The sequence below is a fragment of the Brevibacillus thermoruber 423 genome, from assembly GCF_000454065.1.
Taxonomy (GTDB): domain Bacteria; phylum Bacillota; class Bacilli; order Brevibacillales; family Brevibacillaceae; genus Brevibacillus; species Brevibacillus thermoruber.
In genome coordinates this window covers 348,751-406,421 of the sequence record NZ_KE695653.1, presented here as the reverse complement: position 1 = coordinate 406,421, position 57,671 = coordinate 348,751, and the positions used below count along the sequence as shown (strand labels likewise).

Annotated in this window: 53 protein-coding genes and 4 pseudogenes (2 of these 57 only partly in view); 44 read left to right on the top strand and 13 right to left on the bottom strand. The window is 53.8% G+C overall.

Annotation, left to right across the window (positions count from 1 at the left end):
• The 3 genes from mnmG to M516_RS23975 all read left to right on the top strand — a co-directional run.
• Window positions 1–1,836: the 3' portion of a tRNA uridine-5-carboxymethylaminomethyl(34) synthesis enzyme MnmG gene (gene mnmG, locus M516_RS0119265; protein ID WP_029100567.1), read on the top strand. Its footprint begins 60 nt before the window's first position; the window shows 1,836 of its 1,896 coding nt (coding positions 61–1,896); the start codon falls outside the window, past its left edge; its stop codon occupies window positions 1,834–1,836.
• 12 nt (window positions 1,837–1,848) lie between these two features.
• Entirely contained in the window at window positions 1,849–2,565 is a 717-nt protein-coding gene (rsmG, locus tag M516_RS0119260) for a 16S rRNA (guanine(527)-N(7))-methyltransferase RsmG (RefSeq protein WP_029100566.1), read from the top strand.
• 386 nt (window positions 2,566–2,951) lie between these two features.
• Entirely contained in the window at window positions 2,952–3,497 is a 546-nt protein-coding gene (locus M516_RS23975) for an MgtC/SapB family protein (RefSeq protein WP_035290225.1), read from the top strand.
• Between the two features lie 693 nt (window positions 3,498–4,190).
• Here M516_RS23975 and M516_RS25290 read toward each other — a convergent pair.
• Window positions 4,191–4,628 (bottom strand): hypothetical protein, encoded by a 438-nt coding sequence (locus M516_RS25290; RefSeq protein WP_193746997.1) that lies wholly within the window; start codon window positions 4,626–4,628, stop codon window positions 4,191–4,193.
• A 919-nt stretch (window positions 4,629–5,547) separates the two neighbouring features.
• Here M516_RS25290 and noc point away from each other — a divergent pair.
• From noc to M516_RS0119205, 6 genes are all read left to right on the top strand, one after another.
• Window positions 5,548–6,399 carry a nucleoid occlusion protein gene (gene noc, locus M516_RS0119230; RefSeq protein ID WP_029100563.1) on the top strand — a complete coding sequence of 284 codons (852 nt, stop codon included), beginning with the start codon at window positions 5,548–5,550 and terminating at the stop codon, window positions 6,397–6,399.
• A gap of 276 nt (window positions 6,400–6,675) precedes the next feature.
• The gene (locus M516_RS0119225; protein WP_029100562.1) at window positions 6,676–7,434 is read left to right on the top strand and encodes a ParA family protein; all 759 of its coding nucleotides are present in this window, start codon (window positions 6,676–6,678) and stop codon (window positions 7,432–7,434) included.
• Window positions 7,431–8,273 carry a ParB/RepB/Spo0J family partition protein gene (locus tag M516_RS0119220; RefSeq protein ID WP_029100561.1) on the top strand — a complete coding sequence of 281 codons (843 nt, stop codon included), beginning with the start codon at window positions 7,431–7,433 and terminating at the stop codon, window positions 8,271–8,273. Before M516_RS0119225 ends, M516_RS0119220 begins: the two co-directional genes overlap by 4 nt.
• 18 nt (window positions 8,274–8,291) lie before the next feature.
• Window positions 8,292–9,452: an aminotransferase class V-fold PLP-dependent enzyme gene (locus tag M516_RS0119215; RefSeq protein WP_029100560.1), complete on the top strand. Its 1,161-nt coding sequence runs from the start codon at window positions 8,292–8,294 to the stop codon at window positions 9,450–9,452.
• A gap of 355 nt (window positions 9,453–9,807) precedes the next feature.
• Window positions 9,808–10,524 (top strand): DUF554 domain-containing protein, encoded by a 717-nt coding sequence (locus tag M516_RS0119210; RefSeq protein WP_029100559.1) that lies wholly within the window; start codon window positions 9,808–9,810, stop codon window positions 10,522–10,524.
• A gap of 179 nt (window positions 10,525–10,703) precedes the next feature.
• Window positions 10,704–11,603, top strand: a complete 900-nt coding sequence (locus M516_RS0119205) for a diacylglycerol/lipid kinase family protein (protein WP_029100558.1) — start codon at window positions 10,704–10,706, stop codon at window positions 11,601–11,603.
• 190 nt (window positions 11,604–11,793) lie between these two features.
• On the opposite strand, the gene yyaC is transcribed toward M516_RS0119205, so the two are convergent.
• Complete coding sequence (gene yyaC / locus M516_RS0119200; RefSeq protein ID WP_029100557.1) at window positions 11,794–12,405, bottom strand: spore protease YyaC; 612 nt, start codon at window positions 12,403–12,405, stop codon at window positions 11,794–11,796.
• A 343-nt stretch (window positions 12,406–12,748) separates the two neighbouring features.
• Here yyaC and M516_RS0119195 point away from each other — a divergent pair, with 343 nt between their 5' ends.
• From M516_RS0119195 to M516_RS0119185, 3 genes are read left to right on the top strand one after another with little or no spacing between them, the layout of a single operon-like run.
• Window positions 12,749–13,030, top strand: a complete 282-nt coding sequence (locus tag M516_RS0119195) for a putative Se/S carrier protein (RefSeq protein ID WP_029100556.1) — start codon at window positions 12,749–12,751, stop codon at window positions 13,028–13,030.
• Complete coding sequence (locus tag M516_RS0119190) at window positions 13,027–13,917, top strand: mechanosensitive ion channel family protein (protein WP_029100555.1); 891 nt, start codon at window positions 13,027–13,029, stop codon at window positions 13,915–13,917. Before M516_RS0119195 ends, M516_RS0119190 begins: the two co-directional genes overlap by 4 nt.
• Window positions 13,918–13,947: 30 nt before the next feature.
• Window positions 13,948–14,157, top strand: a complete 210-nt coding sequence (locus tag M516_RS0119185) for a DUF951 domain-containing protein (protein ID WP_029100554.1) — start codon at window positions 13,948–13,950, stop codon at window positions 14,155–14,157.
• 355 nt (window positions 14,158–14,512) lie between these two features.
• Here the strand turns inward: M516_RS0119185 and yjcZ are convergent, their stop codons facing one another.
• Entirely contained in the window at window positions 14,513–14,563 is a 51-nt protein-coding gene (gene yjcZ / locus M516_RS26050; RefSeq protein WP_231558665.1) for a sporulation protein YjcZ, read from the bottom strand.
• A gap of 378 nt (window positions 14,564–14,941) precedes the next feature.
• Here yjcZ and pepF point away from each other — a divergent pair, with 378 nt between their 5' ends.
• From pepF to M516_RS0119125, 11 genes are all read left to right on the top strand, one after another.
• Window positions 14,942–16,852: an oligoendopeptidase F gene (gene pepF / locus M516_RS0119175; RefSeq protein WP_029100553.1), complete on the top strand. Its 1,911-nt coding sequence runs from the start codon at window positions 14,942–14,944 to the stop codon at window positions 16,850–16,852.
• Between the two features lie 207 nt (window positions 16,853–17,059).
• Complete coding sequence (gene ychF, locus M516_RS0119170; protein WP_029100552.1) at window positions 17,060–18,160, top strand: redox-regulated ATPase YchF; 1,101 nt, start codon at window positions 17,060–17,062, stop codon at window positions 18,158–18,160.
• Between the two features lie 141 nt (window positions 18,161–18,301).
• Window positions 18,302–18,589 (top strand): 30S ribosomal protein S6, encoded by a 288-nt coding sequence (rpsF, locus tag M516_RS0119165; protein WP_029100551.1) that lies wholly within the window; start codon window positions 18,302–18,304, stop codon window positions 18,587–18,589.
• Window positions 18,590–18,618: 29 nt separating this feature from the next.
• Complete coding sequence (locus M516_RS0119160) at window positions 18,619–19,077, top strand: single-stranded DNA-binding protein (RefSeq protein ID WP_029100550.1); 459 nt, start codon at window positions 18,619–18,621, stop codon at window positions 19,075–19,077.
• Window positions 19,078–19,134: 57 nt separating this feature from the next.
• Window positions 19,135–19,365 (top strand): 30S ribosomal protein S18, encoded by a 231-nt coding sequence (gene rpsR, locus M516_RS0119155; protein ID WP_035290218.1) that lies wholly within the window; start codon window positions 19,135–19,137, stop codon window positions 19,363–19,365.
• 88 nt (window positions 19,366–19,453) lie between these two features.
• Window positions 19,454–20,362 carry a DUF2232 domain-containing protein gene (locus M516_RS0119150; RefSeq protein ID WP_029100548.1) on the top strand — a complete coding sequence of 303 codons (909 nt, stop codon included), beginning with the start codon at window positions 19,454–19,456 and terminating at the stop codon, window positions 20,360–20,362.
• A gap of 4 nt (window positions 20,363–20,366) precedes the next feature.
• Window positions 20,367–22,304 carry a DHH family phosphoesterase gene (locus M516_RS0119145; protein ID WP_029100547.1) on the top strand — a complete coding sequence of 646 codons (1,938 nt, stop codon included), beginning with the start codon at window positions 20,367–20,369 and terminating at the stop codon, window positions 22,302–22,304.
• A gap of 64 nt (window positions 22,305–22,368) precedes the next feature.
• Complete coding sequence (gene rplI / locus M516_RS0119140; RefSeq protein WP_029100546.1) at window positions 22,369–22,812, top strand: 50S ribosomal protein L9; 444 nt, start codon at window positions 22,369–22,371, stop codon at window positions 22,810–22,812.
• A 23-nt stretch (window positions 22,813–22,835) separates the two neighbouring features.
• The gene (gene dnaB / locus M516_RS0119135; protein WP_029100545.1) at window positions 22,836–24,185 is read left to right on the top strand and encodes a replicative DNA helicase; all 1,350 of its coding nucleotides are present in this window, start codon (window positions 22,836–22,838) and stop codon (window positions 24,183–24,185) included.
• 256 nt (window positions 24,186–24,441) lie between these two features.
• Window positions 24,442–25,728, top strand: a complete 1,287-nt coding sequence (locus M516_RS0119130; RefSeq protein ID WP_029100544.1) for an adenylosuccinate synthase — start codon at window positions 24,442–24,444, stop codon at window positions 25,726–25,728.
• Between the two features lie 317 nt (window positions 25,729–26,045).
• Window positions 26,046–26,249 carry a hypothetical protein gene (locus tag M516_RS0119125; RefSeq protein ID WP_029100543.1) on the top strand — a complete coding sequence of 68 codons (204 nt, stop codon included), beginning with the start codon at window positions 26,046–26,048 and terminating at the stop codon, window positions 26,247–26,249.
• A gap of 73 nt (window positions 26,250–26,322) precedes the next feature.
• Here M516_RS0119125 and M516_RS0119120 read toward each other — a convergent pair whose 3' ends face one another.
• Window positions 26,323–26,694: a hypothetical protein gene (locus tag M516_RS0119120; RefSeq protein ID WP_029100542.1), complete on the bottom strand. Its 372-nt coding sequence runs from the start codon at window positions 26,692–26,694 to the stop codon at window positions 26,323–26,325.
• Between the two features lie 267 nt (window positions 26,695–26,961).
• Between M516_RS0119120 and M516_RS0119115 the strand changes: the two genes are divergently transcribed.
• The 6 genes from M516_RS0119115 (at window position 26,962) to M516_RS0119090 (ending at window position 34,323) form a co-directional block, all read left to right on the top strand.
• A complete protein-coding gene (locus M516_RS0119115; protein ID WP_029100541.1) occupies window positions 26,962–28,458 on the top strand; it encodes a peptidoglycan DD-metalloendopeptidase family protein in 1,497 nt (498 codons plus the stop codon).
• Between the two features lie 161 nt (window positions 28,459–28,619).
• Window positions 28,620–29,327, top strand: a complete 708-nt coding sequence (yycF, locus tag M516_RS0119110; protein WP_029100540.1) for a response regulator YycF — start codon at window positions 28,620–28,622, stop codon at window positions 29,325–29,327.
• A complete protein-coding gene (walK, locus tag M516_RS0119105) occupies window positions 29,324–31,153 on the top strand; it encodes a cell wall metabolism sensor histidine kinase WalK (RefSeq protein ID WP_029100539.1) in 1,830 nt (609 codons plus the stop codon). Before yycF ends, walK begins: the two co-directional genes overlap by 4 nt.
• The gene (locus M516_RS0119100) at window positions 31,150–32,532 is read left to right on the top strand and encodes a YycH family regulatory protein (RefSeq protein WP_029100538.1); all 1,383 of its coding nucleotides are present in this window, start codon (window positions 31,150–31,152) and stop codon (window positions 32,530–32,532) included. Before walK ends, M516_RS0119100 begins: the two co-directional genes overlap by 4 nt.
• Window positions 32,519–33,295: a two-component system regulatory protein YycI gene (locus M516_RS0119095; RefSeq protein WP_029100537.1), complete on the top strand. Its 777-nt coding sequence runs from the start codon at window positions 32,519–32,521 to the stop codon at window positions 33,293–33,295. The genes M516_RS0119100 and M516_RS0119095 overlap by 14 nt, the downstream gene beginning before the upstream one ends.
• Window positions 33,296–33,534: 239 nt before the next feature.
• Complete coding sequence (locus M516_RS0119090; RefSeq protein ID WP_029100536.1) at window positions 33,535–34,323, top strand: MBL fold metallo-hydrolase; 789 nt, start codon at window positions 33,535–33,537, stop codon at window positions 34,321–34,323.
• A 10-nt stretch (window positions 34,324–34,333) separates the two neighbouring features.
• On the opposite strand, the gene M516_RS23965 is transcribed toward M516_RS0119090, so the two are convergent.
• The gene (locus tag M516_RS23965; RefSeq protein ID WP_051188304.1) at window positions 34,334–34,573 is read right to left on the bottom strand and encodes a hypothetical protein; all 240 of its coding nucleotides are present in this window, start codon (window positions 34,571–34,573) and stop codon (window positions 34,334–34,336) included.
• 232 nt (window positions 34,574–34,805) lie between these two features.
• Between M516_RS23965 and M516_RS0119080 the strand changes: the two genes are divergently transcribed.
• The 4 genes from M516_RS0119080 (at window position 34,806) to rlmH (ending at window position 38,648) form a co-directional block, all read left to right on the top strand.
• Entirely contained in the window at window positions 34,806–36,026 is a 1,221-nt protein-coding gene (locus M516_RS0119080; RefSeq protein ID WP_029100535.1) for a S1C family serine protease, read from the top strand.
• A 250-nt stretch (window positions 36,027–36,276) separates the two neighbouring features.
• A complete protein-coding gene (gene cls / locus M516_RS0119075) occupies window positions 36,277–37,722 on the top strand; it encodes a cardiolipin synthase (RefSeq protein WP_029100534.1) in 1,446 nt (481 codons plus the stop codon).
• 173 nt (window positions 37,723–37,895) lie between these two features.
• On the top strand, window positions 37,896–38,165 hold the full coding sequence (locus tag M516_RS0119070) for a CxxH/CxxC protein (RefSeq protein ID WP_051188303.1): 270 nt from the start codon (window positions 37,896–37,898) through the stop codon (window positions 38,163–38,165).
• Window positions 38,166–38,168: 3 nt separating this feature from the next.
• Complete coding sequence (rlmH, locus tag M516_RS0119065) at window positions 38,169–38,648, top strand: 23S rRNA (pseudouridine(1915)-N(3))-methyltransferase RlmH (protein ID WP_029100532.1); 480 nt, start codon at window positions 38,169–38,171, stop codon at window positions 38,646–38,648.
• 236 nt (window positions 38,649–38,884) lie between these two features.
• On the opposite strand, the gene M516_RS23960 is transcribed toward rlmH, so the two are convergent.
• Window positions 38,885–40,984, bottom strand: a complete 2,100-nt coding sequence (locus tag M516_RS23960; RefSeq protein ID WP_035290215.1) for an AAA family ATPase — start codon at window positions 40,982–40,984, stop codon at window positions 38,885–38,887.
• 558 nt (window positions 40,985–41,542) lie between these two features.
• Here M516_RS23960 and M516_RS26195 point away from each other — a divergent pair.
• Window positions 41,543–41,734 (top strand): annotated as a pseudogene (locus tag M516_RS26195) (sigma-70 family RNA polymerase sigma factor); the annotation flags it as partial.
• A gap of 111 nt (window positions 41,735–41,845) precedes the next feature.
• On the opposite strand, the gene M516_RS26040 reads toward M516_RS26195, so the two are convergent.
• Window positions 41,846–42,181: a nuclear transport factor 2 family protein gene (locus M516_RS26040; protein WP_238551013.1), complete on the bottom strand. Its 336-nt coding sequence runs from the start codon at window positions 42,179–42,181 to the stop codon at window positions 41,846–41,848.
• A gap of 93 nt (window positions 42,182–42,274) precedes the next feature.
• A pseudogene (locus M516_RS26035) lies at window positions 42,275–42,325 on the bottom strand (hypothetical protein); the annotation flags it as partial.
• A gap of 243 nt (window positions 42,326–42,568) precedes the next feature.
• On the opposite strand from M516_RS26035, the gene M516_RS0119035 reads away from it, so the two are divergent.
• The 7 genes and pseudogenes from M516_RS0119035 (at window position 42,569) to M516_RS0119005 (ending at window position 50,609) form a co-directional block, all read left to right on the top strand.
• Window positions 42,569–42,994, top strand: coding sequence for an SRPBCC family protein (locus tag M516_RS0119035; RefSeq protein ID WP_029100527.1), 426 nt, complete (start codon window positions 42,569–42,571; stop codon window positions 42,992–42,994).
• A 217-nt stretch (window positions 42,995–43,211) separates the two neighbouring features.
• Window positions 43,212–44,223, top strand: a pseudogene (locus M516_RS23950) (transposase).
• 335 nt (window positions 44,224–44,558) lie between these two features.
• Window positions 44,559–44,993, top strand: a complete 435-nt coding sequence (locus M516_RS25285) for a methyltransferase domain-containing protein (protein ID WP_152523439.1) — start codon at window positions 44,559–44,561, stop codon at window positions 44,991–44,993.
• A 120-nt stretch (window positions 44,994–45,113) separates the two neighbouring features.
• Complete coding sequence (locus M516_RS0119020; RefSeq protein WP_029100526.1) at window positions 45,114–46,616, top strand: malate:quinone oxidoreductase; 1,503 nt, start codon at window positions 45,114–45,116, stop codon at window positions 46,614–46,616.
• A gap of 379 nt (window positions 46,617–46,995) precedes the next feature.
• The gene (locus M516_RS0119015) at window positions 46,996–49,068 is read left to right on the top strand and encodes a BglG family transcription antiterminator (RefSeq protein WP_029100525.1); all 2,073 of its coding nucleotides are present in this window, start codon (window positions 46,996–46,998) and stop codon (window positions 49,066–49,068) included.
• Complete coding sequence (locus M516_RS0119010) at window positions 49,065–49,340, top strand: PTS sugar transporter subunit IIB (RefSeq protein WP_029100524.1); 276 nt, start codon at window positions 49,065–49,067, stop codon at window positions 49,338–49,340. The genes M516_RS0119015 and M516_RS0119010 overlap by 4 nt, the downstream gene beginning before the upstream one ends.
• 6 nt (window positions 49,341–49,346) lie before the next feature.
• On the top strand, window positions 49,347–50,609 hold the full coding sequence (locus M516_RS0119005; RefSeq protein ID WP_029100523.1) for a PTS ascorbate transporter subunit IIC: 1,263 nt from the start codon (window positions 49,347–49,349) through the stop codon (window positions 50,607–50,609).
• 102 nt (window positions 50,610–50,711) lie between these two features.
• On the opposite strand, the gene M516_RS0119000 is transcribed toward M516_RS0119005, so the two are convergent.
• The 5 genes from M516_RS0119000 to M516_RS0118980 form a co-directional block, all read right to left on the bottom strand.
• Window positions 50,712–51,524, bottom strand: a complete 813-nt coding sequence (locus M516_RS0119000) for a MetQ/NlpA family ABC transporter substrate-binding protein (protein ID WP_029100522.1) — start codon at window positions 51,522–51,524, stop codon at window positions 50,712–50,714.
• Between the two features lie 66 nt (window positions 51,525–51,590).
• The gene (locus M516_RS0118995; RefSeq protein ID WP_029100521.1) at window positions 51,591–52,352 is read right to left on the bottom strand and encodes a class II aldolase/adducin family protein; all 762 of its coding nucleotides are present in this window, start codon (window positions 52,350–52,352) and stop codon (window positions 51,591–51,593) included.
• A 42-nt stretch (window positions 52,353–52,394) separates the two neighbouring features.
• Window positions 52,395–53,669: a nickel pincer cofactor-dependent isomerase, group 22 gene (locus M516_RS0118990; RefSeq protein ID WP_029100520.1), complete on the bottom strand. Its 1,275-nt coding sequence runs from the start codon at window positions 53,667–53,669 to the stop codon at window positions 52,395–52,397.
• An 89-nt stretch (window positions 53,670–53,758) separates the two neighbouring features.
• Entirely contained in the window at window positions 53,759–54,934 is a 1,176-nt protein-coding gene (locus M516_RS0118985; protein ID WP_029100519.1) for a UxaA family hydrolase, read from the bottom strand.
• The gene (locus M516_RS0118980) at window positions 54,921–55,232 is read right to left on the bottom strand and encodes a UxaA family hydrolase (protein WP_029100518.1); all 312 of its coding nucleotides are present in this window, start codon (window positions 55,230–55,232) and stop codon (window positions 54,921–54,923) included. Before M516_RS0118980 ends, M516_RS0118985 begins: the two co-directional genes overlap by 14 nt.
• A 349-nt stretch (window positions 55,233–55,581) precedes the next feature.
• Here M516_RS0118980 and M516_RS23940 point away from each other — a divergent pair.
• The 3 genes and pseudogenes from M516_RS23940 to M516_RS25280 form a co-directional block, all read left to right on the top strand.
• Window positions 55,582–56,682 (top strand): annotated as a pseudogene (locus M516_RS23940) (IS256 family transposase).
• 227 nt (window positions 56,683–56,909) lie between these two features.
• Entirely contained in the window at window positions 56,910–57,149 is a 240-nt protein-coding gene (locus M516_RS26365) for a PCYCGC motif-containing (lipo)protein (protein ID WP_081656615.1), read from the top strand.
• 65 nt (window positions 57,150–57,214) lie between these two features.
• On the top strand, window positions 57,215–57,671 hold the 5' portion of the coding sequence (locus tag M516_RS25280) for a hypothetical protein (RefSeq protein WP_152523438.1). It continues 38 nt past the right edge of the window; only the first 457 of its 495 coding nucleotides appear in the window; it begins with the start codon at window positions 57,215–57,217; its stop codon lies off the right edge, out of view.

Below are 57,671 nucleotides of genomic sequence, written 5' to 3'. Positions count from 1 at the left end.
GGCTGCGAGGCGGCGTTGGCGGCGGCGCGCATGGGGTGCAGCACACTGCTTTTGACCATTAACCTGGATGCGGTCGCCTTCATGCCGTGCAACCCGTCTGTCGGCGGGCCGGCCAAGGGGCATGTTGTCCGCGAAATCGACGCCCTGGGCGGAGAGATGGGCAAAAATACAGACAAAACGCACATTCAGATGCGGATGCTGAACACGGGAAAAGGACCGGCTGTCCACGCCCTGCGCGCGCAGGCGGACAAGTTTGCCTATCAGCATCAAATGAAACACACGATCGAGCAGACCCCCAACCTGATCCTGCGTCAGGCGATGGTGGAGGAGCTGATCGTCAACAACGGCGTCTGCGAAGGGGTGATTACGCAGACGGGAGCCCGCTATTCGGCGAAAGCGGTTGTGCTGACCACCGGGACGTATCTGCGCGGGAAAATCATTCTGGGCGATCTCCAGTACGAAAGCGGCCCGAACAACATGCGGCCGTCCATCCGTCTCGCCTATAATTTGAAGGAATTGGGCTTTGAGATGGTTCGCTTCAAGACCGGGACGCCGCCGCGCGTGCACAAGAGCAGCGTCGATTTCTCCAAGATGGAGATTCAGCCGGGCGACGACGTGCCGCGCGCGTTTTCGTACGAGACCACGGAGTTTATCATGGATCAACTGCCGTGCTGGCTGACCTATACCAATGAAGAAACGCACCGGACGATCAACAGCAACCTGCACCGCGCGCCGATGTACTCCGGCATCATCGAGGGAACGGGGCCGCGCTATTGTCCGTCCATCGAGGACAAGGTGGTGCGTTTCAGCGACAAGCCGCGCCATCAGGTGTTCTTGGAGCCGGAGGGGCGTCACACTGAAGAGATGTACGTGCAGGGGATGTCCACCAGCTTGCCGGAGGACGTGCAGTTGGCCATGCTGCGTTCCATGGCCGGCCTGGAAAACGTGAAAATGATGCGGCCGGGCTACGCCATCGAGTACGACGCGATTGTGCCGACACAGCTTTGGCCGTCGTTGGAAACCAAACTGGTGGAAGGGCTGTTCACCGCCGGTCAGATCAACGGTACGTCCGGCTATGAAGAGGCAGCCGGCCAAGGCTTGATGGCCGGGATTAACGCCGCGCGAAAAGTACAGGGCAAGCCGCCGGTCATTTTGGGCCGGGAGCAGGCGTACATCGGGGTGTTGATCGACGACCTGGTGACCAAAGGAACCAACGAACCGTACCGGCTGCTCACTTCCCGGGCGGAATACCGGCTGCTGCTGCGTCACGACAACGCCGACCTGCGCCTGACCGACATCGGCTACGAGATCGGCCTGATCAGCGAAGAGCGCTATCGCAAGTTCTGCCGCAAGCGGGAACTGATCGAGAAGGAAAAGGAACGGGTGATGAACACCCGCGTCCGTCCGGACATGCCGCACGTGCAGGAAGTGCTGCGCGCGGCCGGTTCGCCGGAATTGACGGAAGTGATCGACCTGGCCCAACTGCTCCGCCGTCCGGAGATTACCTACCAGCACATCATCCAAATGGTGCCGGCTCCGGAACCGGTGCCGGAAGAGGTGGCCGAGCAGGTGGAGATTCAAATCAAGTACGACGGCTACATCCGCAAGTCGCTGCAGCAGGTGGAACGGATGAAGAAGATGGAGGAGCGCCGCATTCCGGACGACATCGACTACCATCAGATCGCCGGCATGTCCAAAGAAGCGCGGGAAAAAATGAGCAAAATCCGCCCGCTGAACATCGGGCAGGCATCCCGCATCTCCGGCGTAAACCCGGCAGACATCTCCGTATTGATGGTGTATCTGGAGCAGTACAATCGCGTGAGAACGGCCGAGTAAGGAGACGAGGGCATGAACAAAGAGCAATTTGCCGAGGCGCTGGCAGCCAAAGGCATCGTGCTGTCCGCCCGCCAGTTGGAGCAGTTTGACGGGTATTACCGCCTGCTGGTGGAGTGGAATGAAAAAATGAACCTGACTGCGATTACGGAAGAAGGACAGGTGTACGTGAAGCATTTTTACGACTCGATTACACCTGCCTTCTACTTTTCCTTTGATCAGGTGGAGTCGGTGGCAGACATCGGCGGGGGGGCGGGATTTCCCAGCATCCCGTTGAAAATCTGCTTCCCTCATCTCAATATGACCATCATTGACTCGCTGAACAAACGGATGACCTTTTTGAATCACGTCGCCGCCGAACTCGGTCTGGACGGCGTGTATCCGGTCCACGGCCGGGCGGAGGAGCGCGGACAGGAAGCGGCGTATCGGGAGTCGTTCGATCTCGTGGTGGCCCGAGCGGTCGCCCGTCTGAACGTGTTGGCCGAGTATTGTCTGCCGTTCGCCCGCGTCGGCGGCCACTTCATCGCGTTGAAGGGAGCCGACATCTCGCCGGAACTGAACGAGGCGAAAAAGGCGATCAAGACCCTGGGCGGCAAGACGAAAAAAGTGGAGACGTTTCAACTGGTGGAGGAAGCGGGGGAGCGCAACATCGTCATCATCGAAAAAGTGGACGCCACCCCGAAAGGTTATCCGCGCAAGCCGGGCACCCCTGCCAAAAAACCGCTGCTGTAGAAGCAGACTGCAGCGGGGCGGCTGCGGGATCCCGACGTTTTTGGAGACCAGGAGGGCTATGGCACAACGCTGTGGCCCTTTTTTGGCAGGGAGGAACGTTTGAGCGTTCCCCCATCGACAAACGCGTGGCGAAGAATCTGCCGAAACTGTTTGGTGGCCGGCTGTTCCGACTGTTTCCGATGGAAAAACTTCCTGTGACTGCGTCGGAACAACCGGAATCGCCTCCGCTTCCACTGGAGAAGAACATGTTTTGCCGAGTGAGCTGCCAGAGAAGCTTTCCGCAGCGGACAGCCGCTCATTGATAATTGCGGCTTTGTCCGCATACCTTCAAAGAAGGCGGTCTTTTCCGCAAGAGACGATAGCATGAACGGGAGGATGAGAGGGAAATGAATACGATTCATGCGACATTTTTCCCACCGGAACTGCCTACGATTTTGCTTCGACTGTTTTTGGCGTTTGTGACCGGCGCCATTATGGGATTGGAGCGGGAGCGTTTCATCAGAGGGGCCAATCGGCAGCGGGGAGCCGGTTTCCGCACGTACAGTCTCGTCTGCTTCGGTTCTTGCCTGTTTGGACTGGCTTCCATCTACGGCTTTTCGAGCAGTGGCGTAAACAACGATCCCGGCCGCGTGGCTGCCCAGGTGGTTACCGGGATGGGCTTTTTGGGCGCGGGGGCGATCATCAAGTTTAACGGTACGGTAAAAGGGTTGACTACGGCGGCAGGCATGTGGGTGGCCTCGGCCATCGGTTTGATGTTCAGCGCCGGCATGTATATCACGGCGATCGTTGCGGCGTTTTTCGCCTATCTTACGCTTGATTTTCACCGTTTGTTCCCCCATCTGTTCAACTTCCGAAACCAGCAGGAGCCGGGAGACGACGATTATGATTTTGGACAGCAGGAGCGAGACGGAAACAGGCATGACAATTATTGATGTTTCACGTGAAACAGCGGGGGCGAAAGAAAGACGCGTTGAAGGGGAGAGATTGCCGAATTGGGCCGCTCGGCTGACAGATCAGTGAGAGATGAATCGATGGCTGCCACAAGAGCGTCTGATCAAGCGGCTCACGGCATGTCGACCAGCACGTACTGACAGACGCTCTCAGGAGGTATCGGTTGTTTAACGTGGTTGCTGCTGCTCGGCTTGTTTCGCGAAAAGGCGGCGGACAGCGGCGATGGTCATGAGAAGAGGGAATGGATGCCACGCAAAGCAGTCGACTCTACGCCCAACGTCCTAACGAGAAGGCGAAAAAAGGAATCCCATCCAGCAGCGAAAAAGGGGATGGGAAAATCAGCAGAGGAGAAATCGGCGAGACGCCCTTTATATGAGCGCCGCCCCATTCGCATACTGGAATATACACAGCTCATCATCGACGTGGTGTCAGGGAGAGGGGCATGTTTTCCCTGGAAGGGCCGGAGCGGCGTCCGGGTCGAAACCGAAGAAATCACGTTTTCCCAACGGACACGATCGGATTCATCCAAGCGGGCGGCAGGTTCGCTTGGTTTTTTGTTTGCCGGGACAAGCGTGGCGGCCGGCAGCATGTGAGACGAGTCCTGGGCAGAAGGGAGCATGCGGGGCAAATTGCCTGTTTCAAAGACCCGGCTATCGTTTGGCGTTGACTGTCGTTCAGCGGAAATGGTCGTTTTGTTCCACAAAGGCGGACATATTCCGTTTCTCACGTGAACGATTCCCGTTCGCGCAATGGCCTGGATGATTCGCATCTTCCCGAATGCTGATCGATAGGGGTATGTTCATGAACGGGAATGACGATATCCCGACATGCGGATTGGCATGAAGGGAGGAGGGGAATTGCTCCATTGTACCGGGGATGACTCCGGATTTTCGCTTTTTGCATTTTTTCCAAACAACATCATCTTGGATGGACAAAGGAGGGAGCAGAATACCAATGAGTTTCGCCATGGAAAAACGTGCTACCCTCAACCTGCTCCCCAATCTCTTTTTCGTTATTTTCCCGATTTCCTCTGATGCATGACCTCCGAAGATAAATAGATTCATCGGTTCTTTTGCCATGTATGGGTTGCCGGTTACCGCTTTCTGCACCACCGGGCATGATCCATTCATCATTGCTTGTGTGCGGTATGGCGGCAGGAGACGCCGGCTTGCACGGTTCAGGCTGTTCGCTCAACAATCGGGTTGAAAATGAATACGGAACGTTCCCTGACGCAATAAAGAGAAGGAAGAACGGGGCCATCTGGTGATGAGGCGGGAACGGCGATTTGCTGCGGATGCGTCTGCAAGGGCGGCAGGGGTGGGCAGCAGCTTCCGTTCCATCACGAATCCCGGCAGCGCACGATTCAGGAGTGCGTGCTGCATACGTAGGGCGTAATCCGTTGAGAAGCGATTGCTAAACGAGGGGGCACGTTCATGCATTGGATGTTTCACGTGAAACACGTTTCCGCAGCAGGAATTAAACGGACCGTGCAGAATAATTAGGAAAGAAGACTACGTGAGACAGATACGTATGTGCCTCAGCGTCAGCTATCGGCATTTCTTTGGTAACAAATCCGCAGGGGAAGCACTCGACTGCATCGAAGAGACGACGTCGACTGTTTTTCTGTTTCAGAAAAAAGCACACTTCACGATGATTTGCCTGGAGCAGTAGGAATACGCTTGGCTGATGAAGGTTGATCATCCTCGGAAGGACTTCTGCAGAAGGTGTTCTTCCTGTTTCAAAAAGCAAATGCTTCAGCGATGTGCAGCCTGAAACAGCAGGAAGAACCATTCGCAAAAGAAGGATCGACATCTTCGAAAAACGACTGGTAGAAGTTTTTCTTTCGGCCGTATCACCCAACCCAGCATCGTGTGAGCTCGCCAGACTGATACGGGAAGAAAACGTTCCGAAATCCAATAAAAGAAACGGCTGCGTCGAACGGCTCAGGCGGAAGTTTTGTCAACCAGGGAATCGTCACGTCTTGTTTAGCACAGCGGCTGATGGAACGGTTGGAAGTGGGGGATGCAAACCATGGCAGTAAAAGATTCGTTTTCTCGCATTTTCGGGTTGACGGACAAAACAGACAATGAAGAAATACGACAAATACCCGTTGACGAAATTGTACCCAATCCATATCAGCCTCGGACGGTATTTGACGACGAAAAAATCGACGAACTGTGCCAAACCATCCGCACGCATGGATTGATTCAACCGATTGTCGTTCGCCTGCGAAACAACCGTTACGAGTTGATCGCTGGGGAACGGCGTTGGCGTGCGACGAAAAAGCTGGGGATGGAGCGTATTCCGGCAATCATCAAGGACTTTAACGATACACAGACGGCATCCATCGCCTTGATCGAAAATCTGCAGCGCGAAGGCTTGACGGCCATCGAAGAAGCCATCGCGTACCAGAAGCTGATTGACCTGCACAACCTGACGCAGGAGAGCCTGGCGCAGCGTCTGGGCAAAGGGCAGTCCACCATCGCCAACAAGCTGCGGCTGCTCCATTTGCCGCAAGAGATTCAGGATGCTCTGCTCACCCGAAAAGTGACGGAGAGACATGCGCGCGCCTTGATCCCCTTGAAGGATGCGGACCTGCAGCGAAAAGTCCTGCAGGAAATTCTGGAGCGCGAATGGAACGTCAAGCAGACGGAGACGCGTGTCAAGCAGCTCCTGGAGGCAGCGGAACAGCCCAAACCGGAAAAAGAGGCAAAGCCCAAGTGGAAAGCCTTTTCCCGGGATGCGCGCATCGCCATCAACACGGTGCGTCAGTCCATTGACATGGTGCTGCAGACCGGTCTTCCGGTCGAGACGAATGAAGAGGATCACGAGGAATACTATCAATTTACGATTCGCATTCCCAAACGGATGGAAGGGAAATAAGACAGAGACACGATAGATGCACACGCGGATTTCCAAAGGGAAAAGAAGAAAGAAAAGACAGAGGAAGAATCGTTCCGGAAACAGGAACACGGTGGCGGACAACGGCCGCCTTTCTTTTTGGCACTCGTCCCATTCTGACGCTTCGGGAGAAAAACACGCCTCGTGTCACGCTGGGCACATGGGCGGAAAATTTTTCATTTCCAAAAAACAGCGTACGACAGAACGGCAAATCTGGTAACATGGTTAGTAGAATGGTGTAAAAATGAGGTGGAGAAGTTGGGTAAAATCATTGCGGTAGCAAACCAGAAAGGTGGCGTAGGAAAGACGACCACGTCCGTCAACCTCAGCGCTTGTTTGGCCACGTTGGGAAAAAAGGTGCTGCTGGTGGACATTGATCCGCAGGGGAACGCAACCAGCGGGATTGGTGTGAACAAAGCGGATGTGCGCTACTGTATCTACGACGTGCTCATCAATGATGTCAGCCCCGTAGATGCCACGTTGCCTACTGACATCGATGGTCTTATGATCATTCCTGCTACCATTCAATTGGCCGGCGCGGAAATTGAGCTCGTCCCAACCATCTCGCGTGAGGTTCGTTTAAAAAAGGCGCTGGAAGTCGTCAAAGATAAATACGATTACATCATTATCGATTGTCCGCCTTCGCTCGGAATCCTGACGGTGAATTCCCTGACGGCGGCCGATTCGGTGCTGATTCCGATTCAGTGTGAATACTATGCGCTGGAAGGATTGAGCCAACTGCTGAACACGATCCGCCTGGTGCAGAAACACCTGAATTCCCAGTTGACGATCGAAGGCGTCGTCCTGACCATGCTGGATGCGCGTACCAACCTGGGGCTTCAGGTTATTGAAGAAGTGAAGAAATACTTTCAGGACAAGGTGTACAAGACGATTATTCCCCGCAATGTCCGCTTGAGTGAAGCGCCGTCGCACGGACAGGCGATCATCACGTATGATCCGCGCTCTCGAGGAGCGGAAGTGTATACCGACTTGGCGAAGGAAGTGGTAGGGGTATGAGCAGGGGCTTAGGGAAAGGTCTGAACGCGTTGATCACGTCCAATCTCATTGAAGAGGGGGAGAGCGTAACGGAGATCGCCGTCGGAGACATCCGTCCCAACCCGTATCAACCACGGAAAGAGTTTGAACCGACAGCGATCGAAGAACTGGCCCAGTCAATCAAGGAACACGGCATCATTCAGCCGCTGATCGTTCGGAAAAGCATCAAAGGCTTCGAATTGGTGGCGGGAGAACGGCGATTGCGGGCGGCCAAAGCGGTCGGATTGAAAAAAGTGCCCGCCGTGGTCAAGGCGTATTCCGACCAACAGTTGATGGAGATTGCCCTGATCGAAAACCTGCAGCGGGAAGATCTGAATCCGCTGGAAGAAGCGGAAGCGTACGAAAAGCTGATCGCCCATCACTCGTATACGCAGGAACAACTGGCCCAAAAGATCGGCAAGAGCAGACCGCACGTGGCCAATATGCTGCGCCTGCTGCAATTGCCCAAAAAGATTCGCGAGATGGTGTCGGTGTCTGCGCTGTCGATGGGACACGCCCGCGCTTTGTTGTCCGTGGAAAAGGAGTCGGTCCAGCTCCAGCTTGCCAACGATGTCGTCAACAAGGGGTTAAGCGTGCGGCAGTTGGAGGAGCTGGTGAAACAACTCAATGTTTCACGTGAAACAAAGAAGAAGAAGCCGCCCAAAAAGGAACCCCAGCTCATGGAACTGGAGGAACGTCTGCGCAGCCGTCTCGGCACATCGGTGAAGATTAAAAAAGGAACCAAACGGGGGAAAATCGAGATCGATTTTTACTCGCAGGAAGACTTGCAGCGCATTTTGGACATATTGTATGTGGAGTAACCCCATAAGGAGGAAGCAATGCGGATCATTTACCTGGACAATGCTGCTTCTACCTGGCCCAAACCGCCCGGGGTAAAGGAGATGATGGCCGAGGTACTCGATGATTTTGCGGCCAATCCGGGCAGAGGCGGGCACGCGTTGGCGATGAAGGCGAGCAAGACCGTGTTTCGGACGCGGGTGCAATTGGCTCGGTTGTTTGGGATAAAAAACCCGAATGACCTCTTTTTTTATCTCAATGCCACCCAGGCGCTGAATCAGGCGATCAAAGGGTTTTTGAAAGAAGGAGACCATGTCGTCACGTCGTCGATTGAACACAACTCCGTGCGCCGTCCGCTGGAGTACATGCGCCGGACGAAACAGGTGGAGATTACCTATGTGGAGCCGAGAGAAGACCAACTGTTTCACGCGGAAGATTTTGAACGGGCGATCACGCCCAAAACGAAACTGCTGGTGATCAGCCACGCCTCCAATCTGACCGGGGTGATTCTGCCGGTCGCCGAACTGGGGGAAGTGGCCAAACGGCACGGTGTCGTACTTCTGGTGGACGCGTCCCAAACGGCAGGCGTTTTGCCGATCGACGTGGAGAAGATGAACATCGGCATGCTGGCGTTTCCCGGACACAAGGGACTGTACGGGCCCCAGGGGACGGGCGGCCTGTACGTTCACGAGTCGATTGATCTGGAGCCGTTGATCCACGGAGGGACAGGCAGTCAATCGGAAGCGATCGATCAGCCGACGACCAGGCCGGACCGCTATGAGAGCGGAACGGTCAACACGGCCGGATTGGCTGGTCTGTTGGCCGGCGTGACGTTTGTGATGGAAAAAGGCGTGGAAGCGATTCGCGCGCACGAGTGGGCACTGGCGAAGCGGACGATGTTGGGACTGCAGGAGATTCCGGGAGTGGAATGGTACGGCCCGGGCATCGAAACGGAAAGAGTGGGCGTCGTTTCCTTTAATATCGCGGGAGTCGATGCTGCGGAGGCGTCCTTTATCCTGGACCAGCAGTACGGCATTGCGACGCGGGCCGGCTACCACTGCACGCCGCTGGGACACCAGACGGCGGGAACGGAACAGCGAGGAGCGGTTCGGGCCAGCTTTGGCGTCTTTAATACGGAAGAGGACGTGGACGCGCTGCTGAACGCGGTCCGCGAGATCGCGTCCGCTTTCAACCCGGCGTAGGCGGAAGAGGCCCCGTAGCTTGCTCATTTGATGACCGGCAGAATCCCTTTGGAGATAGAGATTCTGGAATGATTGCGCGGGCAGCAACCAGATTGAGGTTCCGCGAACGGGCATGAATCGTCCTGGAGAGAAAAGCTTGGGGAGGAACGTGCAGAAGGCGGGTGTGCCTTCGCGGCAGCGCTTTGCAGGGGAACGGCGGAAGAGGGGAAAACGGCAGATTGAAAACAGGCTTTGAACAGGTGTGCAGAAGAGGCTGTTTCGGAAGCCTCTTTGAAAAAGCCTCCCGTAAAGCGCTGCGTACAGAACGGCAAAACGGAGTTCCTCCAAAAGCTGCGATCACAGAGGAGTGGAGAACGTGTTTTTGTTGGGGACACTGGTAAATGCGCTTGCCATCGCGGCGGGGGCATTGGCGGGGCGCTTGTTGTCCGGCATCCCGGAATCAATCCGGCAGACGGTCATGCAGGGGATCGGCCTTGCCATTGTCGTGCTGGGATTGAAAATGAGCCTGGATACGAACAACATTTTGCTCGTGATTGTCAGCATCGTGCTGGGCTCCATGATCGGAGAGCTGATGGGCATCGAAAAAAGCCTGAACCGTCTGGGCCAATGGCTGGAGAAAAAGATGGGAGGAAACCGGCAGGGGAAAATCGCCACAGGGTTTGTAACGGCAACGCTGGTGTACTGTATCGGTGCCATGGCCGTCTTGGGCTCGTTGGACAGCGGTTTGCGCAACAATCACGACATTTTGTACACGAAAGCGATGCTGGACGGTTTGTCGTCCATCATTTTTTCATCGACGTTGGGCATTGGCGTCATCTTCTCCGCCGTCCCCGTCTTTCTCTATCAGGGGACGATTGCCCTGTTGGCCACGCAAATCAACAGTCTGGTCAGCCCGGCGATGCTGGAGGCCATACTGGCGGAGGTAACGGCGGTTGGCGGACTGATGATCATCGCGATCGGCATCAACATTCTGGAATTGAAAAAAATCAACGTGGCCAACATGCTTCCGGCGCTCGTGATCGCAGCGGTCGGCGTGCCGGTGGAGAAATGGCTGTCGGCAGTGATGGGCTGAACAAATGAGAGGGACAGGCTCTTCCGGAGGGAGGAGTCTTTCTTTGTGAACCGGATGTGCCCTCCGTCATCTCGACGTTTCACGGGACGCAGATCGACGGGCCGCAACCTATGCAGGGGCACCGCATCGTGCGATAATACAGACAGGAGTGAGAGGAGAACGGGCGAGGAGAGGGCGCAATGCTGGGATTTATCGTCAACCCGGTGGCGGGAAACGGCAGGGGAGCCGTCGTGTGGAAACGTCTTGAGACGGAATTGAAACGGCGTGGTGCCGTTTATCGGGTGCGGATGACGTCAAAAGAGGGGGAAGCCAAAAAACTGGCTGCCGAGCTGCTGCAAAAAGAGGAAGTAACGCACATTGTCGCGGTCGGCGGGGACGGAACGGTCAGCGAAGTGATCAACGGCATCAGCGAGTCGGGGATTTGCTGCCCGTTTGGCCATGTGCCGGCCGGTTCGGGAAACGATTTTGCCCGCGGCCACAACCTGCCGAGCGATGCGCTGCAGGCGTTGGAGCGGATTTTGGCTGCCGGGAAACAAAAGCGGATCGATTTGCTTCGCGTCAACGGGCAATTGGCTGTCAATGCCGTGGGGGCCGGGTTTGACGGGCAGGTGGCAAAGATCACGAACGAAGCCGGCTACAAACGTTGGCTCAATCGGGTTAGGCTTGGAACGCTCTCCTATGTGATTTCCATGCTGCGCGTGCTGGTTTCCTATCAACCTTGCCGGGTCATGCTGACCGTCGACGGCAAACAGGAGCAGTTGGAAAACGTCTGGCTGATCGCCGTCGCCAACATTCCCAATTACGGCGGAGGGATGCTCATCTGTCCGGGGGCCGTGCCGGATGACGGTTTGGCTGAGGTGTGCGTGGTCAGCGGCGTCAGCCGTTGGTCCCTGCTGAGGGCCTTTCCCTTGATCTACAGAGGGGCGCACGTCCGGCATCCGGCTGTCCGCTTTTTTCGCGGCCGCCACATCCGGATTCAGGCGGAAAACCCGCTGGTCGTCCATGCCGACGGAGAGGTGGCGGCCGTGACGCCGGTGACGGTGGAGGTAGCCAGGCAGCGGCAGGTTGTAAGTCTGTAGACGATCACAACCAAAAGACTTGTTTGTCCCCGCGCGAGAGGAAAACAAGTCTTTTTTCGGTGTCCCATCGTTGAAAACATTACACCGGGCTGTTCCCTGAAACCGCACCATACCGCCGGGAAAGAAGATCCGCCTTCATCGCGAAGGCTTCGATAGAAACGCGTCATCCCCGTATAGAGTGGGCAAGGGGTTACTCGGGGGTAGCGGTGCCCAGCCGCTGGGGATCGCCCGAGTGAAGCACGGCCGCCTGGAACAGGGCGGAGGCGATGATGTCCGCCATGCGCATGACCACGTAGAGACGTGTGTTTTGCAGGACGAAATACTCCATGAAACCACCCACATTGACAATGCCGGTAATGTGAAAGGTGCCGACCGAGGGCAGGTCCTTTTTCACGCCGGCGCCTGGCTTCAGGGGCCCGTCCGCCACATTGATATTGCCCACATTGCTGAACTGGCCGAGACAGGCGTCGATGGCGATGAGCAGTGCCTGCGGATGGGTCCGGCGAATTTCATCCAGTTTTTCGCTGAGATTCATGGCGTGCACGGGCTCTTCCAGGGTTCCGTATACGTGCAGCAGGTGGTGCGTGCGGGATTTCAGCTTGCTGCCGACCAGCGGCCCAAGCGCGTCGCCGGTAGAACGGTCGGTTCCGATACAGAGGATGACAATTTCGTCGTGGTACGGCTTCAGGAGAAAGCGCTGCGCCAGATGCTGAGCCAACTGATCGGCAGCGTTTTCATTTCGATACTCGACTGTAAACGGCGGCAAGGAGCTGTCCTTGCGCTGGCTATCGAACAGGTTCATGGCTACCCCCAAGTCTCGCGTCGTTCGGACGGATATCACCAAAAGTATTCACAGTATAGTACCGGACGGGCATTTTTATACCAGCTAATGCAAAGGTTGCGGCTGTTTTGAACGCTTCGGAAAGTGAAACAACGACAGGCGAAGCGTCCGGGAATACCAGCCGTCCGCAGCAGGCGGTTCACGGTCTTGCGGCGGCAGCTTTTCGGGCTGAGCGATGGGTCCTGTTCCATTTCCATGCCCGGAAACATGCCCGGCAAAAGCAATTCTTTACAACCGGGGAAACTGGCGCGGTTGTACCTGAACAGGTACAATGGGAACAGAAAAGTGGAGGGAGGGGATCGATGTGGAAGGCGAGACCGTACTGATCGCGTTTGATTCCACCCAGCAGGCGCTGCGGGCGGAGATGCTGCTGGAGTATGCCGATATCGACATTGACACCCGCCCGACCCCGAAAGAAATCACGGCCGGCTGCGCCCTGTCCATTGAGTTCCCGCTGGCTGACTACCGGCAAGCCAGAGAGATCATCGAAGGGCAGCATGTGGAAATTCGCGGCTACTTTCGCTTGTTTTCCGACTGCTACCACGAAATCGACGAACACGGAAACAGAAAGGAGCGGTTTGCATGACAGAGGAGATCGCCAAGCAGGAGCGATGGTTTGAGACATTGTATGCGCAAGCGAGCGCTTATCTGACAAATCCGGATACATGGGTCAGAATCGGATTGGTCGCCCTGAAAATCCTGATGATTATCATCTTGTCCCGCATCGTGGTATCGGTCGTCCAGGCGGCGGTAAACCGGGTGTTTCAGCATCGGCAGGGCAGCAAGCTGCAGATTGAGCAGCGGCGGGTCGACACGCTGCGGGTGCTGGTGAACAACGTGGCCCGGTACACGATCTATTTTTTGGCCATGTTGCTGGTGCTGCAGCAGATGGGCGTCGACCTGCGTCCCGTTCTGGTCAGCGCGGGGGTGCTGGGGCTGGCGGTCGGGTTTGGCGCGCAAAGCCTGGTGCGCGACGTGATCACCGGCTTCTTCATCATTTTTGAGGATCAGTTCGCCGTGGGCGACGTGGTCACGATCAACAACATGACGGGTACGGTGCAGGAGATCGGCCTGCGGATCACCCGGATTCGCAGTTGGACGGGAGAGGTTCACATTTTCCCCAATGGCACCATCAATCAGGTGACCAACTTTTCGCTGCAAAACACGTTGGCGGTTGTGGACGTATCGGTAGCCTATGAAGAGGATCTGGACCACGTCGAGCGCGTCTTGAAAGAGATTTTGAAAAAGGCGCAGGAAGAAATGCCGGATATCGTCGCGGAACCGCAATTGCTCGGCGTTCACGCCTTCGGACCGTCGGAAGTGATCATGCGCGTGACGGCGGAGTGCAAACCGAACACCCATCACGGCGTGAACCGCAAGCTGCGGGCGATGATCAAGAGAGAGTTCGACGCGCGCGGCATCGAGATCCCGTATCCGCGGATGGTGTCCATCCAGCCAAAAGGACAAGCCTGACACGAGGGACGAGGAGAAGGAGGGAGACACATGGAACGAAAGCAGTTTGCCCTGGGGGACATCGTGCAGATGAAAAAGCCCCATCCGTGTGGGACCAACGCCTGGAAAGTAATCCGCATGGGCATGGACATCCGCATCAAATGCACCGGGTGCGACCACAGCGTAATGATCCCGCGTCTTGAATTTGAGCGGAAAATGAAAAAAGTGCTGGTTCGTGCAGAGGACCAACCGGAATCGTAACCGTTTGGGAAGACCCGGCCTGTTGTTTTCCACAATGCCCGTAAACGGCCGGAATGCCGGGTAACCGGAAACGCGGATAAAGGACTCCGCAAAAACGGACAAGCGAGCGCAATGGAAAGAGGATGCAGCCGCATCACGGGCTGCATCCTCTTTCTTTTGGTCAATGGTGGCGAAAGGCAAGGGAACCGGGTGGGTGTCGTCTTGCCTTGCGCAAAACATCTTGTGGATGACCTCTCGAAAATTCAGTCGAGCCATTCCGGCGAAGCTGCTGCCGAAGCGATGCCGGGGCTGGATATGCAGACGCTCGTGTCAAAAGGATGTACACCTCTAAAAAGGTTGGATGGCGGCGGGGACGTTAGTCGCAGTCACAACCAACGATGACAAGCAGGATGAAGAGAACCAGCACAAGCGCGAAACCCTCGAAGCGGCCGTTGAAGATACCCACTAGCTAACACCTCCTACCCTGGATTCATTACTTATGCTATGTCGGAAGAGAGGAGGCGGTATGGGCGTTTGTCACGTTGAACGGAAAATAAGTTATGCACAGCACTATCCACAAAAATGTGGACAACCAAGTCGTTTTTTCGGGATTTTCCGTAAGAAATGTGGACAATCACGGTTTTCGACAAATGTTATCCACAATTTTATTCACAAACAGCGTAAATCTTTGGATAAATAGGATTAAATATTTAAAATATTTTTATTAGTAAGAAGGAATTAAGGGGGAGGGATATAATTACAGTATGTAGCAAAGATAAAACATAAAGAAAAGGGGCGATTCTGAGTGAAAAAACGAGCGTTTGCATCTTTTGCGGCGCTGGCGATCGCGTTGACGACCGTATCTTCCCCGTTTATCCCGTACAGTACGGCGGCGGTGGCGGCTGCGGCGGAAGCGCCCGTTTACAAATCCCGCGCCGACATTCCCGACTCGTACAAATGGAAGCTGGAAGATATCTACCCGACCGTTCAGGACTGGGAGAAGGACGTCGCCAAGGTGGAAGCGCTGGCGAACGCGTTTACCAAGCATCAGGGCAAACTGGGCCAGTCGGTACAATCGCTGCTGCAGGCGTTGGACGACTACAGCGCGCTGATGCGCTTGAACGACAAGGCGTACGTCTACGCCAACATGTCCCTGGACGTCAACTCGGCCAATTCCGAGCTGCAAAAACTGGCGGACCGGGCGGAAAAAATGAACACGCTGGTCTCCGAGAAGACCTCGTGGATGCAGCCGGAGATCGTCGCCATTCCGGACAACAAGATGAAGAGCTTCCTGGAAGCCAAGGAATTGGCGCCGTACAAAATGATGCTGGAGGACATGATCCGCACCAAACCGTACTCGCTGTCCAAAGAGATGGAGGAGCTGCTGGCCAAGTCGTCGCCGCTGGGCAACTCGCCGACCAACATCTACGGCATGCTCTCCAAGGACGTGAAATTCCCGAAAATCAAGGACGAAAAGGGGAACGAGGTGCAGTTGACGCGGGCCAACTTCGTCTCCTACCTGGAGAGCAAGGACCCGCGGGTGCGGAAGGATGCCTTCAAGGCATACTATCAGGCGCTGACAGACTTCCAGGACACCTTTGCCCAGACGCTGGCGGCCAAAGTGAAAGCGGACAACTTCTACGCCCAGGCGCGCAAGTACGGCTCCGCGCTGGAGGCCAGCCTGACGCCCAACAACATTCCCACGAAAGTGTACGACGAACTGATCGAAACCGTTAACAAAAACCTGCCGCTTTTGCACCGCTACATCGCGCTCAAGAAGAAAATGCTCGGCGTGAAGGAACTGCACATGTACGACATTTACGTCCCGATCGTGCCGTCTGACAACAGGTACATACCGTACGAGGAAGGCAAGAAAATGGTCGTCGACGGCCTGCAGGCGCTGGGGGACGACTACGTGAAGGTGCTGGCCGAGGGGCTGGAAAGCGGCTGGGTGGACGTCTACTCCACCGACGACAAGCGCAGCGGGGCGTACCAGTGGGGAGCGTACGACACGCATCCGTACGTGCTGCTCAACTACCAGGGAACGCTGGACGACGTGTTTACGATTGCCCACGAACTGGGCCATGCGATGCAGTCGTACTACACCAACAAGACGCAGCCGTACATCACGTCCAACTATCCGACCTTTACGGCGGAAGTGGCCTCCACGATGAACGAAACGCTGCTGTTCAAGAGCATGTACGAAAAGGCCAAGACCAAGGAAGAGAAAATGTACCTGCTCAATCACTACCTGGAGAACTTCCGCTCCACGCTGTTCAGACAGACCCAGTTTGCCGAGTTTGAGCGGGTGATTCACGAGAAGGAACAGGCGGGTGAATCGCTCAACGCCGAAGCGATCAAGAAGATCTATTTGGACCTCAACAAGAAGTACTACGGCACGGATATGGTCTCGGACGAGGAAATCGCGATGGAATGGGCGCGCGTCCCCCATTTCTTCAACTACCGCTACTACGTCTATCAATACTCCACCAGCTTCGCCGCTTCCCAGGCGCTGGCCAAACAGGTGCTGGACGAAGGCAAACCGGCCGTCGACCGCATCCGCACCAACTTCCTCGAGGCGGGCAACTCCGCGCCGCCGATTGAAGTGCTGAAAGCGGCAGGCGTGGACATGTCCACCTCCAAGCCGATCGAACAGGCGATGGAGATCTTCGAAGAGACGCTCAACGAGCTGGAAAAGCTGGTGAACGAGAAGTAACGCGGCAGATCGAACCGGCTGGCTCCCTTTCACGCGGAAAGGGAGCTTTTTTTGTCCCAGCGCAGGATGCTAACGTAAGCGACAGGAAAGACGCTCACAGACGCAACCGCAAGCCGGAATCTGCTGCCACAAGGAGACAATTGTATTCTTTCAGCCAAATCTATATACTGAAAAGGATATGAGGATGAAAACAAGGAGTGTATATAGATGGGTGCATCTTGTGGCATTGTAGGCCTTCCCAACGTAGGCAAGTCGACTTTGTTCAACGCGATCACGCAGGCGGGCGCCGAATCGGCCAACTATCCGTTCTGTACCATCGACCCCAACGTGGGCATTGTCGAGGTGCCGGACCCGCGCCTGACCAAGCTGACGGAGATCGTCGTGCCGAACAAGGTGGTTCCGACGGCATTTGAGTTTGTGGACATTGCCGGTCTGGTCAAAGGGGCAAGCAAGGGCGAAGGATTGGGCAACCAGTTCCTGGGTCACATTCGCGAGGTGGATGCGATCGCTCACGTGGTGCGCTGCTTTGAGGACGAAAACATCACGCACGTGGCGGGGCGCGTCGATCCGCTGAGCGACATGGAGACGATCAACCTGGAGCTGATCTTCGCCGACCTGGAGTCGGTCGAACGGCGCATCGACCGGATCGGCCGCAAGGTGAAAGCGGGCGACAAAGAGGCGAAGCAGGAGCTGGACGTGCTGGAACGCCTGAAGGCGGCATTTGAAGAAGGCAAGCCGGCGCGCAGCGTGGAGATGGACGAGGACGAACGCAAACTGATCCGCGACCTGCATCTCCTGACCATCAAGCCGGTGCTGTACGTGTGCAACGTGGCGGAGGACGGCATTCACGACGCCGACAACAATCCGCACGTGCAGGCGGTGCGCAAGCAGGCGGCCGAGGAAGGGGCGCAGGTGGTCGTGATCAGCGCCAAGGTGGAGGCGGAGATCGCCGAGCTGGAAGGCGAAGACAAGCAGATGTTCCTGGAAGAGCTGGGCCTGAAGGAGTCCGGTCTCGACCGTCTGATTCGCGCCGCCTACGACCTGCTGGGGCTGATTACCTACTTCACCGCCGGCGTGCAGGAAGTGCGTGCATGGACCATCCGCAAGGGCACCAAGGCGCCTCAGGCGGCCGGAGTGATCCACAGCGACTTTGAACGCGGTTTTATCCGCGCCGAGGTGATCTCCTACGACGACCTGGTGGAAGCCGGTTCCGTGGCGGCCGCCCGGGAAAAGGGCAAGTACCGCCTGGAAGGGAAAGAGTACGTCGTTCAGGACGGCGATGTCATGCATTTCCGGTTCAATGTCTAGAACGCAACCTTGCCTCGCATGGGGTGTTTTGCTATAATACGAAAATGCGAGTATTTATGGAGTGCATGTCCCATGCGTATCTATCTGCACTCGCTCCTTGCCCGCACAGGGCCGCTTAAGTCCATAAGGAGGTGAAAAGGTATGCGTCAATACGAAGTCATGTACGTATTGCGTCCAGACCTTGAAGAGGAGAAAGTAAAAGCCAACGTTGCTCGTTACCAGGAAGTTGTCACCAACTTCGGCGGCGAAGTGACCAATCTTCAAGAGATGGGCAAGCGTCGTCTTGCGTATGAGATCAAAAAGTTCCGTGAGGGTTACTACGTTTTGATGAACTTCAAAGCGAATTCCGATGCTGTTGCGGAAGCAGAGCGTCTCATGAAAATTAACGACGACGTGATTCGCTACTTGTTTGTTCGTGAAGAGAAGTAATCGTCGTCGCGGGCAGAGGGGGACCCAAGATGAATAAAGTCATTCTCATCGGAAACCTGACGAAAGATCCGGAGCTGCGCTATACGCCAAACGGCGTCGCTGTTGCCACCTTTACCCTTGCGGTGAACCGTCCGCGCCCCAATCAGGCGGGCGAGCGGGAAGCCGACTTCATCAACATTGTCGCCTGGCAGAAGCTGGCCGATCTGTGCGCCACGTATCTGCGCAAAGGCAGACAAGCGGCTGTCGAAGGACGCATTCAGACACGATCCTACGACAACAAGGAAGGAAAAAGGGTGTACGTGACGGAAGTTGTGGCGGAAAACGTCCAGTTCCTGGGCGGGCGCGGCGGTGAAGGCGCAGGTTACGATCCCGGCTTTGGCGGCGGGAAACCGGCCGGCGGCCAGCGAGACGACTTTGATCCATTTGGAGATCCCTTTGCCGATGCCGGCAAGCCGATCAACATTTCGGATGACGACTTGCCGTTCTGATTTGGGGTTGCGTTCAATCGTAGAACTTCACATTTCCTGCAAAAGGAGGGACTTTTCATGGCGCGCAAAGGACGTCCGAACAAGCGTCGCAAAGTGTGCTACTTCAAGGTAAACAAAATCAAGCACATCGACTACAAAGACACCGATCTGCTGAAGAAGTTTATCAGCGAGCGCGGCAAAATCCTGCCTCGTCGCGTAACCGGCACTTCTGCGAAGTATCAGCGCATGCTGACCGTAGCGATCAAACGTGCCCGTCAAGTGGCACTGCTGCCGTACACGGCTGAATAATTGACACAAGCAAAAAGGGGGACACAATTGCGTGGCCCTCTTTTTTCCATATTATTTGTCATTGCCAGATTCTCAGAGAGGTGTCGCCATGCCTTCCAAAACCAAACAACTGGCGGAAAACGCCGTGCTGTTGGCCATCGCGCTGATTCTGCTGTTCGTCAGCCTCTACACGGTGCTGGGCGTCGCAACCGGTTTATTGCTTCCGCTGCCGTTCGTGCTGCTGGGCATGAGACGAACGGTGACGAACATGATCTGGATCGTGTCGGGCTTTGCCTTGTTGGGCGGAGTGCTGACCGGGCCGATGACCGGCTTTATCGCGCTCCTGTCCGGGCTGTGGGGCGGCGCCATGGGCGTGATGTACGCCAAACGCGGGACGGCGCTGTCCGCGATTACGGCGGGAGCCGGCGTGGTGTTTCTCGGATACGTTTCCTTTTTGGCTCTCGCTGCGTTTGTCCTGCATGTCGACTTCCAGGCGGTCATGCGGGAGGCGGCAGCCTACAAGCCGTCGTTTATGACCAAAGAGCAGTTTGAACAGTCCGTCGCGCTTGGCAAAATGGTGATGCCGGCGTTTCTGGTCATGCTCAGCTACCTGCAGAGCGGCATCACGCACGGGCTGGCGCGCCTGATCGGCAAGCGGCTGGGATACCCCGTGCCCGCCTTGAAGCCGGTACGCGAATGGAGTTTTCCCCGCTCCCTGCTGTACTACTACTTCGCCGCCCTGATCGGCCTGTTTTTGATCGGGCAGGAGCCGGAGGGAACGTTCTGGTCAAGCGCCGTTCTCAACGTAAAGGTGATGCTGGACGGCATCTTTGCCCTGCAGGGATTGGCTTTCTGTCTGTTTGCGATTCATCTGTACGGATGGAAGCGATTGGCTCCCGCGCTAGTTGTCTCTCTATTTATTTTTCCTTTCCTAACTACTATACTTAGCTTATTAGGCATTTTTGATCTGGGGCTTCAATTGCGCAAAAAACTGGAAACAAGAGTGAAGAGGGGCTGAGGAAATGCCCAAATTCCTGTTAAAGCGTTGGTACGGGCTGCATATGGTCCTGGCTCTCAGCTTTAGCTTGTTGCTGTTGGGGATTTTGACGCTGCATCACTGGATGTACGGGGCGATCGGGATCATCTGTCTGATTGGCCTGGTTCTTTATGCCCTGCAAGCGGAAAAAGGCTTTCAACGGGATCTGCGCCTATACCTGGCTACGGTGACGCACCGGGTGAAAAAAGCGGGAGACGGCGTCATCCAGGAACTGCCGATCGGCATATTGCTGTACAACGAAGAGAAGGTAATCGAGTGGGTAAACCCGTTCATGACACAGATGTCGGGAGACGAGATGATGATCGGCAAGAGTCTCCAGGACGTTTTTCCGCATCTGACCTGGAAACCGGAGCAGAAGCGGCTGGAGTTTACCTACAACGAACGTACCTATGAAGTGCTGATCCGGCCCGAGGAGCGGCTGCTCTACTTTACGGACATTACCGACATGAAAGAGCTGACGCTTCGCTACCATCGCGAAAAGGCCGTGCTCGCCATCATCCACCTGGACAATCTGGACGAAGTGGGACAGGTCATGGACGAACAAAGCCGTACCCTGCTTTCCACCAGCGTGTCCGGGGTCATTACGGAGTGGGCCAACAAGCACGGCATTTACCTGCGTCGACTCACCGCCGACAAGTTTTTGGGACTAATGGAACGAGAGACGCTGGACAAATTGGAAGAAAGCCGTTTCGACATTTTGGACGTCGTGCGGGAGATGACGGCCGACAACAAGATTCCGCTGACGCTCAGCATCGGGGTGGGAGCGGCGGCCGACACTTACATCGAACTGGGACAAATGGCCCAATCCAGCCTGGATATCGCGTTGGGACGGGGCGGCGACCAGGCGGCGGTCAAAGTAGGGAACAAATTGACGTTTTACGGCGGCAAATCCAACGCCGTGGAGAAGCGCACGCGCGTACGGGCCCGCGTGATCGCCCACGCGCTGCGCGATCTGATCCACGAGGCGGAGCATGTCATCGTCATGGGCCACAAGCAGCCGGACATGGACTCGATCGGCGCGTCGCTCGGGGTGCTCAAGGCGGTGCAGGTCCACAACAAAGACGCCTACATCGTCATGGACGAGGGCAACTCCTCCGTGGATCGGCTGATGAAGGAGATCTACGCCCATCCGGAGCTGGCCGAATCGTTCATCACGCCGGAGCAGGCGATTCGTCTCGTCACCGGCCGGACGCTGCTCGTCGTCGTTGACACGCACCGGCCGTCGCTGGTCATCGAGCCGCAGCTTCTGCAGGAAACCAGCCGGATCGTGGTGATCGACCACCACCGCCGCTCCGAGGAGTTCATCGAGCCGGTGCTCCTGTACCTGGAACCGTACGCCTCCTCCACGTCGGAGCTGGTGACGGAGCTGCTGCAGTACCAGAGCGAACGGTTAAACATCGACAGCCTGATCGCGACGGCCCTGCTGGCCGGGATCGTGGTGGATACCAAGAGCTTCGCGTTCCGCACCGGTTCGCGCACCTTCGAGGCGGCGTCGTTTTTGCGCCGCAACGGGGCGGACACGGCGGCGGTGCAGCGCCTGCTGAAAGAAGACCTGCAGCAGTACGTAAAGCGGGCCCGCGTCATCATGAACACGGAGACGTACCGCGACAACATGGCGATTGCCGTGGGCGATCCGAACGAGGACTTTACGCAGGTGCAGGTGGCCCAGGCGGCGGAGCAGCTGCTGACGCTGTCCGGGATTGCCGCTTCGTTCGTCGTCGCCAGACGCGCGGACGACACCGTGCTGATCAGCGCCCGTTCCCTGGGGGACATCAACGTCCAATCCATCATGGAGCAGTTGGGCGGCGGCGGCCACTTGAACGGCGCAGCCACCCAGATCGAGGGCATTTCCCTGCAAGAGGCGGTCAAGCGCTTGAAAGAAGCGATCGATGCGGTCGTCTAGGCGGGGAGGGAGCTGTTTTGCGCTCTGCCCTCGACCAGTTTTCGATGAAAAGGGGGAAACGACGATGAAAGTCATTTTTCTGCAAGATGTGAAAGGACAAGGCAAGAAAGGCGAAGTGAAAGACCTGTCCGAAGGCTATGTGCGCAACTTCCTGCTGCCGCGCGGACTGGTCAAGGAAGCCACGGAAGCCAACCTGAAGACGCTGGAGGCGCAGAAGCGCAGCGAGGCGAAACGCAAGGAGCAGGAGAAGCAGGAAGCCCAGGAACTGGCACAAAAGCTGAACGAACTGACCGTGAAGGTAGCGGGAAAAGCGGGAGAAGGCGGCCGCCTGTTCGGCGCCATTTCGAGCAAACAGGTGGCGCAGGCCTTGGAAGAGCAGTTCAACATAAAGGTAGACAAGCGCAAACTGGAAATGGATGCGATTCGTTCGCTGGGCGTGACCCAGATCAAGGTCAAGCTGCACAACGAAGTGACGGCAACGCTCAAAGTGCACGTGGTGGAAGAATAAGCTAGGCAAGCGAGGGGTGTGACGTGAGCGACCTGTTTTTGGACCGTGTGCCGCCGCAAAACAACGAAGCCGAGCAGTCTGTTCTGGGGGCCGTGTTCTTATCCAAGGAAGCTCTCATCACGGCCATCGAGATTCTTCGACCGGAAGATTTCTACAAGACGGCGCATCAGCGGATTTTTAAAACGATGCAGGACCTCTACGAAAGAGGGGAACCGGTCGACCTCGTCACGGTAACGGCGGAACTGCAGGACCACAAGCTGCTGGACGAAGTGGGCGGCGTCACCTATCTGACGGAAATCGCCAGATCCGTGCCGACGGCGGCCAACATCGAGTACTACGCCCGCATCGTCGAGGAAAAGTCGCTGCTGCGCCGGCTGATTCGCACGGCGACGAAAATTGCCAATGACGGTTATTCGCGCGAAGACGACGTCACGCAGATTCTCGCGGACGCCGAGAGATACATCCTGGAAATTGCCCAGAACCGCAACAGCGGGGGCTTTACGCCGATTCGCGACGTGCTGTTGGAAACCTACGAGCGGATCGAGTTTCTCAGCCAGAGACGGGGCGACGTGACCGGCATTCCGTCCGGTTACCCGGACCTGGACAAAATGACCTCGGGCTTTCAGCGCAGCGACCTGATCATCCTGGCCGCCCGTCCGTCCGTGGGGAAAACCGCGTTTGCGCTGAATGTGGCGCAAAACGTGGCGGCCCGGGCGGGAGAGACCGTGGCGATCTTTTCGCTGGAGATGGCGGCGTCGCAGCTCGTACAGCGGATGATCTGCGCGGAAGGCAACCTGGATGCGTCCCGGATGCGGACGGGCTGGCTGGAAGAGGACGATTGGCAGAAGCTGACGATGGCGATCGGGACGCTGGCCAAAGCCCCCATCTACATCGACGATACGCCGGGGATTACGGTGCAGGACATACGGGCCAAATGCCGGCGGCTGCAGGCGGAAAAGGGATTGGGGCTGATCCTGATCGACTATCTGCAGCTCATTCAGGGACGCGGGCGCGGAGAAAACCGGCAGCAGGAGGTTTCGGAAATCTCCCGTACGCTGAAAGGGATCGCCCGCGAGCTGAACGTGCCGATCATCGCGCTCTCCCAGTTGAGCCGCTCCGTGGAGCAGCGCCAGGACAAGCGGCCGATGATGTCGGACATTCGCGAATCCGGCTCCATCGAGCAGGACGCGGATATCGTGGCGTTCCTGTACCGGGACGACTACTACGACAAGGAAACCGAGAACAAAAACGTGATCGAAGTCATTATCGCCAAGCAGCGGAACGGCCCGACCGGAACCGTGGAGCTGGCGTTTTTAAAGGAATACAACAAGTTTGTCAGCCTGGACAACCGCTTCCGCGACATGGCGGGTTGAGCATCGGACCGCGGACAGCGAAGGCGGCACAGGCAGGCTCAAGGCCGGACGACCGTCCGGCTTTTTTGCTGCATCCGGACGCCGGCGGCAAATGGGGGATCAGCGGCGGTTTTTCTGAATAAGATAAAAATACCGAACGTAGAATCTACCCAAACTCCTAACGTTCGTATTTTCGTTGACAGGTATGAAATGGTTTAGTACACTTAGAGTGTTTCAGGCCCAATAAGGATATGATGAGAGCAGGAGGTGTTTTTCGATGTCAACGGTCGTTGTCGTCGGAACCCAATGGGGCGATGAAGGAAAAGGGAAGATTACGGACTATCTGGCGGAAAGCGCAGAGGTAGTGGCCCGTTACCAGGGGGGTAACAATGCGGGGCACACGATTATTTTTGACGGAAACAAGTATAAGCTGCATCTGATTCCTTCCGGGATTTTCTATAAAGACAAAATCTGCGTCATCGGCAACGGGATGGTGATCGATCCGAAGGCGCTGGTGGCGGAGCTGGAATACCTGCACGGCTTCGGTTTCTCCACGAAAAACCTGAAAATCAGCGACCGCGCGCACGTCATCATGCCGTACCACATCAAGCTGGACAGCGTGGAAGAAGACAGCCGCGGCCAGAACAAGATCGGCACCACGCGCAAGGGAATCGGTCCGGCGTACATGGACAAAGCGGCGCGGATCGGCATCCGCATCGCCGATCTCCTGGACAAGGACGAGTTCGCGCGCAAGCTGGAGCGCAATTTGGCCGAGAAGAACCGCCTGCTGGAGAAAATGTACAACACCAGCGGCTTTGACCTGAAAGAAGTGCTGGAAGAATACCTGGGGTATGCGGAGATCATCCGCCCGTACGTCACCGACACGTCGGTGGTGCTGAACGACGCGATTGACCGCGGCAACCGTGTTCTGTTTGAAGGAGCGCAGGGGGTACTCCTGGACATCGATCAAGGCACCTATCCGTACGTCACCTCCTCCAACCCGATTGCCGGCGGGGTCACGATCGGTTCCGGCGTCGGTCCGACCAAGATCAACCAGGTGATCGGCGTCGCCAAAGCCTACACCACCCGCGTCGGTGACGGCCCGTTCCTGACCGAACTGACCGACGCCACCGGCGACCACATTCGCGAAGTGGGGTACGAGTACGGCACGACGACCGGACGTCCGCGCCGCGTCGGCTGGTTTGACAGCGTGGTGGTCCGCCATGCCCGCCGCGTCAGCGGGATCACCGGCCTGGCCGTGACCAAGCTGGATACGCTCACCGGCATCGACACCCTGCGCATCTGCACGGCGTACGAGTACAACGGGCAAATCATCGAGTCGTTCCCGGCCAATCTGAACATGCTGGCCAAATGCAAACCGGTTTACGAAGAGCTGCCGGGGTGGAAGGAAGACATCACCGGCGTGCGCAGTCTCAACGACCTGCCGGAGAACGCCCGCCACTACGTGGAGCGCATCACCCAGCTCACCGGCATTCCGCTCTCCATTTTCTCCGTGGGTCCGGACCGCGAACAGACCGTGGTTGTCCGCGGCATCTACGGATAATCCTTGCGTATCGGGCGGGTTTTCCGTAAAAAAGCTGCCATATCAGGCAGCTTTTTTCTATGTCCTGCGATGTTCCTACGCCCGATTTCGTAGTGCGAAGGATGTGGTTTCCCGCCCTGTTTGGCCAAACGTCCTGGTCCGGCCCTCCCATCCCGGGCGGAAAGAAGGCCCGTACATTTCCCTGCCCCTGTCGGCTGCGTTTGTGCCTGGGGAGGATAAGCGTGGGGCAAATTTTTTTCCGCCGGACAGACACAAAACGACTTTGTCTGGGCATATGGTAAGGCATACCAAGGAAAGAAAATGAGGTGGTCGCGATGATGGGATTCGATCAAAAGGCAATGAAACTCCTGGGCAAGAACGTTCAGGTGAAAATGTTCAACGGCTGCGTCATCAAAGGAACCATGACTCATTTTGACAACGGGTATCTCTGCTTCATCACCACATACAAGCAGCGGGATGCGGGGAAAACGACGATTCGCCGTCTGGCGTTGAAAGACATTACGTCGATGGTCGAGGTGTGACGTCCCGATGCACATGCCAAATACAGCCACCTGCCCCGATGAGAGGGAAGGTGGCTTCATTTGCGATTTGCGGCTAGACCATGCCGCCGCAGGCGCGGATGATGTCGGTCGCTTCGTCGCCTCGTTCTTCCGGCACGACAGCGGTGAGCAGGATGCTGGCTTCCAGATTGTCGTCGCCGCGGTCGGCCATTCCGCTCGCATCCGGATTGGCCGCCGCCAGAATGCTGGCGTCGCGGCCGCTGGGGAAATCGCCCGCTGTGGTCATCTTCGCCAGGCTGGGGATTTCTCCGGTAATCGGGTTGAGGATGTTCTCCACGCCATCGCCGGGAAACTGACCGATCCGGTCGATCTGAACGATGTCGAAACCGGCCTGGCGAAGTTTGTCGCCCGCCTGGACAGCCGCTTCCTCGGTCTTGAATCCGGCCAAAATGTTGCGTTCCTTCACGTGTGCCGCTCCTCTCAACATTTCTGCATGAGCACTGCCGCTCTGGTGTCCATATGATGCCTTTTTGTCGGAGCGTTTATTCGACAATATTTTACACTTGATGTTGTCGTTATTTTTGTGGTAAAGTCGACATAGTTGGTTTCTTTAGGCAATTTGACAGGCAACTGGAAACAAGAGAATAGGCTTTTTGACCTGGACGGTATTTTTCAAATATTCAGCAAGTACCGGCAATTGGAAAAGCTGTACTGTTTTCAGGAGGGACAAGGTATGCAATGGGCCGAATGGAAGGCCAAGCTGCAGGAGCGGATGAGCGGCTTCATCCAGAACGGCAGCCAACTGGCGAAGCGCGCGGCGGCACGCATGAACGCGTATCTCCGCACCCATAAAAAGCAAACCCTATCCATAGCGGCAGGATTGCTACTGACAACGACAATTGGAGTATCAGCCTACAGTTACTATACGAGCAGCGTCATCCCGATCTATCACGTGTTTGTAAACGGACAGGAAATCGGCGTGGTGAACAGTCCGGACGTGGTGAACAACTGGATCAAGGCAAAGCTGGCGGAGGAAAAGGACAAGCACGGCCTGAACCTGACGCTTTCCAACTACATAACGTTTACGGAAGAGAAGGTTTACAAGGGCACATACGACAATGCCGCCGCGATTGAAAAGCTGTCGGATCTCGCCGGCATCAAGGTGGAAGCCGTCAAGCTGGTCGTCGACGGCAAAGTGATCGGCTACGCCGCCGATCGCCGTTCGGCTGAAGAAGCGCTGGCCAAGGTGAAGGAAAAGTTCTCCGGCATCCCCGCCGTGAGGGGAAAACAAGCGATGGTGGCGGCCGCGTCCATGCCGCCGGCGATGCCTGAAAAGGTCAAGGAAGTGACGTTCAAGGAAGACGTGAAGCTGGAAAGCGACTCGGTCGCGGCGGCGCAGGTGCTGCCGGTGGACAAGCTGGAAGAACTGCTGTCCAGAGGCACGTTGAAAACCGTCACCCATACCGTGGTACAGGGCGATTGCATCGGCTGCATCGCACAGAAGTACGGCATCACCTCCAAGGACATTTACGCCAACAACCCGGGGATTACGGAAGACACCGTGCTCCAGTTGGGGCAAAAGATCAACGTGACGGCCGTCCGGCCCCTGGTCACGGTCCAGGTGAAGGAGGAGGTCTCGCAAAAAGAGGCGATTCCCTACACCACGCAGATCAAAAACAACGACAAGCTGCCCAAAGGGGAAACCAGAGTCGTTCAGGAAGGACGCGACGGCAGCAAGCTGGTCAGCTACCAGGTGGTCAAGGAGAACGGACAGGTGGTTGACCGCAGGGTGCTCAACCAGCAGGTGCTGGTCCAGCCTGTGGCCAAAATTGTGGAACGGGGCACCAAGGTGATACCGTCCCGTGGGACAGGCCGTTTCGCCTGGCCGGCCAGAGGCTATATCAGCAGCGGCTTTGGCATGCGCTGGGGCAAACTGCACAAAGGCATCGACATCGCCGGTTCCGGTACGGTCCGGGCGGCCGACAACGGCCGTGTCGTGTTCGCCGGATGGGATGGCGATTACGGGAAATCCATTCTGATCGACCACGGAAACGGGATGAAGACCCGCTACGGCCACCTGCGTTCCATCAATGTAAAGGTCGGCCAAGTGGTGGAACAGGGCGCACCGATCGGCATCATGGGCTCTACCGGAGATTCCACCGGGGTTCACCTCCATTTCGAGGTGATAAAAAATGGACGAGTCCAGAACCCGCTTCGTTTCCTGAATTAGCACATTCATCGAAAAAAAGGGCGTTCCTCCGAAAACGGAGGAGCCCTTTTCTTGTTGCGCGAGGGGCGTACGTGCAGGGGGATGACAAGTATTACAAGGCGGGCTTGTGGAGGAAAAAACCGGGGTCGAGTGGAATCCAATAGACAGAAGGGGGGAGCGGAATGGCAAAACTCCTGGTTGTGGACGATGAAAAGCCAATTGCCGATATTTTGAAGTTTACGTTTGAAAAAGAAGGCTATCAGGTGGTCTGCGCCTATGACGGCGAAGAAGCGCTGTTACAGGTGCAGAACGAAAAGCCGGACCTGATCCTTTTGGATGTGATGCTCCCCGGCCGGGACGGGATGGACGTCTGCAGGGTGGTGCGGCAGACTTGCGACGTGCCGATTATCATGCTCACGGCCAAAGATTCGGAGCTGGACAAGGTGTTGGGATTGGAGCTGGGGGCGGACGATTACGTGACCAAGCCGTTCAGCGCGCGGGAACTGGTCGCCCGCGTCAAGGCCCATCTGCGCCGGCAGAAACCGAAAAACGAGGAGCAGGACATCCGCCAGATCCGCGTGCACGAGCTGGAGATCGACCTGAATTCGTACACGGTGGAGAAGGCGGGAGAGCCGCTGGACCTGACGCATCGCGAGTTTGAACTGCTCGCATACCTGGCTCGCCATCAGGGACAGGTCTTGACGAGGGAGCACCTGCTGCAGTCGGTATGGGGATTTGACTACTTTGGCGATGTGCGCACCGTCGACGTGACGATTCGCCGGCTGCGCGAAAAAATTGAGGACGATCCCAGCCAGCCGAAGTACATCATTACGCGCCGCGGTCTGGGGTACACCATGCGCAATCCGGGTCTGGGAGGAACGGCCGGATGAGACCGCTCCGGCTGTTTACCACGGTCCAGTGGAAAGTGGTCGTCATCTACATGCTCTTGATCTTGATGGCCATGCAGTTTATCGGTGCCTATTTTGCGCGGGAAGTGGAAAGCTACTACCTCAACAACTTCTCGGAGACGCTGAACGCCCAGGCCAGCCTGCTGGCCACCCATCTGGAGGGGTACCTGCGCCCGCGCGACGCCAAGGAACAGAGTGCCGATGAGGTCAGGCAGGGCATCGACAACCTGATCAACAACCTGGTGAAGCTGAACGGGGCCAACGTCCAGGTCATCGACTCCAACGGCACGGTGATCAGCACGACGGAAGACAAGCGCATCATCGGCCAGCGCACGTCCCAGCCGGAAGTGACGATCGCCCTCCTGGGAACGCGCAGCGAGTCGATGCGGATCGACCCGCGGACCGGAGACCGGGTAAAGGTGCTGGTGCTGCCGGTCAAGGGAGACAACATCGTCTACGGGGCCGTGTACATGGTCGCTTCCATGGAAGGCACGTACATGACGATTCGCAAGATGAACGGGATTCTCGCCTCGGGGACGATGATCGCGCTGCTCTTGACGGCCGGACTGGGCGTGGTGCTGGCTCGGACGATAACCACGCCGGTCAAGGAGATGACCCGTCAGGCGCGAGCCGTCGCGGACGGAGATTTTAACAGGAACGTACGTGTGTACAGTGAAGATGAAATCGGCCAGCTGGGCATGGCCTTTAACCACATGACCCGGCGGCTGCAGGAGGCCATTCTGCAGCAGGAAGAAGAGCGCGAAAAGCTGGCCGGCATTCTCAGCAACATGTCCGACGGTGTGATCGCGGCCAACAGGGATGGCCAGATCATCCTGCTAAACCGATCGGCGGAAGAGATGCTGCAGGTGACGATGAACGAGTGCGTGCAAAAAGGGTCTACCCTGCACGACCTTCTGCGGCTGCCGCCGGAGGAGGAGATGCCGCTGTACGCCCAGGAAGAGCCGCTGTTTATCGAGATGATGCTGCCCAACCGGGATGTGCTGATTCTGCGCGTGACGTTTACCCCGCTGCAGCATGACAGCGGCAAAAAGGGCGGCATTATCGCCGTGCTGCAGGACGTGACCGAGCAGCAGCGGCTGGAGCAGCAGCGCCGGGAGTTTGTGGCCAACGTGTCGCACGAGCTGCGCACGCCGCTGACCACGATCAAAAGCTACGTGGAAGCGCTGCTGGACGGAGCGGTCGAGGAGCCGGAGCTGTCCAACCGCTTCTTGCGGGTCACGATGTCGGAGACGGAGCGGATGATCCGGCTCGTCAACGATTTGCTTCAGCTTTCCCGCTTTGATTCGCAGGGCGTCCGCCTGCACTGCAAGGACGTGAATGCCAACCAACTGCTGCGCTACGCGGCGGACCGCTTTTCCCTGTTCGGCGAGCAGCAGGGGGTGCAGCTCAGCCTGGACATCCAGGAAACGCTGCCCGACGTCCACATCGACAAGGACGCGATCAATCAGGTGCTGGACAACCTGCTGTCCAATGCGATCAAGTATACGCCCGCGGGCGGCTCGGTGGTGCTGCGGGCGCACGCCAACCGGCATCAAAAACGGGTGTACATCTCGATCGCCGACACCGGCATCGGCATTCCCAGCCGGGATTTGAAGCGGATTTTCGAGCGGTTTTACCGCGTCGACAAGGCGCGTTCGCGCGGACAGGGCGGAACCGGCCTCGGCCTCGCCATCGCCCGCGAACTGGTGCAGGCGCATGGAGCCGAGATCGAGATTGCCAGCGAGTTGAACCAAGGAACCACGGTGACGTTCTGGGTGCCGTTTGCCAAAGGGGGGAAGGCGGGATGAAGCAGTGGAAGGAACCCGCCAAAACCGTGCTGCTCAACCTCCTGGTGCTGACCAGCTTTTGTCTGACCGCGCTGTTGTGGAGCAATCAGCCCAAGTTTCAATTCATCGAGCCGGCCCAGTACAAGGAGTCAAAGCCGGTGCAGGAAAAACAATTGGAAGAGCTGGTGACGCCGGAGTCGGTCATTTTCCACTACGGGCAGAACCGGCACACGAAGGCGAACGCGACGGACGGGCAGTATCGCGTCATCGTTCAGGTGGAAATGCCCAAGTGGATCTTCCTCGACTTCGCTCCGTATCCGCTCACCACGGACAAATGGGAGGCAATTGCCCGGGAAAAGCAGGGGGTGGAGATTCGCTTTCGCAGCAGCGTCCCCATGTCTGTCGTGGGCCGTTTGGTGACGATCCGCGATGAGAACGAAGCCAGGCTGAAAAGCATCGACCGTTTGTGGCTGTATTACGAGGAAGAGGAAGACGTCGTGTACGCCCTGTTCATTTCCACGGAAGAAGAGCGGGTGATGCGGGCGCGCACGTCGATCAGTCCCAAGGATTTGCGCCAGTCTTACCTGCCGACCGGCAACGCCATGCCGGAACAGATCCTGAAAGTGGTCGGGCCGCCGCGGAGCATGCCCACGGTGGAGCAGCGATATGCGCTCGGAGACATGTACTATCTGCCCAAAAACCAGACGAGGATGCAGGCGTTTCGCTACAGCTACCATACGCTGACCAACGACCAGTTGATTGACGCCTACTTCCTCGACCGGACGCTGGTCCGACAAATCATGGAGCGGGACAAAACGCTGATTTTTACCGACGGCAGCCGCTCGATCCTGCTGCGCTCCGAACAGCAGGCGATCACCTTTACCGACCCTGCCTTTCAACCGGGCGGGCAGGAACTGACGGACGAGGAAAAGGTCAAAGGGGCGGTCTCGTTTATCAACAAACACGTGGGGTGGACAGGCGACTTTCACTTCGAGACAATCAAAAGGAGCTACAACGAAAAAGACGTGATCACGTTCCGGCAGTACGTCGGCGCCTATCCGCTGGTCAGCCAGGACGGTTATCCGATCGACGTGATCCGTATCACCTCGGAGGCGGGGCAGGTGGTGACGATGGATCGTTCGCTGTTGGATCTGGACCGCTACATCGACAACCACGAGTGGATCGTGATGTCCGGACCGGAGCTGTACCAGTATATCCGCGACAAACAGTTGGCGGATACCGAACAGATTACCAACGCGTACCTGGCGTACGAGACCCGAACGACCCCCGAGTACGTCGAACTGACGCCAGTCTGGGTCGTGGAAATCGCCAATCGGGCCAATCTGTACATTCCCGCCCGGGTGCAGCGGGGAGGAGGACAGGCACATGGATTGGAGTAGAGCCAAGACCATTTTGATCTGGGCCTTTCTCTTCCTCGATCTGTTTCTCGGCTACCAGGTGTACGTGACCCGGTTCAGCCATTGGCAGAGCCCGGAGGCGGTGCAGGCGGACAGGTGGGACATCGAGATGTATCTGAATCAGCAAAACATCTCGCTGGAAGCGGAGGTGCCGCAGGAGACGCCGGCGATGACCTACCTCAACGCGGAGTACGCCGGCATCAATGCGATCACCCTGCAGGAGATACCCGGCATTCGGGTGACGATGGAAAAAATGGCGCTGGCCGCCCGGCTGGACCCGCCGCTTCCGATTCGTGGACAGTTCACCCCGGGCGATCTGCTGCGCCAGCTCGGCCCGCGCATGCTGCACGCCGACCAATACACGGCCGATCTGTATCAATCCAGCCAGGGACGGCTGCTGTACTGGCAGACCTACAAGAAGCTGCCGCTCTTTGTGGCCCCGCTGGAAATCTACCTGGAGGACGGCGCGGTCCTCGGGTACCGGCAAACCTACCTGCACCTTCGCAGCCAGGGGGCGTCCCGGCAGGTCATTTCGCCGTACACGGCCATTCGCTCGCTGGTGGACAAGCGGATCATCCAGCCGGGCGAGCGGATCGAGAGCGTCCGTCTCGGATATTACGGCTCGTACGATGCGGACGTCCAGGTGCTGGCCCCGGTGTGGCGCGTCATCCACGACGGCAAGCAGCATTTTGTCAACGCGTTCACCGGCGCGCTGGAACGGCCGCTGGTGACATCCAAGCCGTAAGGGCCGTCCAAACTGACCGTGAGGCCCGCCCGGAACGCGGGTCGGCGACCGCACGAGGAGGACAGTCCAAACTGTGAGGCCCGCCCGGAATGCGAGTCGGCGTCCGCACGAGGAAGACAGTCCAACCGGCGGCGACGCCCGGGCGAGAAGGACTTCCAGACGGTGTCGTGACCATCGCCGACGTTTTTCAGACCGGACAGTTTTTTTGCAACGTGACGTGTGAAGGAAGAGGGATTGCGGTGAGATTTAGTGTTTTGGCAAGCGGCAGCACGGGCAACGCCATCTACGTGGCGACCGACCGTGTTTCCGTGTTGATCGATGTGGGCATTACCGGAAAACAGGCAGAGGCGGCCCTGCGGGAGATCGGGGTCAATCCGGGGGAGCTGGACGCCATTCTGGTTACCCACGAGCATGTGGACCATATCAAAGGCATCGGCGTGATGGCCCGCCGCTACAATCTGCCCATTTATGCCAACCAAAAGACGTGGGCCGAGCTGGACAAACAGATCGGCACCATCCGGGACGATCAAAAGCGCTTCTTTGAGGTGGGCGAAAAGAAGGAACTGGAGGATTTGGGGATCGAGTCGTTCGGCATTTCCCACGACGCCGCCGAACCGATGGGGTTTTGCTTTTACCACGGCCGGAAAAAACTGAGCGTCGCTACTGACCTTGGCTATGTCAGCGACCGGATCAAGCAGACGATTCGCGACGCGGACGCCTACATTTTTGAAGCGAACCACGATGTGGAGATGCTGCGCATGTCGCAGTATCCGTGGAGCATCAAGCAGCGGATTCTGAGCGACGTGGGCCATCTCTCCAACGAAGCGGCCGGCGAGGCGCTGGGCGACTTTTTGGGCGGCCGTGCGGAGCGGGTCTACCTCGCCCACCTGAGCAAGGAAAACAACATGATCGATCTGGCCCGTCTCACGGTGAAAAGCGTCCTGGAGGAGCGGGGACTGAAAGTGGGCGACGACGTCCATCTGCGGGAGACCTACCCCGACCGGCCGACCAGATTGGAAGTGCTGTAGACGCGCATGGTCAGGAACGAGGCTGGAGCGGTGTGACAGGAGGTTCACAGGGGGCGGGGGAGAGACCGGCAATCTGTTGGATGCGGTGGTGCAGCTCGGCGTCCAGCTCGTGCATGCTGCCGATCAGCTCGTCCTTCGTCAGCAAGCCCTTGGCCTCCAGCAGTTCCACCAGCGCGTGCAGCAGCAGCGCGTTCTGGTATCCCACTTCCTGCAGGTCGGCCAGCTTGGCGATGACCTTTACGTCTTTCATGCCTATCAATCCTTTCTCGCATCTCTGCGAATCCTTCGCGGAAAGCCTTACCTCCAGCATATCCGCGCCGCTTGCGGTTTATGCCGGTTTGCTGGTGCTCTTCCACAACCTTTCCATATTTCTCACGCGATTTTGCCGAAAACACGTCGTATACTGAAAGTGTCGCAATCGTATGTATACGTAGGCAAAAAAGCCGCTAAGCTAGGTAAGTAGAGAAAGGAGAGCGAGAACCATGGGTTTTTACGATGATATGGCGCATGTGGAGCAGAAAAAGCGCAAGCAGCCGGGTGTCGGACGCTTGATCATGACGTCGATCACCTCGGCCGTGATCGGCGGGATGGTCGTCCTCTTGATGCTGCCGACCCTCTCCAAATCGGGATACATCTCCATGGTGGAACCGGGCACGGCCAATGCCATGACCAATCCGGCCGCCAAACTGTTTGCCCAGCCGATCTCCGTCGAAGTCAATACCGCGACGGTGGAAGCCGTGGAAAAAGTGGAAGACGCGGTCGTCGGCGTGATCAACATCCGCCGGGTAGTCAACTGGTTCAACCAGGAGTCGGTGACGCGCGGTGAAGGGTCCGGGGTTATCTTTGAAAAGAAAAACGGCAAAGCGCACATCATCACCAACAACCACGTGATTGACGGTGCCGAAAAAGTGGAGGTCGTCCTGCCGTCCGGGGACAAGGTGGACGCCAAAGTGATGGGGTACGACCCGTTTACCGACCTGGCCGTGCTGGAAATCGACGGCTCCAAGGTGACGAAGGTGGCGGAGTTGGGCGACTCGAGCACGCTGAAAGTGGGCGAACCGGCGATCGCCATCGGCAACCCGCTTGGCATGGAGTTCTCCCGCACCGTTACGCAGGGCATTATCAGTTCGCTGCAGCGCTCCATGCCGATTGACGTGGATCAAGACGGGCAGGATGACTGGGAGCTGGACGTCCTGCAGACGGACGCGGCGATCAACCCGGGGAACAGCGGCGGCGCGCTGGTCAACATCTACGGACAGGTAATCGGGATCAATACGCTGAAGATTTCCAAGGAAGGCGTTGAGGGGCTGGGCTTTGCCATCCCGATCAACGACGTGAAGGCGATTGTCGGCCAACTGATGCAGTACGGCCAGTTGAAACGACCGTATCTGGGCATTATTCCTTACGATTTGACCAACGTTCCCCGTTATCACTGGAAAGAGACGCTGAATCTGCCGGACAGCGTGAAAGCGGGCGTCGTCATTCGCGACGAGGTGCCGAAATTCTCCCCGGCCGGCCAAGCGGGTCTGCGTATGTACGACGTCATCGTCAAGCTGGACGGCAAGGAAATCAACAACGCCGCTCAACTGCGCAAATACCTGACCCTGAACAAGAAGCCGGGTGACAAGATCGAAATCACCTACTACCGGGATGGCTTCCAGAAGACAACTACCGCCACTCTGACCAATCCGCCGCAGCGGTGACGCGGTCCCAACCGGGCCGCCAACGCGGCTGTCTCTTTGAACCAAATGCGCTTCCTCCTCTAACGGGTGTCGAACTGATCGGCACCCCTTTTTTGCGTGTTCGTCCGCCCGATGCCTGCCTCCTCGTGACCATGTGCATGCAGCGCCGCACATCGTGTACAATGAAAGAAACATGAATCGAGAAGGAGACACCTGTGCCCGGTCCCTGCGCCGCAGACGGGACCGCCGCGCCAACAGGGACGGATGGGATATGGAACTGTTTCAACAAATCGTTTCCCTCTTGACGATTGCCAACCTGCTGCTGGCGGCCATTCTCATTTTTATGGAGAGGCGCAACATTGCCGCCACCTGGGCGTGGCTGATGGTGCTGCTGTTTTTGCCCGGCGTGGGATTCGTGTTTTATCTGCTGTTCGGACAGAAATTGACGCGGCGAAAGCTGTACAGGCTGCGCGAAGGCGAGTTTTCCCGGTTTCAGGAGGCGGTGGAGCGGCAGATGCGGCAGCTTGAAAACGGAACGCTGTGCTTTCGCGATCCGGCCATGCGCGATCATCGGGACATGATCCTGATGAATGTGGCCAGCGACGCCGCGCTGCTTACCCAGGACAACACGGTCGAGGTGTATACCGAAGGCTGCAGCCTATTTGACGCGCTGTTTCAGAGTATCGACGAAGCGCGTGACCATATCCATATCACGACCTACATCCTTCGCGATGACGACATGGGCGGACGGCTCATCCGGGCCCTGGCCGACAAGGCGCGGCAGGGGGTGGAGGTCCGACTGCTGTACGACGCGATCGGCTCGTCCCACCTGTCCACCCGCTTCTTCCGCCCGCTGGTGAAGGAGGGCGGACAGGTGGCCGCGTTCTTTCCGTCGCGGATTCCCTACGTGAACATCTGGGTCAACTTCCGCAACCACCGGAAGATCGCCGTCATCGACGGCAGGACCGGCTTCATCGGCGGATTCAACGTCGGCGACGAGTATCTGGGACTGCACAAACGGCTCGGCTACTGGCGGGACACCCATCTGAAGCTGACCGGCAGCGCCGTTCCCATGCTGCAGGCCCGCTTTTTCCTCGATTGGAACCTGTCCGCCACCCGGCGAATGGAGGAGTTGCCGCGGTACTTCCCCGAGCCGGTCGCGGCCGGCAGCGTGGGCGTCCAGATCGTGTCCAGCGGCCCCAATTCGGAGAAGCAGCAGATCAAGCACGGCTATCTGAAAATGATCTACAAGGCAAAAAAGCGCATCTTTGTGCAGACGCCCTACCTGATCCCGGACGACAGCCTGCTGACGGCCCTGAAGATGGCGGCCATGTCCGGCGTCGACGTCCGGGTCATGATCCCCGGCCGCGCCGACCACAAACTGGTCTACTGGGCGTCGCAATCGTACATCGGCGAGCTGTTGAAAAGCGGCGTCCGCTGCTTCCGGTACGACAAGGGCTTCCTGCACGCCAAGACGATGGTCGTCGACGGCGAAATCGCCTCGGTCGGCAGCGCCAACCTGGACATCCGCAGCTTCAAGATCAATTTTGAGACGAATGCCTTTCTGTTCGATACGGATCTGGCCACCCAACTGGAGCAGATCTTTCGGCAGGACCTGGCCGACTGTACGGAAGTGACCATGGAGGCGTACGAGCAGCGGCCGATCGTCGTGCGGCTGAAAGAGTCGCTGACGCGGCTGCTGTCGCCGATTCTGTAGGGAAGGCGGGCGTATTTCCGGACGACACCCACCGCCTGGCGATCCGGCCGGCCCGCCTCCTTCCCGGGAAATGGAGGGGGCGCTTTCCCGGAACGGGGACAGCGTCATTTGACCTTTCCTGGAACTTGGGTAGAATAAGGACGGGTAACGAGAAAGGAAAAGGAGCAGAACACATGGAGCAGAAGACCAGAAACACGAACGAACAGCCAACCGCACAAACAATCCGCATCGCTGGAAAAGAGGTGGAGCTGCACCCGGAACACCCGGTGCGGTTTGCCTGCATGGAGCACGTCGACCAGGAGATCGATGAGTACGTGGATCAATTTGAGGCGGCGCCGGACACGTATCGGGCCGAAGACGTGGAAGACGAGACGCTGGACAAGCGCTGCCGGGTGTGCGGCGCCGAGGGCAAGATCGCGCTCCTCCGCGGGAAAGGAATGTAGGACGTGCAGATTGCGATTGTCGCCGTGGGCAAACTGAAAGAAAAATATCTGCGCGAAGGGATCGACGAATACAGCAAGCGCCTCTCCGCCTACTGCAAGCTGCAGGTGGTGGAGGTGGCCGACGAAAAAGCGCCGGAAGAGCTGAGCCCCACCGAGATGGAGCAGGTGAAGCGCCGGGAGGGCGAGCGCATCCTCGCCCAGCTCAAACCCGACCAGTACGTGATCGCACTCGCCATCGAAGGGCAGATGTGGTCGTCCGAGAAGCTGGCCAGCGAGCTGGACCGCCTGGCCACGTACGGCAAAAGCCAGGTGGCGTTTGTCATCGGCGGCTCGCTGGGCCTCTCGCCGGAGGTGCTGCAGCGGGCGGACGTGCTGCTGTCGTTTTCCAAGATGACGTTTCCGCATCAGTTGGTGCGGTTGATCCTGCTGGAGCAGGTGTATCGGGCGTATCGGATCAACCGGGGAGAGGCGTATCATAAGTAGCGGCAAGTTTTTGAAGTGTTGCCTTATAATCGAGAGCAATAAATGTTTTGGATGTCATGGGTTTACCAGTGGAGACTCAACATGAAATATGCTCGAAAACTCAGCGATTTTGTACGACTTTTTGGTCAATGATGGGGGGTTTTGGGAGGAGAGCTTTTACTTAACTTAGCAATAGCCCCTTCCGTTGTTTTAGCGGAAGGGGCTATTTTTTTAATTGGTATGGTTGATCTAATTTTTTAAACAAGTTTGTTAAAAAGTTCTTGCCACAAAATTCGAGTTTTTTCATCAACAATTTTAGTACGTTGTAACTGCAACCGTTGTTTTGCCAACCTTGCTAAGTCAACCTTCCATCCAACTTCCAAAGTAATCCCATGTTTCTTAGCAAAATCTTCGATTTGAGGAAGAATTGGTTGGGTAGATATATAAACGTCTTCGAATTCTTCAGTCTCTACTTGGCGAAAAAGTCTGCTAATACCTAATTTAATCATATTAAATGGTATTAGATCTTCAACTTCACTATTTTCAAGACCAAGAACATCACGAATTTCAATTATCTTATCAGGAGAATCTTTATATAATCTTTGTTGTAATTTATTCTTAAAGTCTTGCCCTGGCTTATCTGAATCTAAAATTACAAAGGGCAAGTCATCTGCTTTACCAGCAAGTATACTTGCGATACCTTCTACACCACGGACTCCACCAGAAGGAACAAACACTAGTTCTTCTTTTGGGGCTATTAGTCGTTCACTAATTAAGAAATTTTTGATAGCACTAAGGTAGTATTGATCTGAAGGACCTTCGACAATTATCGGCCTACAACCTTGAAGTAACGTATCTGAAATACTCAACCCAAGTGCTGCATGAATAGCATAGACTGATCTAGTTTGAGACTTACCCTCAGCAGATCTGAGGTCATTAGAAGCAACAGTATATCCCTCATCATCAATATAGACAACTTTAACTCGATCAACATGGCCAGTATCAACCAAAAATGGAGAGTGAGTGGTATGAATAATTTGGTTCGTCTTCGAAAGGTTCTCAAAAAACTTCGCTAAGTCTTTTTGTGCCAATGGATGTAATGAAAGACCTGCTTCGTCAAGTAGAAGAATTGCACCTTTATGAGCCTCACGACTTTCTACAAGAAAAATTAAATAGAAGCTAAGAAACCATTGAAGACCGGTACTTCTTCCCTCTAGTTCAACTTTCTCTGGCCTTATATCATCCGAGACCCAAATACGGAAATGTTTTCCATCAGCGTGAAAGTCAAATCTGTAATTACCTTGTTTCCACCAATCTTTAAAACTAGCGGTTAAACTTGCAGATGCTGATTGCAATAGGACATCTCTCTCTGTTTTTGCTTGAGCAGCTCTATTGATTTCTTCCTGAGTAGGTTCTTGAAGTATGTTTCCGTGTATATCTTTTTTGGGTTCAGGTTCTTTGCCAAGATCAAGTATTTCTTGAGGATCAAGTCCAACGAATTCGAACAAAACACGTAATGTTCTTACTTTAGCTTCGACACTTCCTGTCAGGTCGGTTCTCTTAAGGTTCTCAATTACATGAGGTAAATATATTTCCGAATCCAAGTTGCCATAGTTTGAGTAATATACAAATGAGGGCAATTCTTCCAAAACTATGTCTCGGGCCTCCTGGAAACTAGAAGGATTAGGCTTTTCCAGTAAAGATTTAAAATTACCTATTTCCTTTTGAGCTTCTAATATAATTGGCCTTATATGAGAACTTTTCATTGGTTTTGAACTAAGATTAAGACAATCAATTACAGTGGTAATGTCTTTAGCCAGTAATTTTTCTTTGTCACCAATAGACTCTAGGGCTTTACTTATGCGGTAACATGCTTCTTCTTTAATACCTTGTTCGGTTTTTCCAGCTTCCTCTAATGGCTCTATCGAGGTAAGGGCATTTTCAAGTATAGAACGTACATCCTGACTGTTAATTGAACTTATTCCTTTTGCATATGGGAACCCTATATAATATGTACCATTAAAATCTCTGCTTATAGAAGCAATCCGAACATCTTCATATTCTGCACCAGTAATTTTTACAATTTTTAATATTAAGTTTTGAGAGAGTTCAAATTCTGTTTCAATGAAAATTGGTTTTTCCTTTTTGTCCCGCAGTTCTGAGTAACGTTTTCTTGGAAGGTCAGCAAGTAGATCGATCTCCCCCCCTTTTGCAGGCTTAAGCTTCCAAAGGGCAAGGAGCAGATTTGATTTTCCTGCTTCGTTAACACCAACTAAAGTTGTAACATCATCGCATTCAATCCATCCACTGTCTTTTACAGACCTAAAATCATAAACCCTGAAACGGAGTAGTTTCAACGTATTACACCACCCATTTAGTTCTGGTGAAAATAATTATTTATCGATTGTCTTAACTGATATACTATTCGATAAATTTAGCTTTTGTATAATGATACCATGATTTGGGTCTGTTTTCTATGTCTCGGGGAACACGGCATCATAGTCTAGGAAAAGGCAAAATCAAATAAATTTATAAAGAAAGCATCTCATGGACACTGTAGGGAAATTATACAATTGATGCTCAATCAATTTGAAACCATAACAGCAGGACTGAATTAGATGGTTTTCAAAAACTTGCTGTTACAAACAGCGCGGAGAGCCTTACCACAAGTAACGGCAGCGGTTTGAATTTGATTTATTAGATAATGGAAATTGACCGTCTGAGGGGTTACGATGAAGTAACCATAAATGATGTTGTGGACGGTCAAAGTCATAAAAACCAAATAAGACTGCTCTTGTTATGTCATCTTATGGATATTGGAGACCGAGTTTTTCAAAAGGAAATTTGTAAGCACTTTATCGAATGTAGCATGGACCTAGATCGTCATCAGGCAATCAATCAAGAGGAGGCCTAAGATGAACGAATCCTCACTTGATCTTGAACTCTTTGAGAAGTTAAAGCCGGAGTTGACATCGTTCTGCTATAGGATGCTGGGATCGATCGTGGACGCGGATGATGCAGTTCAGGAAACCTACATTCGCGTTTGGCGGAGTTGGGATTCATTCAGACAACAATCTTCGCGCAAAACGTGGATCTACCGCATCGCGTCAAACGTATGTATAGACAAGCTGAGGCAAGCCAAACGCCGTGCCCTTCCTGTTGACATATTTGACCCGGCTGTATCGATCATCGAGCCTCGCGAGACGTTGCCTGAATCGTCATGGATTTGGCCTGCTCCAGATTTTGCAGGTTATTACCAGAACGTGAATGCCCCAGGGAACCAGGACGGACTTATTGTCACTTGGCATATATTGCGCAAATGCAGGATAACCGCCATTCACCGTAATCGGCAATAGTCGGGAGCCTTCGCAATGCCAACGAGTTGCTGTAAAAAACTTGAACAAATTGTCCTTGCCGCGGACCCACATCTCGAAAGGCGGCATGGACAGGCACCCCTCTTCATGAAACAACGCCACCAGCGCATCAATATCAAATTGTTCAAAAGCATCCACATACCGCGAGAGCAGCTCTTGGTCCGGTTCAGCATCCATCATGCAGAGCTCTTCGGAGCGAAGCTCGGCCCGGCCCATCGTCTCTCTCGCTCTTTGCAAGGCACTGTTAACGGCTGCAGGTGTTATCCCTAGCGCCTCCGCGATCTGCCTTGCGGACCACTCGAATACATCCTTCAAAATAAGCACTGCACGTTGACGGGGAGGTAGTGTTTGCAGAAGGGCAAGAAAGCAAAGCTGAAGCGTATCTTTCCGCACCACAACATGTTCCGGGTCAGGGTAAAATTTTGCACACCCAAAATTTTATTCACGCAAAATTATTTACTCGATTTGGGCTTCCCGAACAAATACACCGATGAATTTCACAAGCTTATTTCGTCTAATGATATGAGAAACAAAAATCCGATTCTGATGAAAGAGGTGTACTTTAAAATGGGAACTAGCAAACCAAAGAGAGCAACCGTACGGGCAGTCATTCAGGCGCCGGTGGAAAAGGTCTGGAAGTATTGGACCGAGCCGGAACACATCACGAAGTGGAATCAGGCATCGGATGATTGGCATGCGCCAAGAGCGGAAAATGATTTGCGGGTCGGCGGCAAGTTTGTTACCAGGATGGAAGCGAAAGATGGCAGTATGGGCTTTGATTTTGGGGGAACATACGATGTCGTGAAATTACATGAGGAAATCTCATACACAATGGGGGATGGGAGAAAAGTTGAGATCATCTTCATTGCCCGAGGAAACGAAACCGAGGTCGTCGAAACGTTCGACGCGGAAGACATTCACCCCGTTGAGTATCAGCAAGCAGGCTGGCAAGCGATTCTGGACAATTTTAAAAAATATACGGAAACTCACTAATATCTGCTGGCGTCCAATCGGGCGCCATTTTTATTTGCTTTGGTGTGACACGCTGAAGCCCATTCTTAGAAACGTCGCGCGGGCGAATAAGTTATTCAGTTGAGTCCGTATAATTGTGTAAAAACGGAATCTCTTTTAAAAAATTAAGAGAGCCATTTCAAAAACCCTCGGTTAGAATGAAGTTTGCGGACACCATTCCTGGAGAGGAGTTTTTGTTATGGCTCAATATCAGATTACTGTAGATTCGCAGCTTTTGCAGCAACTTTTTCTCGGAAATTCGAAGGATTCGGGGGTGGCCAAACTGTTGGAATCGGTATTGAATCAGGTGTTGCAGGCCCAAGCTACGGAACAACTGTCTGCGGAACCGTACGAACGTACAGATGAACGCCAAGGTTATCGGAACGGTACATATCCCCATCAACTGACAACGCGGGTGGGAACGATCACCCTTCGGGTGCCACGGATTCGAAATGGAAAGTTCTCGACAGAAATGTTTGCTCGCTATCAGCGAAGTGAACAAGCCTTGGTTTTAGCCCTCATGGAAATGGTGGTGAATGGGGTATCAACTCGAAAAGTTTCGCAAATCACGGAGGAACTGTGTGGAACCGAGTTCTCTAAGTCAACTGTTTCCGATCTGTGTAAACGCCTGGATCCGATTGTAACGGCTTGGAACAACCGAAATTTACGAGAGAGCTTCTATCCATTTCTCATTGAAGATGCCCTCGTTTCGTACCCATTTTCAAGGGGTGACGTGGCAACGGTGTCAGACTCATTTTATGCGAAATATCCTCGATGCCACGCCCAAGCAACTGCAGGAGGAATTGTATCCCCGTGTTCGTGCGATTTTGGATGCTCCTGATCTAGAGACCGCACGGTTATTGTTGCAACAAACAGTGGAAATATACGAGTCCAAAGCTACAAAGGCGATTTCCGTTTTGGAGAATGGTTTTGATGATGCCACAGCCGTTCTTCTGCTCCCCGAAAAGTACCGTAAACGTCTTCGGACAACAAATGGCATGGAGCGACTCAACGAAGAAATTCGCCGACGAGAACGTGTCATTCGCATTTTTCCTAACCGTGAACCGGTTATTCGCATGATCGGAGCTTTGCTTATGGAGATAGACGAAAAATGGGCAAGTGGCAAAAAGTATCTCGATATGGCAGAGTATTTGGAATGGCGAGAAACTCAGGCAACAAAAGCGGTGTCTAAAGTGACGCGCATTGGCTAAGTTATTTCTCTAATCGAGGGGAATTTACACACAAAGATGGACTTGATCAAATAAAATAATGTCGGTGTAGACATACAGAATTGAATACTATTTACAAAAGTATGGTAAGAGTTTATCTCGAGGTTTCCTTGTTTTCCAGTTTATGACCGCAAAATCCCACCATTATTCAGTGAGATAATGTACAATGAATGGGTCTTTCATTTCATTCATCTTCTTGTCACAAATGATTCTATACTTACCCAGCATATATGGGGTATGATTGCTCACAAAGGAAAGGAACGTAGTGAGCTGCATTTAGATACAAAGCATCTCGCTCTGTGTGAGGAGAGATCCAAATGGGAAATACCGACAAGTTTGATATGATCGCCAACATGTATGACACTCCTGAAAGAATCCATATTGCAAAGGTATCTTCAGATGCCATTCGTAAATACGTAGGAGACGCGAAAGACATGAAGGCGATTGATTTTGGATGTGGCACTGGTCTTGTCGGCATGAACTTGATCAACGATTTTCATTTCGTGCTTTTTCTGGATACATCAGAAAACATGATTCAGCAAGTGGAGCAAAAAATCTCTGCTGGGAATATTCGGAATGCAGTAGTTGGCAGGCAAAGCAACATTCGCACACAAACATACTCGCCTTACCCCTTGCCAGAAGCCGGGGTAAGGCTTAGTTTTTTGGGTGTTTTCAGCCTCTCGCAAGCAACTCCCCATCATTACCAGCACCTAAATGGATTATCCCCATCAGTTTATAGTAGATATTTGTAACCATAGGTATCATAATAGAGTATGATGGTTTAATTGAGACAGAAGGTGTGTTCCGAGGCGGGGGCCTTCCTTTTGTATGTCTAAGCAGGAGCGCCTACTCTTTTAAAAGGAAGGGGTATCATGAGCAATATCCAGAAGAAAACAGACGTTATCTTGATTGGTGCCGGAATCATGAGCGCGACTTTGGGAACATTGCTGAAAGAGTTAGCACCGGAATGGGAGATCAAAGTGTTTGAGAAACTCCCAGTCGCAGGTGAAGAGAGCTCTAACGAATGGAATAATGCAGGTACGGGCCATGCTGCTCTATGCGAGCTTAACTATACACCCGAAAAATCTGACGGGTCTGTCGATATTAGCAAAGCGATAAGAATCAATGAACAATTTCAGCTTTCCAAACAGTTTTGGTCTTATCTGGTGAACCGTAATCTGATTCGGAATCCGAAAGACTTTATCATGCCCATTCCTCATATGAGTTTCGTACAAGGGGAAAAGAATGTAGCGTTTTTGAAAAAACGTTTTGAAGCGCTGTCGAACATCCCGCTGTTTAAAGGGATGGAGTATTCCGATGACCCTGTCACATTGAAGGAATGGTTTCCGTTGATCATGGAAGGCCGTACCGTGAATGAACCGATCGCGGCCACAAAAATCGATTCGGGAACGGATGTCAACTTTGGTGCGTTGACACGCATGCTGTTTGACCACTTGAAGAATCAAAACGTCGAGATCCGCTACAAGCATCAGGTTAAGGATATTACGCGTGCGAGCGACGGCTCGTGGAAAGTAAAAGTACATGATCTCGACAGCGGTAACATCGAAACCCATACGGCAAAATTCGTGTTTATCGGCGCTGGGGGCGGAAGTCTGCCGCTGCTGCAAAAAACGGGGATTCCGGAGTCGAAACGGATTGGCGGATTCCCGGTAAGCGGACTGTTCATGGTATGTAAAAATCCGGAAGTGATCGCCAAGCATCATGCAAAAGTATACGGCAAAGCCAAGGTTGGCGCTCCACCCATGTCTGTTCCGCATCTGGATACCAGGTATATTGATAATCAAAAAACGTTGCTGTTTGGACCGTTTGCCGGCTTCTCACCAAAATTCCTGAAAACGGGTTCCTATTTTGACTTGATCCGTTCCGTAAAACCGGATAACGTCCTGACGATGCTGGCGGCAGGCGTAAAAGAGATGAAATTGACCAAGTATCTGATCCAGCAAGTTCTGTTATCGAATGAACAGCGCATGGAAGAACTGCGCGAGTTTATTCCGACCGCCAAAAGTGATGATTGGGATATCGTGGTAGCGGGCCAACGTGTGCAGGTGATCAAGGATACAAAGGAAGGCGGCAAAGGAACCCTTCAATTCGGTACGGAAGTGGTTACTGCCGCTGACGGCTCGGTAGCCGCGCTGCTTGGCGCTTCTCCAGGTGCTTCTACGGTCGTTCATGTGATGCTGGAGGTATTGGAAAAATGCTTCCCGCAGCAGATGACAGAGTGGAAACGGAAAATTAAAGAAATGATTCCGTCTTATGGTGTGTCACTCGTGAAAAACCCGGATCTTTTGCAAGAAATTCAGACGTCAACCGCGCAGACGCTGGGTCTGACCGAAAAAGAACTTGTCTATAGTTAAAAGTTAACGCAACATTTTTTAAAGAGATTGAAAAGGAAATGATTGAAAAAACGTAAGACATTGCATATATTGGAAATGTAACACCGAACTTTTAATCTGCCTGCGGATTAAAGGTTCTTTTTTTTGGAGAGGCTGCGGCGAGCCGTACATCCGGCAAGCCAGGAATCAGTCGATCAGAGAGAGTTCCCGGTTCATGTCCATATCGTCCGCAGCGACAGGCGGGCTTTTTTGTTTTGAGTACAATTTTTGCACAATCTCATGGGGTAAATTCGGTCTAACTGTGCAGGCAGAATTGATGTAAAGTAAAGCCATAGAGACGATGCCAGTCAATCTCCTGTGCAGCAATTTGTGCATGATTTTGTGCTAAAAGGTGGCCGCCATGTTAGACAAAAGAACAATGCAAATGTTGCAGCTTCTTGTGCAGTCTCATCATTACCTGTCCGTCAAAGAACTGATGGAGCATTTCTCGATTTCACGAAGAACGTTGTACTACGATATCCATAAAATCAATGATTGGCTCAAAGAAGCAGGTCTGCCGCAAGTCCAGTACATCTATGCGAAAGGCTATTATCTGGACGAAAGCAGCAGACAGGCAGCGGCCCGGATCATCGGGGAAAAGAAGCCGAATGGCTATGCCCTGCGTTCAGGAGAAAGGCAAGTTTATTTGCTGCTGTATGTACTTCTGGCGAACAAACGCATTACCACTCACGAGTGCATGGAGAAAACAGGCGTCAGCCGCAATACGATTCTAAACGATCTAAAGAAGATCAAAGAGGAAGTGGAAAAGCACGGCTTGAGCCTCTCGTACTCCTATGCGAACGGGTATGAAATTACCGGCGATGAATTGACGATCCGCAATGTGTTGAGTCATTATGTCCATTCCCTGCTGCATGATGGTCAGGAGCTGCTTTTGCAAGATCTCCATGAGGATGATACAGACGTCCCGATTCCCGACATCATCCTGCAATGGTTGAACGAATGCGAAAAGCATTTGCAGGTTCAATTTGCCGAGGATACGACGAAGTCATTAAGCTATCTCTTTACGTATTATGTAAAGCGGATAATGGGCGGGAATGCGATTGCGTTTCCGCAAAGACAGATCAAGCGCATTGTGGAGACCAGGCATTATCAAGTCATCCAAACACTGGAACGTGTCTTGCCGCTACAGCTCCCGCAGGATGAAAAATGTTATCTGGCCACATTGTTGTTAAGTGCAAAAGTGAATGAATTCGGGCAATCAGCGGAAACGAATGAAATTCCCGCTTTAAAACAGGCGATTGCGGATATGGTTGATCTGTTTGAAATGCGAGCCTGTGTTGTATTTGATCAGCGCGTTCAGTTGGAACGCAATTTGTATATTCATCTGCAGCCAGCCTATTATCGGTTCCTTTACGACATGGACGTGACCAACCCGTTGAAAGAGGTGATTCAACGCCAATACCGTGATATCTATGAACTCACGAAAAAAAGCATTTCCCCCTTGGAGCAGTTGGTCGGCAAATCGATTAGCGATGACGAGATTGCCTATATAACGGTTCATTTTGGGGGATGGATGCGCCGGCAAGGAATCACCGCAACCACCCTGAGGCGGGTATTGCTGGTATGCGCAAACGGGGTTGGCACGTCGCGCATACTGGTTCAGCAACTGGATGGTTTATTCTCCAACATCGATCTGCTTGGGCCGATCACCCTTAGGCAATATGAGCACTTTCAAGAAGACGTGGATCTGGTTGTTTCTACAACAAAAATCGCGAACCCGCGTCATCGGATCATTTTGGTGAACCCGATTTTAACAGATCGAGACAAGGTTCAGTTACTCAATGAAATGGAAGCGGTTTCCCATAGTGCGCCCTCCCATATAACGGCGCAAACGATCGTAGATATCGTGAAAAAATATGCGGTCGTGGAAAAGGAAGATCAGTTGGCAGAGGAAATCAGGCAGGTGCTGCACCAGCAGAAACAGATAAAGAGGGAGAGAAAACCTATGCTTGACGAGTTGTTGCAAGAAGAATGTATTCAGCTAAAGGACTCCGTGAGCGATTGGAAGGAAGCGATTCGTCTGGCAGCCGAGCCGCTCCTGAAAAGTCAGTCCATCACAGAGGCGTATGTGCAAGCGATGATTGCCAATGTAGAAGAAAATGGTCCCTATATCGTGATCGCGCCCAAGGTGGCGCTGCCGCATGCGAGACCGGAGCAAGGGGTAAATCGAATCGGAATGAGTTTGCTTCGGTTGAAACAGCCGGTTTCATTTTCGGAAACGCAGGTGCGTGAAGCACAGCTCATCATCGTACTGGCCGCTGTCGATAATGAAACCCATCTACAAGCATTGGCCCAACTGTCGATGATGCTGTCGGAAGAAGACAATATCGACAGGATCATTGGCGCCCATGACAAGGAAACCATTCTTCACTATATCTCAATGTATTCCAATAACAGGGGGAATGAAGCATGAAAAAGATTTTGGTTGTATGCGGAAATGGATTGGGCAGCAGCTTTATCGTGGAGATGAACGTAAAGAAAATCCTGGGGGAAATGGGTATTCAGGCGGATGTATCCCATACCGATCTGGCCACCAGCAAAACCGAGCAGGCTGATGTGTATCTGGGCTCAAAAGATATTGTCGGTCAATTGGAAGATGGCAAACGCTACGTGATTGGCTTGCAAAACATTTTAAACCAGACAGAGATCAAGGAAGCATTACAACAATATTTCACGAAGGAATGATGACCGATGCTCAACGTAATCATGAAAGACATCCTGGGCACACCGTCAATATTGGTAGGATTGTTTGCCCTGGTCGGTTTGCTGCTGCAAAGAAAAGGCGTGGCAGACGTCGTATCGGGAACCTTGAAAACCATCATGGGCTTTCTGATCCTGGGAGCCGGTGCAGGGATCTTGGTCGGCGCATTGGGATCTTTCGGGAGCATGTTCGACAAAGCATTTCAAATCCAAGGGGTCATTCCAAACAATGAAGCCATTGTAGCGCTCGCGCAGCAAACATTTGGCGCGGAAACGGCGTTGATCATGCTGTTTGGGATGATCGTCAACATCTTGCTGGCCAGATTTACTCCCTTTAAATACATTTTCTTAACCGGTCATCATACCATGTTTATGGCGTGCCTGATTGCCGTCATTTTATCCACTGGCGGTGTCAAAGGCTTCCCGATGGTTGTCATTGGATCGCTGATTCTTGGAGCCTTGATGGTCCTGTCTCCTGCCATGCTGCAGCCTTTTATGAGGAAAGTCACGGGCACCAATGACATTGCGATGGGGCACTTTGGCTCCATCGGTTACCTGGTAGCAGGTTATATCGGAAAAGTCGTGGGGAACCCGGAAAAATCGACAGAAGATATCAAAGTGCCAAAATCGCTCGGTTTTTTACGGGATACGTCGGTTTCCGTCTCGTTAACCATGACGATCTTGTTTGTCATCGTGGCCCTCGTGGCGGGACCGGGCTTTGTAGAAGAGAAATTGAGCGCAGGTCAACATTATCTGGTGTATGCAGTATTGCAAGCGATTACGTTTGCAGCAGGTGTGTACATTGTCCTGGCAGGGGTACGGATTTTGCTCGCGGAAATTGTGCCTGCATTTAAAGGGATCGCGGATAAAGTGGTGCCAAATGCCATCCCGGCACTGGATTGCCCGACGGTCTTTCCGTTCGCATCCAATGCGGTTGTCATCGGATTTTTCGCAAGCTTTGCAGCGGGGCTTGTCTCCATGTTCCTTCTGCCCCTTTTCGGATTGAAAGTCATTGTCCCAGGTCTTGTCCCGCACTTCTTTACAGGGGCTGCAGCCGGCGTGTTTGGAAATGCGACAGGCGGACGCCGCGGCGCCATTGCCGGGGCATTCGTCAACGGCCTCTTAATCAGCTTTTTGCCGGCGATGCTGCTGCCGGTGCTGGGCTCTCTCGGGTTTGAAGGCACCACGTTTGGTGATGCGGACTTCGGGATTGTCGGGATTCTTCTGGGGAAAGTAGTGGCCCTGTTTAACTAATAGGATTACGTGCACCCCTTCCAACCGTATGGAAGGCAAGGTACGGTTGGAAGGGGTCTCATTACGCCTGTTTCCGGGTACAGCTCTGTCACACCCTGCGTGTTACCAGGAAGTGATAATCACGCCGTCATAGGTTTCCTCGATGAACTTCTTCACTTCGTCGGAACGGTACAATTCCACCAGCTTGTGATAGAGCGGATTGTCCTTGTCCTTCTCATTCGTCGCAATATAGTTGACGTATCGGGACGAATTCTCCATGAAGATGGCATCCCGTTTCGGTTTGTACCCTTCCTTCAAGGCGAAATTGGAGTTAACGGTCGACGCATCAAGGCTGTTCAGTGTACGCGCCAGCAGCGCCGCATCCAGCAGCTTGAACTTGAAGTTTTTGGGATTTTCTACGATATCCGCCGGCGTCGCCTTGTCCACATCCACGCCCGGTTTTAATTTGATCAGACCGGCCTGCTCGTACACATGAAGGGCGCGCGACATGTTCACCGGGTCGTTTTGCAGACCGAGCGTGGCTCCTTCGGGAAGATCTTCGAGCTTTTTGTATTTTTTCGAGTAAATGCCCATCAGGAAGGTGACCGTTTTTCCAATCGGGACAATCTTCGTGTTATGATCCTTGTTGTACTGGTCCATAAACGGAATCGTCTGATAGCTGTTGACGTCGAGCTGTCCCGACGTAAGCGCCCGGTTTGGCGTGATATAGTCATTAAAGACAACCGTCTCCACATGGATTCCCTGTTTGGCGGCCAACTCTTTTACTTTGTTGATGATTTCTTCATGCGGCCCTGCGGTTACGCCCACCTTGATGGTCGTCTCTTGTCCCTGCGATGCGTCCTGCTTTCCGCCGCAGCCCACAAGTGAGGCCAGCAGAACGGCAGCCAGGATAATGCCCGACACCTTTTTCTTCATGTCTCCCTCTCCTCTCCGATCCGATGCCTTTCTGTTTCTTCTCTGTATCGTTCCTCGAACATTTTTTTATTCCAGCAAATCCGGTTGTTCTTTCACGATGCTGTTCCAGTACGGTTGAAAGCTGAACCAGCCGATATCTTCACTGCCGATTTGATTTCGCGTAAGCTGTGCGATGTGGCTGGGAATGAGAACGGGTTTGCCCGCCGCCTCGGCCAACAGTTGAACCTTGCACGAACGATCCATCGTGATAAACCACCACGCGGCGGAATCCACCGTTTTTCCGACGGTCAGCAGGCCGTGATTTTGCAGGATAATCGCTTTCTTGTTGCCCAGGGCTTCCGCAATTTTTTCTCCATCGCTTTTTTCCAGCACTTCTCCGGTATAGCTGTTAAAGATGGCGTGATCATTGTAAAAATAGCAGGAATCTTGCGTAATCGGATCGAGCAGTCGCCCTAGTGTCGACCACGCTTCGCCGTAAATCGTGTGGGCGTGAGCAGCGGCAACGACATCCGGTCTGGCGGCATGAACGGCCGAATGAATGGCAAACGCCGCCTGGTTCAGAACGCCTTTCCCTTCGATGATCTCCCCTTTGTGATTCACAAGGAGCAAATCCGACACTTTTATCGAGTTGAAGTGGAGTCCCATGGGGTTTACCCAGAAATGATCCGGATATTCCGGGTCACGGGCGGTAATGTGCCCGGATACGCCATAGTCATAGCCCATCTGGGCAAATACGCGAAACGCTCCCGCAAGCCGCTCTTTCCGATAGCGGCGTTCTTCTTCCACCGATGTAAAGACAGGGGCTCCCGGTCGTTTAAAATGGTCCATGTACGATCCACTCTCCTTCATGATTTCTATGGAAATGAATGATTACCAGGTGAGATTCCCGTTTTCATCAAAGGTAAACGGGCGCCGTTCGTTGGTGATCGTGAAACGGGGATCATGCTTCAACGCTTCGGCTATGTTTGCCGAGACCCAAAATTCTGAGAGATGAAGCGTGTCCTGAATCCGCACCACACGCGCCTGGTCCGGTGGGGTTAACGTCGCTGCCTTTAACCCTACCGCCAGCAGTTCCTTGTCATTCTCGAGAATCATGGGGATTTTGCAGCTGTCAAACACCCCGGCTGTAATGACGTTGGCGTAGGTCACCTGCAAATCGATTTTTTCAAAGCATCGCCTGGTCGTTACATCCGCCATGCCAATGCCCGATGCGTTGCCATGCGTCTCCTTGGTCAAATCAAGAACCGCAATCCGTTTGATCTGCGGGACGTCCTCAAATGCCACACCCGCCGGTGAGCGTCCGGTGACATTGGGATCCATCCCTTCTCCGCTGATGTCTTTTCCGATCTGATCCACGATCAACAGGTCGATCGGGTCAATATTGATCTTTGCCAGCAGTTGTTTGGCGCGCATGAGAAGTTTGGGCTCTTCGGTGGCAATCCGTTCCTTGGGGACAATGTGAATACTTTCCACTTCATCGTAGCTGTTCTCAATGATGGATACCGCGAAGCCCACAGGGGCATGGTCTGCGATAAACTGCCCGATTTTCGGAATGAGCGTGGCAAACGCCGGAAAGCCCGCCTTATGGATCGTGGCCGCCCCTTTATGCTTACCCAGACCAATCGCCAGCATTTTATAAATGCCGCTTTCGACACGTCCCTTAAAATCGGTATGCGGCTTCACCCGACAGATGGGGATGATCAGATCGCTCTCATAGGCCGGCCTGCTTATATAAACAGGAACGTCATCGACAACCCCCAATTCCAGCGTTTCCATGGAGGCTTCAATGGGAATGCCCATGGTCTCCTCCGTAATCCCGTAATGACGGAGGACACCTTTCTGCCCCTCCGGTGTCGCGCCGCCGTGACTGCCCATGGAGGGAACGATAAACGGTTTCGCTCCCATTTCACGCAGAATGTCGACGACAGTGCGCACGATGAAATCCAGGTGGCGGATCCCTCTGCTGCCTACTGCCAGTGCGATGTTCATATCCGGTTTGATCATGCGTTTGATGGCCGGATCGCAGATGCGATCCCGGAGAATTTGTCTGATTTCCGCCTGATCGATCCGGGTCGAATCAAAATGCTGATGCACTTTCACCATGATCGGACTGTCAAAATCCAATCCGCCTTCCAAAATGGCCATGGTCATCAACTTCCCTACCGTATTTGTTGGTGCTGTTCAGAAAATATGCGAGTGAACCGTGAAACTTGTCCCTGCAAGATAACCGGCATTTAGAAAGTTGAACCGATACGCCAAATGCCAAAGTCGTCCTGCCCGAGAATTTCCGCCTTGGTCATCTTGCCTGAGGCGACCTGATAGATCTCTTGCATAATGCGCTCGCCGACCTGTTCGATCGATTCCAGGCCTTCGATAATGGTTCCCGCGTTGAGGTCCACGTTATCCCGCATGGTTTCATACAGGCGGGTATTGGTCGAAATTTTAATAACCGGCGCAATCGGCGACCCTGTCGGAGTTCCGCGACCGCTCGTAAAGAGGACAATCTGTGCTCCGCCGGCGACCATGCCTGTGAGCTGCTCAATGTCCTGACCGGGCGTATCCATCCACACGAGACCTTTGCGGGTCGGAGTCTCCGCGTAATTGACCAGCTCCTGCAGCGGTCGGCTGCCAGCCTTGCTCGCAGCGCCGAGCGACTTTTCTTCCAAGGTGCTGAGACCGCCTTTGATATTGCCGGGGCTCGGATTTCCCTTGCGAATATCCACCCCCATTTTGATCGCCCGGTTTTCCATTGCGTTTATCACTTCATATACGCGCTTGGCTACCTGATCATTCACTGCCCGTTCGGCGAGCAGGTGCTCCGCCCCGATCAACTCTGTCGTCTCGGCGATGATGGCCGTTCCGCCCAAATCGACGATCCGGTCGCTGACATAGCCAACGGCGGGATTGGCGGAAAGCCCCGAGCAGGCATCCGAGCCGCCGCACTCTGTCCCCACGATCAATTCACTCATCGGACAGGGTTCCCGAAGCTGCGCCGACGCATCCTGCACCATCTGCGCAGCGATCTTCGCTCCTTGCGCGATTGCCATCAAGGTGCCGCCGTGATCCTGAATGGACACCACTTCAACAGGTTTGCCGATTTTCGCAATCTCCTCGGCGACGCTGCGTGCCTGATGCGTCTCGCATCCGAGTCCCAACACGACGACGCCATACACATTGGGGTTTGCCCCCATGCCCACATAGGTCCGAAAGGTTTGCTCGTAGTCGGCACCCAACTGTGCACAGCCATGCTGATGGATGAACGTAACCGTTCCCCTGACGAGATCGGTAATGCGCTTTGCCGCCTGCGTCGCACACGTAATGGTCGGAAGAATCAATACGTGATTGCGTATGCCAACCCGTCCGTCTGAACGGCGATACCCCCAAAAGTGATCCGGATTACTTGATGCCACGTAAATCCCCCCTGGCTCTTTTGCCTTCGATATTGTGGACATGTACATGTTCGCCTGGCGAAATATCGCGTGTGGCAATGCCAATCACTTCTCCGTATTTGCGAACGTCGCTGTCCTTGGCGATGGGAACGACCGCAAACTTATGGCCAAAATCAATGGGGTCGTTCAGCGTAACGGAAAACGTCTGCCCCTGGCAGGTGACGCTCACGACAGAGCCTGCCGGAATAGGCTCAAGGGCAACCGCGACGTGGTCGTGCGGGTTCAACATGACGGTTTTGTAGGGCTGCGTTTGGCTCATGATCGTTCCCCCTTTCTGGCTGTACTTGCATGCCCGTCTTTCGCTCTTGGGAGGGTCCACACACCATCTTGCTTGTTGAGATGGGGAAGATTCCAAGCGCTCAGTTTTCATGTATTTTCACAATTTTAAAAACTACTAATCGAATTTATCATACCTAATTACTCGGAATTTATCAATGTATGTTCGAGCTTTATATGTAGGATGAGTTCATGTGATTGAACGGGTTGGAAAAAAGTTGAGCCCATATAATTGTGTAAAAACGGAGTCTCTTTAAAATAAGAGAGCCATTTCAAAAACCCTCGGTTAGAATGAAGTTTGCGGACACCATTCTAAGAGAGGAGTTTTTGTTATGGCTCAACACCAGATTACTGTAGATTCACAACTTTTGCAGCAACTTTTTCTCGGAAATTCGCAGGATTCGGAGGTGGCCAGCTGTTGGAATCGGTATTGAATCAGGTATTGCAGGCCCAGGCTACGGAACAGCTGTCTGCGGAACCGTACGAACGTACAGATGAACGTCAAGGATATCGAAACGGTACAGATCCTCATCTACTGATCACGCGGGTGGGAACAATCACCAAGTTTCGCAAATCACGGAGGAACTGTGTGGAACCGAGTTCTCTAAATCTACTGTTTTCGATCTGTGTAAACGCCTAGATCCGATTGTAACAGCTTGGAACAACCGAACACTACGAAAGAGCGTCTACCCATTTCTCATTGTAGATGCCCTCGTTTTAAAGGTGCGTGAAGAGGGGCGTGTTCGCTCTCGCGGCGTGATGTTGGCCTATGGTGTAAACACAGAAGGCTACCGAGAAGTCCTTGGACTGATGTATGGAGATAGTGAAACAGAGATCAGTTGGAGCGAGTTTTTTAGCTGGCTGAAAGAGCGAGGCTTACGAGGCGTAGAACTGATTGTGTCCGATCAACATGGTGGGCTCGTACGAGCTATTCGTACCCATTTTCAAGGGGTGACGTGGCAACGGTATCAGACTCATTTATGCGAAATATCCTCGACGCCACCCCCAAGCAGTTGCAGAAGGAGTTGTATCCCCGTGTTCGTGCGATTTTGGAAGCACCTGATCTTGAGACGGCCCGGTTATTGTTGCAACAAACAGTGGAAATATACGAGGCCAAAGCTGCAAAGGCGATTTCCGTTTTGGAGAATGGTTTTGATGATGCCACAGCCGTTCTTCTGCTGCCCGAAAAGTACCGCAAAAGACTTCGGACAACAAATGGCATGGAGCGACTCAACGAAGAAATTCGCCGACGAGAACGTGTCATTCGCATTTTTCCTAACCGTGAATCTGTGATTCGCCTGATCGGGGCTTTGCTTATGGAGATAGACGAAAAATGGGCAAGCGGTAAGAAGTATTTCGATATGGAAGAGTATTTGGAATGGCGAGAAACGCAGGCAACAAAAGTGGTGTCTAAAGTGACGCGCATTGGCTAATTTTTTTCAAACCGAGGGGAATTTACACACGAATATGGACTTGATCGTTTTACCTGAAGAACTTGAAAACGAAATAGAGAGTAAAAAAGGATATTCGTTTATTTTTTTCCCCAACTTGTGGTCATTGTAAAAGGACAACACCTGTTATTGGTAAAATAAATAATGAAATGTAAATTGATATGAAGCAGTACAATTTACTTGAATTCAAAGATGGCTGAAAATACAATATTACAGCAACACCTACAGCTGTAAGGTCATATCAAGAACTATTAAAGAAAGTCCCGTGCTATTGTGGATGCATTGATGAGGAGCTTAAGTCTCATGAGTCCCATCAGTCTCATAAATCGCTTTACCATTGCTTTAATCAAAAACAAGAATCAGACAAGATCTACTGGACCGATCATGGAGCTAACTGTGGAATAAGTCTACAAGAATTGGAGGATGTAACTAAAAAAGACTTTTATTAATGAATCATACAAATTTTGAATATAGAATCAGGTTGTCTAATAATAGCGGATATAAGGGGGAAAATATGAGGAAATTCATTTGTGGCATGTTACTATTATCTATTTGTATGTTAACTGCATGCAGCAAAGGAACTGTTAACGGAACAGGAGATAAAACTGAGCAAAATACATTAAGTTCAAGTATTCAAGAGTCTATACTAAACTTAATCTCCTCTATAGATATTTCAATAAAAACGATGACAAAAGGTACCAAGTCTAACGAGGTTGTTGTTTTTGCGAACTTTCCATCTAGGGAGATGGATCTTGAGAGAAAATTGACAGCTTTACGTATTGTTAATCAAGTTATCAGAGATAATCCTTCTGTTACTACTATTACTTTATGGGATGATGAAATTTCAGCAAAAGAGTTTGCTGAAGATGGTGCGCAAGATGTAGAATGGGAAGGATTTAACCACCGTGTAGCTTTCGCAAACAAAGATGAACATGGAACAAGGGTCTTTTACGCTATAGGAAGAGATGATT

Bases quoted from the DNA above. Each gene is read 5' to 3' on its own strand.
- rsmG (WP_029100566.1), top strand. From the start codon at position 1,849: ATGAACAAAGAGCAATTTGCCGAGGCGCTGGCAGCCAAAGGCATCGTG.
- M516_RS23975 (WP_035290225.1), top strand. From the start codon at position 2,952: ATGAATACGATTCATGCGACATTTTTCCCACCGGAACTGCCTACGATT.
- noc (WP_029100563.1), top strand. From the start codon at position 5,548: ATGGCAGTAAAAGATTCGTTTTCTCGCATTTTCGGGTTGACGGACAAA.
- M516_RS0119220 (WP_029100561.1), top strand. From the start codon at position 7,431: ATGAGCAGGGGCTTAGGGAAAGGTCTGAACGCGTTGATCACGTCCAAT.
- M516_RS0119215 (WP_029100560.1), top strand. From the start codon at position 8,292: ATGCGGATCATTTACCTGGACAATGCTGCTTCTACCTGGCCCAAACCG.
- M516_RS0119205 (WP_029100558.1), top strand. From the start codon at position 10,704: ATGCTGGGATTTATCGTCAACCCGGTGGCGGGAAACGGCAGGGGAGCC.
- yyaC (WP_029100557.1), bottom strand. From the start codon at position 12,405: ATGAACCTGTTCGATAGCCAGCGCAAGGACAGCTCCTTGCCGCCGTTT.
- M516_RS0119190 (WP_029100555.1), top strand. From the start codon at position 13,027: ATGACAGAGGAGATCGCCAAGCAGGAGCGATGGTTTGAGACATTGTAT.
- M516_RS0119185 (WP_029100554.1), top strand. From the start codon at position 13,948: ATGGAACGAAAGCAGTTTGCCCTGGGGGACATCGTGCAGATGAAAAAG.
- ychF (WP_029100552.1), top strand. From the start codon at position 17,060: ATGGGTGCATCTTGTGGCATTGTAGGCCTTCCCAACGTAGGCAAGTCG.
- rpsF (WP_029100551.1), top strand. From the start codon at position 18,302: ATGCGTCAATACGAAGTCATGTACGTATTGCGTCCAGACCTTGAAGAG.
- M516_RS0119160 (WP_029100550.1), top strand. From the start codon at position 18,619: ATGAATAAAGTCATTCTCATCGGAAACCTGACGAAAGATCCGGAGCTG.
- rpsR (WP_035290218.1), top strand. From the start codon at position 19,135: ATGGCGCGCAAAGGACGTCCGAACAAGCGTCGCAAAGTGTGCTACTTC.
- M516_RS0119150 (WP_029100548.1), top strand. From the start codon at position 19,454: ATGCCTTCCAAAACCAAACAACTGGCGGAAAACGCCGTGCTGTTGGCC.
- M516_RS0119145 (WP_029100547.1), top strand. From the start codon at position 20,367: ATGCCCAAATTCCTGTTAAAGCGTTGGTACGGGCTGCATATGGTCCTG.
- rplI (WP_029100546.1), top strand. From the start codon at position 22,369: ATGAAAGTCATTTTTCTGCAAGATGTGAAAGGACAAGGCAAGAAAGGC.
- M516_RS0119130 (WP_029100544.1), top strand. From the start codon at position 24,442: ATGTCAACGGTCGTTGTCGTCGGAACCCAATGGGGCGATGAAGGAAAA.
- M516_RS0119125 (WP_029100543.1), top strand. From the start codon at position 26,046: ATGGGATTCGATCAAAAGGCAATGAAACTCCTGGGCAAGAACGTTCAG.
- M516_RS0119115 (WP_029100541.1), top strand. From the start codon at position 26,962: ATGCAATGGGCCGAATGGAAGGCCAAGCTGCAGGAGCGGATGAGCGGC.
- yycF (WP_029100540.1), top strand. From the start codon at position 28,620: ATGGCAAAACTCCTGGTTGTGGACGATGAAAAGCCAATTGCCGATATT.
- walK (WP_029100539.1), top strand. From the start codon at position 29,324: ATGAGACCGCTCCGGCTGTTTACCACGGTCCAGTGGAAAGTGGTCGTC.
- M516_RS0119100 (WP_029100538.1), top strand. From the start codon at position 31,150: ATGAAGCAGTGGAAGGAACCCGCCAAAACCGTGCTGCTCAACCTCCTG.
- M516_RS0119095 (WP_029100537.1), top strand. From the start codon at position 32,519: ATGGATTGGAGTAGAGCCAAGACCATTTTGATCTGGGCCTTTCTCTTC.
- M516_RS23965 (WP_051188304.1), bottom strand. From the start codon at position 34,573: ATGAAAGACGTAAAGGTCATCGCCAAGCTGGCCGACCTGCAGGAAGTG.
- M516_RS0119080 (WP_029100535.1), top strand. From the start codon at position 34,806: ATGGGTTTTTACGATGATATGGCGCATGTGGAGCAGAAAAAGCGCAAG.
- cls (WP_029100534.1), top strand. From the start codon at position 36,277: ATGGAACTGTTTCAACAAATCGTTTCCCTCTTGACGATTGCCAACCTG.
- M516_RS0119070 (WP_051188303.1), top strand. From the start codon at position 37,896: ATGGAGCAGAAGACCAGAAACACGAACGAACAGCCAACCGCACAAACA.
- M516_RS26040 (WP_238551013.1), bottom strand. From the start codon at position 42,181: ATGATGGATGCTGAACCGGACCAAGAGCTGCTCTCGCGGTATGTGGAT.
- M516_RS0119035 (WP_029100527.1), top strand. From the start codon at position 42,569: ATGGGAACTAGCAAACCAAAGAGAGCAACCGTACGGGCAGTCATTCAG.
- M516_RS25285 (WP_152523439.1), top strand. From the start codon at position 44,559: ATGGGAAATACCGACAAGTTTGATATGATCGCCAACATGTATGACACT.
- M516_RS0119020 (WP_029100526.1), top strand. From the start codon at position 45,114: ATGAGCAATATCCAGAAGAAAACAGACGTTATCTTGATTGGTGCCGGA.
- M516_RS0119015 (WP_029100525.1), top strand. From the start codon at position 46,996: ATGTTAGACAAAAGAACAATGCAAATGTTGCAGCTTCTTGTGCAGTCT.
- M516_RS0119010 (WP_029100524.1), top strand. From the start codon at position 49,065: ATGAAAAAGATTTTGGTTGTATGCGGAAATGGATTGGGCAGCAGCTTT.
- M516_RS0119005 (WP_029100523.1), top strand. From the start codon at position 49,347: ATGCTCAACGTAATCATGAAAGACATCCTGGGCACACCGTCAATATTG.
- M516_RS0119000 (WP_029100522.1), bottom strand. From the start codon at position 51,524: ATGAAGAAAAAGGTGTCGGGCATTATCCTGGCTGCCGTTCTGCTGGCC.
- M516_RS0118995 (WP_029100521.1), bottom strand. From the start codon at position 52,352: ATGGACCATTTTAAACGACCGGGAGCCCCTGTCTTTACATCGGTGGAA.
- M516_RS0118990 (WP_029100520.1), bottom strand. From the start codon at position 53,669: ATGGCCATTTTGGAAGGCGGATTGGATTTTGACAGTCCGATCATGGTG.
- M516_RS0118980 (WP_029100518.1), bottom strand. From the start codon at position 55,232: ATGAGCCAAACGCAGCCCTACAAAACCGTCATGTTGAACCCGCACGAC.